The sequence below is a fragment of the Pseudomonas sp. FP818 genome, from assembly GCF_030687335.1.
Classification (GTDB): Bacteria; Pseudomonadota; Gammaproteobacteria; order Pseudomonadales; family Pseudomonadaceae; genus Aquipseudomonas; species Aquipseudomonas shahriarae.
Genome location: NZ_CP117427.1, coordinates 1594849 through 1651524, shown reverse-complemented (window position 1 = coordinate 1651524; position 56676 = coordinate 1594849). Strand labels below are relative to the sequence as shown.

Genomic DNA, 56676 nt, shown 5'->3' with positions numbered 1-56676 from the left:
TGAGGTAGAACAGAGGCAGGGCCTTGTCCCGCACAATCACCACTTCCTGGCCGTCGACCACGTTGGTGCGCGACAGGTCGAGGTGGAAGATTTCGTTGACGTTGACCAGCGGGAAGGCGAACGCCTGGTTGCCCAGCATCACCATCAGGGTCGGCATGATCGCCAGGGTCAACGGCACCTTGATGACGATCTTCGAGCCTTGGCCCTTGGTCGAGTAAATATTGATCGAGCCATTGAGCTGGCTGATCTTGGTCTTCACCACGTCCATGCCCACGCCACGGCCGGACACATCGGAAATCTCGGTCTTGGTCGAGAAGCCCGGGGCGAAAATCAGGTTGTAGCACTCGGTATCGGTCAGGCGGTCGGCGGCGTCCTTGTCCATGACGCCGCGTTTGACCGCGATGCCGCGCAGGATATTGGAGTCCATGCCTTTGCCGTCATCGGTGATCGACAGCAGGATATGGTCGCCTTCCTGTTCGGCCGCCAGGATCACTTTGCCCAGGCGCGGCTTGCCGCTGGCTTCGCGCTCTTCCGGAGTTTCCACGCCGTGGTCGACCGCGTTGCGCACCAAGTGGACCAGCGGGTCGGCCAGGGCCTCGACGAGGTTTTTGTCGAGGTCGGTCTCTTCACCCACCAGCTCCAGGGCGATCTCTTTTTTCAACTGCCGGGCCAAGTCACGCACCAGGCGCGGGAAGCGCCCGAAGACTTTCTTGATCGGCTGCATGCGCGTCTTCATCACCGCGGTCTGCAGGTCGGCAGTGACCACGTCGAGGTTCGACACGGCCTTTTGCATGGCTTCGTCGCCACTGCTCAAGCCCAGGCGTACCAGGCGGTTACGCACCAGCACCAGTTCGCCGACCATGTTCATGATGTCGTCCAGGCGCGCGGTATCGACCCGCACGGTGGTTTCGGCTTCACTGGCCGGGGCTTTGTCGGCAGGTGCCGGAGCGCGGGCTGGCGCCGGGGCGGCGGCACGGGCGGGAGCCGGTGCGGCGGCCTTGGCAGCAACGGGTGCCGGCTTGGCCACCGCTGCGGTGGCGGTCGCGGCGGCTGCGGCGGCAGGTGCCACCTCGGAAAACTTGCCCTTGCCGTGCAACTCATCCAGCAGGGATTCGAATTCGTGATCGCTGATCAGGCCATCCGCCGCCGGTGCGGCAGCCGGCGCCGCAGCCGGTGCAGCCGCAGCCGCCGCAGCGACTGCCGGCAACGCCTCGGCAGCAAACGAGCCCTTGCCATGCAACTGATCCAGCAGTGCTTCAAATTCGTCGTCGGTGATATCGGTGCTGGCCGCTGGCGCAGCAGGCTCCACCGGCGTCGGTGCGGCTGCCACGGCGTCCGGGGCGAACTGGCCCTTGCCGTGCAACTGGTCGAGCAATGACTCGAACTCGGCGTCGGTGATGTCTTCGGTGGTCGGCACCATCGGCGGCGCAGCTGCGGCCGGGGCTTCTGCCTCGGCCTTGACCGCATTGAGGGAGTCCAGCAGTTGCTCGAACTCGCTGTCAGTGACGTCGGGTTCGGCCACTGGCTCAGGCGCCGCCTCAACCACCGGGGCGGCAGCTACCGCGCCAGGCTCTGCCAGGCGCGCCAGGGCGGCCAGCAGTTCCGGGGTGGCAGCCGTAATGGGTGCGCGTTCGCGCACTTCATTGAACATGCCGTTGACCGCGTCCAGGGCTTCGAGGATCACGTCCATCAATTCCGAATCAACGTGCCGCTCACCCTTGCGCAGGATGTCGAACACGTTTTCGGCGATGTGGCAGCACTCCACCAGCTCATGGAGCTGGAGGAAGCCGGCGCCCCCTTTTACAGTGTGAAAACCGCGAAAAATTGCATTGAGCAGGTTCGCATCATCCGGTCGGCTTTCCAGCTCGACCAGTTGCTCGGACAACTGCTCTAGAATTTCGCCGGCCTCTACAAGGAAATCCTGAAGGATTTCTTCATCGGCGCCGAAGCTCATATTGCGTGCTCCTTAGAAGCCTAAACTGGACAGCAAATCGTCTACGTCATCTTGACCTGACATAACGTCTTCACGTTTATCGGCATGAATCTGCGGACCTTCACCCTTGGCGAGGTGTTTTTGTGGATCTTTTTCCGAGAGGATCGCTTCGCGGTCGTGTTCGATGCCGGCAAAACGGTCGACTTGGCCAGCCATCAGCACCAGTTTGAGCAGGTTGCTTTCCACTTCGGTGACCAGCAGGGTCACGCGCTTGATCACCTGACCGGTAAGGTCCTGGTAATCCTGGGCCAGCAGAATGTCATTGAGGTTGCTGGAAACCGTACGGTTTTCCTGCTCGCTGCGTGACAGGAAGCCTTCGACCCGACGCGCCAGGTCACGAAATTCTTCAGCGCCCACTTCGCGCCGCATGAAGCGGCCCCAGTCGGTGCTCAACGCCTTGGCCTCGTTGGCCATGCCGTTCACCAGGGGCGTGGCGTTTTCCACCAGGTCCATGGTGCGATTGGCTGCCGCCTCAGTCAGCCTGACCACATAGGACAGGCGTTCGGTGGGCATCAGTGATCTGCGAGATTTCCTCGGCCTGGGGCATGTGCGGGTCGATCTGGAAATTGACGATCGCACTGTGCAACTCACGGGTGAGCTTGCCCACTTCCTGATACAGGCCGCGGTCGCGGGTCTGGTTGAGCTCATGGATCAACTGCACTGCGTCGCCGAACTGGCCTTTTTCCAGGCTTTCGACGAGTTGGTGAGCATGTTTTTTCAGGGTCGACTCAAAGTCGGCCTGCGATGATTCTTTAATGCTCCATAGCTCCCCCGTGGCAGCATCAATGACCGATGCGTTCGAAGATTTTTTCAATCTTCTCTTTCAAGGCCAGTGCAGTGAATGGCTTGACCACGTAGCCGTTGACCCCGGCCTGGGCGGCTTCGATGATCTGTTCACGCTTGGCTTCAGCGGTCACCATCAGCACAGGCAGGCTGCGCAGCTTTTCATCAGCGCGCACGTGGCGCAGTAGATCAATGCCGGTCATGCCAGGCATGTTCCAGTCAGTTACCAGAAAGTCGATGCTCCCGCTGTTGAGGATCGGAATCGCCGTAATGCCGTCATCCGCCTCGACCGTGTTAGTGAACCCAAGGTCACGCAACAGGTTTTTTATGATCCGCCGCATCGTTGAGAAGTCATCAACGATGAGGATTTTCATGTTCTTGTCCAATTCGACCTCCAAGCAGTCTTAAACGCGTCCAGCACCTGGGCGCGCCATATCATTCAACAGGCATTACACAAAAAGGACTGCTGGGCACATCACGGGCCGCTCCCGCCGGGCTTGCGCCCTGGCGGTTATCGTTCGCAGTGTCCCCACACTGCCTGTCAGCGCGCTCGCCACTCTCCCAAACGCCCCCGCAAGCGGGCCGCGCATTGGCTATGAAGCTGGCTGACCCGCGATTCGCTGACCCCCAGGACCTCACCGATTTCCTTGAGGTTCAGCTCTTCGTCGTAGTACAGCGCCAACACCAGCCGCTCACGTTCCGGCAGATTGGCAATCGCCTCTGCCAGGGCGCCCTGGAAGCGTTCATCTTCCAGGTCGCGTGAAGGCTCCTGGTGAGCACTCGCGCCATCCTCATGCAGCCCTTCATGTTCGCCGTCCTGTAGCAGGTCGTCGAAACTGAACAGGCGGCTGCCCAAGGTATCGTTCAAAATCCCGTAGTAATCGTCGAGACTCAATTGGAGTTCGGCCGCAACTTCGTGATCTTTAGCGTCGCGACCGGTTTTTGCTTCAATTGAGCGAATTGCGTCACTCACCATCCGGGTATTGCGGTGGACCGAACGCGGCGCCCAATCACCTTTACGCACCTCATCGAGCATCGCGCCACGGATACGGATACCCGCATACGTCTCGAAACTCGCACCCTTGCTCGCGTCGTACTTGGTCGACACTTCGAGCAGGCCGATCATGCCCGCCTGGATCAGGTCTTCGACCTGGACACTGGCGGGCAGGCGTGCCAGCAGGTGGTAGGCAATGCGCTTGACCAGGGGCGCATAGCGCTCGATCAATTCGCCCTGGCTGTCACGCGCCGACTTTTTGTAAAGGTTGTAGCCGCTGGCTGTCATAGCACCGGTCCTGCACTCGTCTGATGCACCAATCGCTCGACGAAAAACTCCAGATGCCCCCGGGGATTGGCGGGCAGTGGCCAGGTATCGACCTTCTGAGCAATTGCCTTGAACGCCAACGCGCATTTCGAACGAGGGAACGCTTCATAGACTGCACGCTGCTTTTGCACAGCCTTGCGCACACACTCGTCATAGGGAACTGCGCCGACGTATTGTAAGGCGACATCGAGGAAGCGATCCGTGACCTTGGTCAACTTGGCGAACAGGTTGCGCCCTTCTTGCGGGCTCTGGGCCATGTTGGCCAGCACGCGGAAGCGGTTCATGCCGTAGTCGCGGTTGAGCAGTTTGATCAGGGCGTAGGCGTCGGTGATCGAGGTGGGCTCGTCGCAGACCACCAGCAAGACTTCCTGCGCGGCGCGCACGAAGCTGACCACGGACTCGCCAATCCCGGCGGCGGTGTCGATCACCAGCACGTCGAGGTTGTCGCCGATATCACTGAAGGCCTGGATCAGGCCGGCATGCTGCGCCGGGCTCAGATGCACCATGCTCTGGGTGCCGGAGGCGGCCGGGACGATACGAATCCCCCCAGGCCCCTGCAACAGCACATCGCGCAGCTCACAGCGGCCCTCAATGACATCGGCCAGGGTATGTTTGGGCGTCAGTCCCAGCAGAACGTCAACGTTCGCCAGGCCCAGGTCGGCATCCAGCAGCATGACGCGGCGGCCAAGCTCTGCCAGGGCCAGGGACAAATTCACTGACACGTTAGTTTTCCCGACGCCACCTTTGCCGCCGGTCACCGCGATCACCTGTACGGGATGCATGCTGCCCATGTTCTTTCTTTACCTTGTCTTGCTTAGCCGCAGGCTACATAGGGTGGCCGCGGTAGCAGACCATCAATGTAGGTACATTGCACTGTGTTCATGTTGCCTTTCAGCCGACCCGTTTGGCTGGGTTGTGATAGAGGTCGGCGAACATATCCGCCATCGCCTCTTCACTGGGTTCATCCTGCATTTGCACACTGACCGCACGGCTGACCAACTGATGACGGCGCGGCAGATGTAAGTCATCCGGGATCCGCGGCCCGTCGGTCAGGTAGGCGACCGGTAATTCATGGCTGATGGCAAGGCTCAACACTTCGCCCAGGCTTGCGGTTTCATCCAGCTTAGTCAGGATGCAACCGGCCAGCCCGCAACGCTTGTAGCTGTGGTACGCAGCAGTCAGAACCTGTTTTTGGCTGGTGGTTGCAAGTACCAGGTAATTTTTCGACTTGATCCCGCGCCCGGCCAGGCTTTCCAGTTGCATGCGCAATGCCGGGTCGCTGGCTTGCAGGCCGGCGGTATCAATCAGCACCACGCGCTTGCGCAGCAGTGGGTCGAGGGCGTTGGCCAGGGACTGGCCCGGGTCGACATGGGTCACCGGCACATTGAGGATCCGGCCCAGGGTCTTGAGCTGTTCCTGCGCGCCGATGCGGTAGCTGTCCATGCTCACCAGGGCAATGTTGTGGGCGCCGTACTTGAGAACATAACGGGCGGCCAGCTTGGCCAGGGTGGTGGTCTTGCCCATGCCGGCAGGGCCGACCATGGCAATCACGCCACCTTCTTCAAGGGGTTCGATTTCCGGGGTCTGGATCATCCGCGCCAGGTGCGCCAGCAACATGCGCCAGGCTTGCCGAGGTTCTTCAATGCCGGTGGTCAGCTCCAGCAGGTCGCGGGACAACGGGCCGGACAGGCCAATGCGTTGCAGACGGCGCCAGAGGTTAGCCTGTTGCGGCTTGCTGCCCTGCAACTGGTTCCAGGCCAGCGAGCCCAACTGCACTTCCAAAAGCTCGCGCAGACCATTGAGTTCAAAACGCATCGAGTCAAACACGCGCTGGTCAACCGCAGCGGCCGGTGCTGGCGCGGCGGGACGTGGCGGCTCGACAAAAGTCGGCTCTACCAGTGGCTCGGCCGCCGTCAGCGGCAGGCCGGCAAACAATTGGCGATTAGTGGTCGCATCGCTGTCGCCCCGCATGCTCAGCTCGGCCTGGGCCGAGACAATGCGCGAGGCGGTCTTGCGCAACTCGTCTTCGAGTTCCATGTTCGGTACACGCGGCGCCAGGGCCTGGGGTTTGTAATCCAGGGCAGCCGTCAGCTCGACACCGCCGGCAATGCGACGGTTACCGATAATAGCCGCGTCGGCGCCCAGCTCATCACGAACCAGCTTCATGGCCTGACGCATATCGGCGGCGAAAAAACGCTTTACTTGCATAACCCACTACCTCAGCCGTTGGGCCCTACTGTCGCGACGATAGTCACTTGCTTATTGTCAGGAATTTCCTGGTAAGCCAAAACGTGCAAATTCGGTACTGCCAGGCGTCCAAACCGCGACAACATCGCTCGGACGGGGCCTGCCACCAGCAGAATCACCGGTTGGCCCTGCATTTCCTGACGCTGTGCGGCGTCGATCAACGAACGCTGCAGCTTTTCAGCCATGCTTGGCTCCAGCAGAACGCCCTCTTCCTGGCCTTGCCCTGCCTTCTGGATACTATTGAGCAATATTTGTTCCAACCTTGGCTCCAAGGTGATTACAGGCAGCTCAGAGTCAAGCCCTACAATGCTTTGGACGATTGCACGCGACAATCCGACGCGCACCGCCGCCACCAGCGCGGCAGTATCTTGACTCTTGGCGGCATTGTTGGCGACAGCCTCGGCAATGCTGCGAATGTCCCGCACCGGCACCTGTTCGGCCAACAGCGCTTGCAACACCTTGAGCAGTTGCGACAGCGACAATACCCCCGGCACCAGCTCTTCAGCCAGCTTAGGCGAGGCTTTGGCCAGCAATTGCATGAGTTGCTGGACTTCTTCGTGACCAATCAGCTCGTGGGAGTGCTTGTACAGAATCTGGTTGAGGTGCGTGGCGACCACGGTGCTGGCGTCGACCACGGTGTAACCCAGGGACTGTGCCTGGCTACGCTGGCTGACTTCGATCCACACCGCGTCCAGGCCAAAAGCCGGATCTTTGGCGGTTATGCCGCTGAGGGAGCCGAATACCTGGCCGGGGTTGATCGCCAGTTCGCGGTCGGGGTAGATCTCGGCTTCGGCCAGGGTCACGCCCATCAGCGTCAGGCGGTAGGCGCTGGGGGCCAGGTCGAGGTTGTCGCGGATATGCACGGTGGGCATCAAAAAACCCAGGTCCTGGGACAGCTTCTTGCGCACGCCCTTGATCCGCGCCAGCAACTGGCCGCCCTGGTTACGGTCCACCAGGGGAATCAGACGGTAGCCGACTTCCAGGCCGATCATGTCGATGGGGGTCACGTCATCCCAGCCCAACTCCTTGGTTTCCTGGGCGCGGGCCGGCGACGGCAGCAGATCCTGCTGGCGCTCCACCTCTTTCAAGGCCTGGACCTTGATGATGTTTTGCTTCTTCCAGAACAGGTACGCCCCGCCGGCGGCCAGGGCGGCCATGGTCAGGAAGGAGAAGTGCGGCATGCCCGGCACAATGCCCATGATCGCCATGATGCCGGCCGCCACGGCCAGAGCCTTGGGCGAAGCGAACATCTGGCGGTTGATCTGCTTGCCCATGTCTTCGGAGCCGGACGCACGGGTCACCATGATCGCCGCAGCTGTAGATAACAACAGTGATGGCAATTGCGCCACCAAACCGTCACCAATGGTCAGCAAGGCGTACACCTTACCTGCATCGCCGAAGGTCATGCCGTGCTGGAAGATACCGACCGCGATGCCGCCGATCAGGTTGATAAACAGAATCAGCAGGCCGGCAATCGCGTCGCCGCGCACGAACTTGCTGGCACCGTCCATGGAGCCATAGAACTCGGCTTCCTGGGCCACTTCCGAGCGGCGGGCCTTGGCCTGGTTCTGGTCGATCAGCCCGGCGTTGAGATCGGCGTCGATCGCCATTTGCTTGCCGGGCATGGCGTCGAGGGTAAAACGCGCGCTCACCTCGGAAATCCGCCCGGCGCCCTTGGTCACTACCACGAAGTTGATGATCATCAGGATCGCAAACACCACGACACCGACCACGTAGTTACCGCCGATCACCACCTCGCCGAAAGCCTGGATCACCTTACCGGCGGCGGCGTGGCCGTCCTGGCCGTTCAGCATCACCACCCGCGTAGAGGCCACGTTAAGGGCCAGGCGCAGCAGCGTGGCAACCAGCAAAATGGTGGGAAAGACCGCAAAATCCAAAGGCCGCAGGGCGTACACGCAAACCAGCAGCACGACGATGGACAAGGCAATGTTGAAGGTGAAGAACACGTCCAGCAGGAACGGCGGTATCGGCAACATCATCATTGCCAGCATGACCAACAGCAACAGCGGCACACCCAGATTACCTCGCGAGAGGTCCGTCAGGGTGCCACGGGCTGTGCTGAGCATATTAGAGCGATCCACCGGTATTCCTCGTCACCTTGAAGCAAACTTTTGACGCCGAGAGGCGTCCTGAAGGCGGTATTGCAAGAAGCCTTCCAACTTTTGCTTCAGGGACGAGATCGTTCCCACGCAGGAGCGTGGGAACGATCATCAGAGTGGACGCACGTTTGATGCCTGCTTGCCTTTCGGACCCTCTACGACTTCATATTCCACCCTCTGGCCCTCCACCAGCGACTTGATGCCGCTGCTTTGAATGTCCGAGAAGTGCACAAACAGGTCCTCTCCTCCGGCGTCTTGCGTGATGAATCCAAAGCCCTTTGAATCGGTAAACCACTTCACTGTGCCAGTGGCCATTGCCCTTCTCCCGAATCCGCATGTTCCCGGTCTATCAAAGCGCCATGCACGGGGGCTGGCTACTGTCAAAGTTGACAGGTCGGGAGGGAGTTGGACGAACGGCAAGCATCTGTTCCGACGCCATCGCGGGCAAGCCCGGCTCCCACACTGGAATGCGATCAAATGTGGGAGCCGGGCTTGCCCGCGATGGCGTCGGAATAGGCAGCAGAAGACTCAGGAATCGCGACGCAAATCCGGCGGAATCGGCAAGTCCTTGAGCGGATCCGGACGTTTGCCCTTGCCGGCACGGTATTGGCGGATCTGATACACGTAGGCCAACACCTGGGCCACCGCCAGGTACAACCCGGCCGGAATCTCGTGATCCAGATCGGTGGAGTAGAAGATCGAACGCGCCAGCGCCGGCGATTCCAGCAGCAGGATGTCATTGGCCTGGGCGATTTCGCGGATTTTCAAGGCAGTGAAGTCGCTGCCCTTGGCCAGCAGCAGCGGCGCGCCGCCCTTCTCCGCGTCGTACTTGAGCGCCACGGCGTAGTGGGTCGGGTTGGTGATGACCACATCGGCGTCGGGCACCGAGGCCATCATCTTGCGCTGGGACATTTCGCGCTGCAGCTGGCGAATCCGCTGCTTCACTTCCGGTTTGCCTTCCTGATCCTTATGCTCGTCGCGCACTTCCTGCTTGGTCATCAGCAGTTTCTTGTGGCTTTCCCACAGCTGGATCGGCGCATCCACTGCAGCAATCAGGATCAGGCCACATGCCATCCACAACGCACTCCAGCCCACCAGTTGCACGCTGTGGATGATTGCCAGTTCCAGTGGCTCATGGGCGATGCGCAGCAAGTCGTCGATATCGGACTCCAACACCACCAGCGCCACAAACAGGATGATAAAGAACTTCGCCAGGGCCTTGAGCAACTCCACCAGCGCCTTGGCGGAGAACATACGCTTGATCCCGGCCCCGGGGTTCATCCGGCTGAATTTGGGCGCCAGGCTGCCAGCCGCAAACAGCCAGCCCCCCAGGGAGATCGGCCCGATGATTGCCGCCAGCAACAACGTGATCAGCACCGGCTGCGCGGCCAGGATCGCGATTTTCCCCGAGTGCAGCAGGTAGATGCCCATGGCGCGTGGGTCCAGCAGCACATCCCTGGGCAGGGAGAAATTGTGCTTCATGATCTCCATCAGGTCCTGGGCCAGGCCGCCGCCGTAGATCAGCAGGCCACCGGCCCCGGCGAGCATCACCGCCAGGGTATTGAGCTCTTTGGAACGGGCGATCTCGCCCTTTTCCCTGGAGTCTTTTTTACGTTTCTCCGTGGGGTCTTCTGTTTTGTCCTGACCACTCTCGCTCTCGGCCATGGCTCAGCGCGCCCGTGCCAGATCACGTAAAAACTGCAAGGCGTCACTGGCCAGCGGTTGATACTGATTGAGAATGTCGGCCAGGCCGATCCAGAAAATCCCCATGCCCAACACCAGGGTCAGCGGGAAACCAATGGCGAAGATGTTCAGTTGCGGCGCGGCGCGGGTCATCACCCCAAAGGCGATGTTGACCACCAGCAGCGCGGTGATCGCCGGCAATACCAGCAACAACGCCGCGCCCAGCACCCAACTGAGGCGCCCGACCACTTCCCAGAAGTGGTTGACGATCAAGCCCTCGCCCACCGGTAAAGTGGTGAAACTCTCGGTAAGGATTTCAAAGGCCACCAGATGGCCGTTCATGGCCAAAAACAGCAGGGTCACCAGCATGGTCAGGAACTGCCCGATCACTGCCACCGACACGCCGTTGGTAGGGTCGACCATGGAAGCAAAGCCCATGCCCATCTGGATCGAGACGATTTGCCCGGCAATCACGAAGGACTGGAAAAACAGGGTCAGGGAGAACCCCATCAAGGCGCCGATCAGAATCTGTTCGGCGATCAGCAGCAGCGCACTGAGGTCCAGGGCATTGACCGGCGGCATCGGTGGCAGTACCGGCACGATGACCACGGTAATCGCCACTGTGAAAAACAGCCGTATGCGCTTGGGCACCAGGGTGGTCCCGAACACCGGCATGGTCATCAACAAGGCGCCCACGCGAAACATCGGCAGGATAAACGAGGCCACCCAGGTGCTGATCTGAGTGTCGGTCAACGCCAGCAAGGACTGCATCGGGTCAGCCAATCAACTGCGGAATACTGCCGTACAACTGCAGGATGTATTCCATGAAACTTTGCACCAGCCAGGGGCCGGCCACGATCAGGGTGACCAGCATCACCAACAGGCGCGGAAGGAAGCTCAAGGTCTGTTCGTTGATCTGGGTCGCCGCCTGGAACATCGCCACCAGCAGGCCCACCAACAGGCTGGGCACCACCAGCACGGCGACCATCACGGTGGTCAGCCACAGGGCTTCACGGAACAGGTCGACTGCGACTTCAGGTGTCATGCGCTAAACCCCGCCAAAACTGCCTGCCAGGGTGCCGATAATCAGCGCCCACCCATCCACCAGTACAAACAGCATGATCTTGAACGGCAACGAGATAATCAGCGGCGACAGCATCATCATACCCATGGCCATCAGCACACTGGCCACCACCAGGTCGATGATCAGGAACGGGATAAAGATCATGAAGCCGATCTGGAATGCCGTCTTGAGCTCCGAGGTGACGAACGCCGGTACCAGGATGGTCAAGGGCGCCTGATCCGGGCTGGCGATATCGGTGCGTTTGGACAGGCGCACAAACAGTTCCAGGTCGCTGGAGCGGGTCTGGGACAGCATAAAGTCCTTGATCGGGCCCTGGGCCTTTTCCACCGCGTCCTGGGCGGTCATTTTCTCCGCCAGGTAGGGTTGCAGGGCTTGCTGGTTCACCTTGTCGAATACCGGCGCCATGATAAACAGCGTCAGAAACAGCGCCATGCCGGTAAGGATCTGGTTCGATGGGGTCTGCTGCAGGCCCAGGGCCTGGCGCAGGATCGAGAACACGATGATGATCCGGGTGAAACTGGTCATGAGCATGACGAAGGCCGGGATAAAACTCAGCGCCGTCATGATCAGCAGGATCTGCAGGCTGACCGAATACTCCTGGGCCCCGGCCGCATTGGTGCCCAGGGTGATCGCCGGGATCGACAACGGGTCGGCGCCGAACGCCAGGGGCGCTGCCAGTAACAGCATGAGCGCCAATAGAACGCGCATTACTTCTTATCCTTCTGGTCCTTGCCCATCAGCTCCATCAGGCGCTGGGCGAACTCCGGTGTGGCGGCCTCGGTCTGGGCCACGCTCACGGGATGCTTGAGCACGTGCAACGGGGTAATCCGGCCGGGGGTGAGACCGAGCAGGATCTGCTCTTCGCCCACCTGCACCAGCACCAGGCGATCACGCGGCCCCAGGGCCCGCGATCCCACCAGTTCGATGACCTGGGCATTGCCCGGACCAATGCGCTGCACCCGGCGCAACAGCCAGGCGAGGAAAAAGATCAACCCCACCACCAGCAACAGGCCCAGCACCAACTGAGTCAATTGCCCAGTCACGCTGCTGCCGGCGGCCGGCGCGGCGACCTGGGCCACCGGTTCAGCCGCCATCACGGCCAGCGGCAACGCCCACAACAGTCCCAACCACCGGCGACTCATCTCAGCGCAGCTTCTTGATACGTTCGCTGGGGCTGATCACGTCCGTCAGGCGGATGCCGAACTTCTCGTTGACCACCACCACTTCGCCATGGGCGATCAGCGTGCCGTTGACCAGCACATCCAGCGGCTCGCCGGCCAGGCGGTCGAGTTCGATCACCGACCCCTGGTTGAGTTGCAGCAGGTTACGGATATTGATTTCGGTGCTGCCCACTTCCATGGAGATCGATACCGGGATATCGAGGATCACGTCCAGGTTGGGCCCATCCAGCGAGACCGGCTCATGGTTCTTCGGCACGCTGCCAAACTCTTCCATAGGCAGGCGATTGCCTACTGGTGGGGTGGCGGCATCGGCCGCCAGCAAGGCGTCGATATCGTCCTGGCTGGCATCGCCGGTTTCTTCCAGGGCAGCCGCCCATTCGTCAGCCAGGGCCTGGTCTTCGGCGGAAGTGTTTTCGTGTTCGGTAGCCATTACATGTCCTCGGCGCAGCAAAAATCATCAATTAGGGGATGCATCAGCGACGGTTGATCGGCTCAACCACTTGCAACGCCAGGTTCCCTTTGTGGGAACCGAGCTTGACCTTGAACGACGGCACGCCATTGGCGCGCATAATCAATTCGTCTGGCAGTTCGACGGGAATCACATCCCCCGGCTGCATATGCAAAATGTCCCGCAGGCGCAGCTGGCGGCGCGCCACGGTGGCGCTCAGCGGTACGTCAACGTCCAGCAAGTCTTCGCGCAGGGCCTTGACCCAACGCTCGTCCTGGTCGTCCAGGTCGGACTGGAAGCCCGCATCGAGCATCTCGCGCACCGGCTCGATCATCGAGTACGGCATGGTCACGTGCAGGTCGCCGCCGCCGCCATCGAGTTCGATATGGAAGGTGGAGACCACAATGGCTTCGCTGGGCCCGACGATGTTGGCCATGGCCGGGTTCACTTCCGAGTTGATGTACTCGAAATTGACTTCCATGATCGCCTGCCAGGCTTCCTTCAAGTCGATAAAGGCCTGTTCCAGCACCATGCGCACCACACGCAACTCGGTAGGCGTGAATTCACGGCCTTCAATCTTGGCGTGACGGCCGTCACCGCCGAAGAAGTTGTCCACCAGCTTGAACACCAGCTTGGCGTCGAGGATGAACAGCGCGGTGCCACGCAGGGGCTTGATCTTGACCAGGTTGAGGCTGGTGGGCACGTACAGCGAATGCACGTACTCGCCAAACTTCATCACCTGCACACCGCCCACCGCCACGTCCGCCGAGCGGCGCAGCATGTTGAACATGCTGATACGGGTGTAGCGGGCAAAACGTTCGTTGATCATTTCCAGGGTCGGCATGCGTCCGCGGACGATGCGATCCTGGCTGGTCAGGTCATAACTTTTGACGCTGCCGGGCTCGGCAGCCATTTCGGTCTGTACCAGACCATCGTCGACACCATGCAACAGCGCGTCGATTTCATCCTGGGACAGCAGGTCTTGCACGGCCATGTCGTGATCCTACTGCAATACGAAATTAGTGAAGAGCGCCTGCTCGACCACGACTTTGCCCAGTTCTTTCTGGGCCACTTCCTGCACGCTGGCAGTGACTTTCTGGCGCAGCATTTCCTGGCCCACGGGGGTGGCCAGGCTGTCGAAACTCTGCCCGGAGAACAGCATCACCAGGTTGTTGCGGATCACCGGCATATGCACCTTGAGCGCATCCATGTCCGCCTGGCTGCGCGCCAGCAAGGTAATACTCACCTGCAGGTAGCGTTGCCGACCGTTCTGGTTGTAGTTGGCAACAAAGGCCGGGAGCATCTGCTCGAAGATTGCCGGTTGCTTGACGTTGCTGGCGGTCTCGGCCACAGGTACCGGCTTGCTCTGGGCACTGTGCATAAAGTACCAGGTAGCCCCCACCGACACGCCAATGGCCAATAACAAGGCCACGACAATCAGCAGGATCATCTTGAGCTTGCCCTTGCCTGCTGCAGGTGCTGTTGCTGTCGCTGCGTCGTCACTCTTCGCCATGCCAATAATCCGTCACTATTCGGGGTTTCATAGATCCACGGGAAGGCAAGAGCAAGTGTTATGCCAGAGTTGTCACGGATTTCAGCAACAGCGCAAAACCAATGTGGGAGCGGGCTTGCTCGCGATAGCGGTAGATCAGCCAGCAACTAGGTAACTGACATACCGCTATCGCGAGCAAGCCCGCTCCCACATTTTGATCGGTGTTGACCTCAGGTCAGGCGTAGTAGTCCACGGCGCTGGAGCCGATGACGGATTGGGCTATCGGTGCCGCCACTTCAGTGACTTCGCCCGCAAGACCTGCGTCCTGCCCATCGCTGTGTCCACCACTGCCACTGACACCTCGCGCCTGGTTCTGCTGTTGCTCCTGACCCTGGCCCTGCCAGCCACGGGACTGGTCGGACACGTTCACATCGACCTGGCCCATGCCCTGCTGGGCGAACATTTCCCGCAGGCGCCCGGACTGGCTCTCCAGGGCCTCGCGCACGGCGGCATGGCCGCTCATGAAGTTCACTTGGGCCTGCTGGTCGGCGGTGATGTTCACGCGGATATCCAGGCGTCCCAGTTCGGCCGGCTGCAATTGGATATCGGCAGATTTGAGGTTGGCGCTGGACAGGTACATGACCCGGTTCACCACCTCCTCGGTCCAGCCCCCCTGATGCATGGCCAGCGGCTGGTTATTCAGGGGCAAGGCGTTGGTGGTCTTGGGGGTGGCAGCCTGGGTCAAGGCTGCCAGGCGATTGGCGAAGTCATCGACGCGAGTGTCACTGCTCGCGCCCTTCAAATCCTTGAGGCCATCTTCGATCAGGCCGCTGAAAGCCTTCTCGCCACCCTGGTCGGTGCTGTCCTTGGCCGCCTGCTGGTCAACCATGGCCGCCAGGCCGTTGCTGAAGTTCTGCGCGGCGGTGGGCTCAGCCTGGGTCGGCAGGTTCTTTTGCGCTGCCTGGCTGCTGGCAGACACATGACCGCCCTGCTCCATCGCCAGGCGCACGGCCGGCAATGAGTCCAGTGGATCGGCTTCGGGGTCGAAAGGCACGACCTCTTCAGCGACCGCAGGGGTAGTCACCAGCAACGGCGCGGTGGCGTCATCCGCTACAGCGGCCTGGACCGCTACCGGAGCGGGTGTCACCGCCGCGACCGAAGCCGGATCGACCGGTGGCGGCGGGGTTTGCGCCAGATCCTTGTCCGCACCTTTGTCGTCATCGCCGGGGGCTGCCGCGTCGGCCTTGGCGGGCGGCGTGGCAGGCAAAGTCTTGCCGCTATCGGCAACCGCTGGAGTGCCAGCGGCAGGCTTGTCGTTGCCAACATCTTTCTTGGCGCTGGTGCTGGCTGGCTTGTCATGGCTCGGCTTGGGTGCCATATCCACAGCCCTGGCCGGTGCCGTCTTGGACTCCTTGGCGAACACCTGTGCAAAGCCTGGCGCTTTGGCCCGCGTGTCTGCGGCCGTTGCCTGCGCATTCGCGGAGGACGCCTGGGGCTTGACCGCAGGAGCGGCTTGCAGGAGCGAGTTGGGGGCTAGAGGCATAAGTCAGGTCTCCGCTGCGCAGGGTCGAGGGCGCAGGCAGAAGATAGATAGCAAAAGTCGGGCCAGATTTTCAGGGCGGGCCTGCCGAGCCTAGAAGCGCTGGCGCTCCGACTCATACAGCGGCTTGACCAACGCAAACTCGTGATCAATCTGGTCGACCAGTTTGCCCAGGTCGGTAACCTCTTCCTTGGCCGACTCAGCCTCCAGTCGCTGGCACAACAGCGCCAGGCGCACCGCACCGAGGTTGCCGCTGCTGCCCTTGAAGCTGTGGGCGATACGCCCCAGGGCCTTGGCGTCATCGCGCGCCTTGCGCAACGCTTCAACGCGCTTTTGCGAGTCATCGAGGAAGGTGTCGAGCAAGTGGGGGTATTCACCCTCCATCACTTCCTGCAAACCCACCAACACTTCAGGGTCCATATGTATCTGCGTCACTTGTTCGCTCCTTGATCAAGAATCGACGGATTATGCCAGAGCCTCCCAGCAAAACTCCACGCACACACTGCGCCCGCCATCTGTCCAACGTACATTGCTGCTCAGTTGCCGGACCAGGTTCAGCCCGCGCCCGGACAGACGGTCGATATCCAACGGCCGCGCCAGGACTGTTTCGACATCGAACCCGGCGCCGCTGTCTTCGATACGCAGGCTCAGGCAACCACCCGCCTCGGTTGGAACCACGTTCACATGCACACGCACGTGGCCGCTGTTCAACTGGTCGAGCCGCTCATTGCGCTGGCGATAATAGCTGGCAAAGCCCTGCACATCGCGTTTGAGTCGGGAGTCCAGGCCCAGCACGCCATGCTCCAGGGCATTGGAGTACAACTCGGCCATGACACTGTACAGCGCCCCGCTCTGGCCGCGCAGGCCATGTATTTCCAGGAGTAACTGCAACAGGTATGGCAATGGGTTGTAACGCTTGAGGGTCTCGGCACGAAACTCGAAGCTCACCGACCAGTCCAGCGGACAGGACTGGCCGCTGTCGGTGTACTGCAGAGGTGGCGCCAACAGCGATTGCTCGGCCAGCAGGGTGATTTCGACCAAGCTGATATCGTCCCGCACCTGCCCTCGGAATGCGGCAAGCGCCTGTTCGATTTCAACAAACAGTTGCTCAGGCTCACGGTTGGCGGCAAACACCCGTTGCAGGCGCTCGACCCCAAACAACTGGTCGTTGGCATCGGCGGTATCAATCACCCCATCGGACAGCAAGAACACCCGGTCGCCCAAGGCCATGGGCCAGACCTCGGTGCGGTCGTCAAAGACCTCGGGCGCCAGCACGCCCAGGGGTAAATGCCGCGACACCAGCGGCGTACGCCGCCCCGTGGCCACTTCATGCACATAGCCATCAGGCATGCCGCCGTTCCATACCTCCACCACCCGCCGCTGCTCACTGAGACACAACAGCGTGGCACAACAGAACATATCCACCGGCAGGATGCGCTTGAGCTTGGCGTTCATCTCCCGCAGGGTCTGCGCCAGGCCATAGCCCTTGGCGGTCATGCCGTAGAACACCTCGGCCAGGGGCATCGCGCCGACCGCCGCCGGCAAGCCATGCCCGGTGAAGTCGCCCAGCAGCACATGCATATCGCCCGACGGCGCATAGGCCGCCAGCAGCAGGTCGCCATTGAACAGCGCATAAGGCGATTGCAGGTAACGGATATTGTGCGCCGCGTTCAGGCAACCAGAGTGGGCGACCTTGTCGAACACCGCCTTGGCCACCCGTTGCTCATGCAGCAGGTAGTCATGGTGACGGGCGATCTGGTCGCGCTGCTCAAGCACGGTGGCCTGCAACCGGCGCAGGCGGTCCATGGCGTTGATCTTTGCGGCCAGGATGATCTGGTTATAGGGCTTGGCCAGGAAGTCATCGCCACCGGCATCCAGGCAGCGCGCCAGGGCTTCGCTCTCACGCAGGGAGGTGAGAAAAATGATCGGCACCAGTGCTTCGCCGGCCAACTGCTTGATCTGCCGGGCTGCCTCGAAGCCGTCCATCACCGGCATCAGTGCATCCATCAACACCAGTTGCGGACGCTCACGGGCGAACACCTCGACCGCTTCCTGGCCATTACTGGCACTGAGCACCCGATGCCCCTGGCGGCGCACGATGGTCGACAGCAGCAGCCGGTCGGCAGCGCTGTCCTCGGCGATCAGTACCGTGAGGGTGTCCAGAGCCTGGGCACTCAACTGATGTCGAACAGTTTGTCGAAGTTGGAGATAGCGAGGATCTTGCGCACATCGGAGTTGCTGTTGATCACGCGCACATCCGCGTCATCACCAGCGTGATCACGCAACAGCAGCAACATGCCCAGGGCCGAGCTGTCGAGGTAAGTGGCCTCTTTCAAGTCCACGACGTAGGTTTCGGGAACCTTGTAGAACCGCTCATAGGAATCACGAAAGGATTGATGACTGCCGAAATCGAACCGGCCCTTGATTGCGATCGTCAATTTCTTCCCATCCAGGGATACTTCTGACTCGACTGACATACGACTGCTTCCTTGTCGTGGGTATGTGCAACAAGGTTTAGCAGGTGATCGGAGAGTGGGCAACAAACGCAATCAAATGTGCGGTGCGCTTGTGTGGTGTGGGCTTGCCTGCGATAGCGGCTTATCAGAAAAAATGAGCGACGGATCCGCCGATATCGCAGCATGAGTATCTACACGACTTGCTCTTTTTGGGTTGTTGGGGGTGTGTGCATATCCGTTGCTGCGGTCATGGCCACTTAGGGTTCCGCCCTTACGGCGGGTCACTTTTGGAAAAGAGCCCCAAAAGTGACCAAAAGGGCTCCTGCCCCACCACTCGGCACCTCGCCTAGGCTCGGTGTGCCCGTCATCCGACATTGATTTGGGGGGCCGCCGCGATGGGCCATCCATGGCCCAGCGCGGCTAAACCGGCGTCCTGCCGGTTTACCCCCCAAATCAATATCGGATGACGGCCAGCGTGGTTTAACGGGGCGCCTCAGATCAAAAGCAAAGCGAGGCGGCCTGACAGCCGACCTGATCGTCGAGGCGTACGCGGATTCCTGTGGGAGCTGGCTTGCCTGCGATGGCGGTGTATCAGTCGATAAATGTATTGGCTGAGACACCGTCATCGCAGGCAAGCCAGCTCCCACAGGGGGGAAGGCAGCTTCGCGCTCTGGCATTGCTGTTGCTCTGCTTTTGATCTGGCTTTTGATCTCAGGCGCCCCGTTAAACCACGCTGGCCGCAGGCAGGTATTGCGCAGTGGGCACCCCGGCATGGATGCCGGGGTAGCCGCGACACGGCCATGGATGGCCGATCGCGGCGGGCCCACGGAGCAATGCCTGACTGCGGGCATGCCGAGCCTAGGCGAGGCACCGAGTGGTGGGGCAAAAGCGCTTTGGTTACTTTCGCGCTCTTCGAAAGTGACCCGCCGTTGAACTGCCCCCCGAATGTTGGACACCTGACCCCTCGGGAGGGTGTTCCATGACGAAATACAACCTAGCGCTCAAGCAATCACTGATTGAAGAGTGTCTGTCTGCCAGTAGCGTTCATGAGGTGGCCCTCAGGCATGGCTTGAGTCCATCGCTACTGCGGCGCTGGATCAAGGGTTTTGAAAAGCACGGTTCCTCTGGCTTGATTGCTAAGTACAGCCATTACGATGCCCAGTTTAAATTGAAGGTTTTGCAGTGCATCGAACAAGACGGACTGTCGGCCCAACAGGCCTGTATACAGTTTGATATCCGTGGCCCAAGCAGTATCAGGCAGTGGCAAAAGCTGTACGATGAGGGCGGCGTAGAAGCGCTACAACCGCATCGTCTTCAAGAGTCCAGCATGCCCCGCAAACCTTCCAGACAACCCAAAGCAAGTCCTGCTCTTCCTGCGGACGCAGAGCTGACCCCTGAACAAATGCTCGCAGAACTGGCCTATCTGCGCGCGGAGAATGCCTATTTAAAAAAGCTCGATGCCTTAATCCAAGCGGATCCCCGTACTGCGCAGCCAAAAAAACGCAGGCCGTCCAAGGATTGAGGCATGAGCATCCACTTGCTCTGTTGCTACGTGCAGCGGGACTTGCACGCAGCACCTTCTATTACCAAAGCAAAACACTGCTAACCGACAAGCATGCCGACCTTAAAGATCGCATCCGCAGCGTCTTTCACGGGAATAAGGGGCGTTACGGCTACCGCCGTATCACTGCGACCCTTGGAAACAGTGGTGAGTTGATCAATCACAAAAAGGTGCATCGGCTGATGCAGATAATGGGCCTCAAGTCGCTGGTCAAAGTGAAGAAATATCGCTCTTACCGAGGTGCTGAAGGGCTTGTTGCGCCTGATCTACTAAAGCGCGAATTTAAGGCAGAAGCCCCTAACCAGAAATGGGTAACCGACGTGACGGAGTTCAAGGTGAAGGGGCAAAAGCTGTTTCTCTCGCCTCTCATGGATTTGTACAACGGCGAGATCCTGGCCTACCAGATCAACCGACGTCCCGAATTCAGGATGGTCTCGATGATGCTGGAAAAAGCCTTCGGGCGACTGAGTCGAGATGAAAAACCAATACTGCACTCTGACCAGGGTTGGCAGTACAGGCAGCCTACCTACCGACATATGCTGGCCGAAAAGAGCATCGAGCAGAGCATGTCGCGCAAGGGTAATTGCTTGGACAATGCCGCCATGGAAAGCTTTTTCGGCACACTCAAGAGCGAGTTTTTCTATCTGGAATCATTTGAGAGTGTGGAGCAGCTGGCATCAGGCATAGAGGATTACATTGCCTACTACAACCAAGACCGCATAAGCCTCAGACTGAATGGCTTGAGTCCGGTACAATTTCGTATCCAGACGCTGAATCAATAGCGTCCCTGTCCAACATTCGGGGGGCAGTTCACGTAAGGGCGGAACCCTAAGTGGCCGTAACCGCAGCAACGGATATGTACACCCCCCCAACAACCCAAAAAGAGCAAGTCGCGTAGATACTCATGGCTATCGCAATTTTTGCCTACCGACGCGGCTAGTATTGATCCTGGCGCGGCAGGCGCTGGGACAGTTCATCGAGCAACTTCTGCTCGCGCTTGTCCTCCAGGGCCCGCGCCTCATCGATGTAACGCTGCACCAGCTTGCGCAGGCCCTCGACCCGGGCGTAGGCCTGTTGCCAGCCTTCGCGGGCTTTGTCGAGGTTGTTCTGGTGCCAGGCCAGGCTCTGGCGCTGCTGGCCGACGGCGCTTTCCAACTGGTTGAGAAAGTGCTGATAGTTCATCAGCCACTGACCGGAAACACCCTTGCTGCCGCGATCAATCCACTGCTGTTGGTACTCGCCGCGAAAGCGCTCCAGGTCACCGAGCTTACTCTCGGCCAGGCGCACCTGGCCCTGGAAATGCCCCAGGCGCTGGGCGGCGGTGCGTTCGGCGCTTTCGGCCATCTCCACCACGGGAGCAAGGCGCGCGGCGCGACTGGTTGCCATGGCCGGTTAACCGCCAGGCGCAGGGGCGAACACCGACGCCAGGTGCGCTTCGCTTTCGGCCATGCTGATATTGTCGTTCAGGCCCTGGCGCAGGTAGGTCACCAGTTGCGGTTGCAGGGCAATCGCCAGGTCGGTCTCGCGGTCGCCACCGGCCACATAGGCCCCCACGCTGATCAGGTCGCGACTCTGTTGGTAGCGCGACCACAACTGCTTGAACTGCTGGGCGCGGGTCATATGCTCGGCGCTGACCACCGACGGCATCACCCGGCTGATGGACGCTTCGATATCAATGGCCGGGTAGTGCCCTTCCTCGGCCAGGCGCCGGGACAGCACGATATGCCCGTCGAGCACACCCCGCGCCGAGTCGGCAATCGGGTCCTGCTGGTCATCGCCTTCAGAGAGTACGGTGTAGAACGCCGTGATCGAGCCACCACCGGCCTCGGCATTACCCGCCCGCTCCACCAGCTTGGGCAGCTTGGCAAATACCGATGGCGGATAGCCCTTGGTTGCCGGCGGCTCGCCAATGGCCAGGGCGATTTCCCGCTGGGCCTGGGCGAAACGGGTGAGGGAGTCCATCAGCAACAGGACATTCTTGCCCTTGTCGCGAAAATATTCGGCAATCCGCGTGCAGTACATAGCCGCGCGCAGACGCATCAGCGGCGCATCGTCCGCCGGCGAGGCCACCACGACCGAGCGCTTGAGGCCCTCTTCACCGAGGATGTGCTCGATGAACTCCTTGACCTCACGGCCCCGCTCGCCAATCAGGCCGACCACGATAATGTCGGCTTCGGTAAAGCGCGTCATCATGCCCAGCAGCACACTCTTGCCCACACCGGTACCGGCGAACAGGCCCAGGCGCTGGCCGCGACCAACCGTCAATAAACCGTTGATACAGCGAATACCCACGTCCAGCGGCTGGCTGATGGGGTTGCGCTTGAGCGGGTTGATGGTCGGGCCGTCCATCGGCACCCAGTCTTCGGCCTTCATCCCGCCCTTGCCGTCGAGGGCGCGGCCGGCGCCGTCGAGTACCCGGCCGAGCATGCTCATGCCCATCGGCAGGCGCCCGGTATCGGCCAGTGGCACGACCCGCGCCCCCGGTGCGATACCGGCGAGACTGCCCACCGGCATCAGGAATATCTTGCTGCCGGAAAAGCCCATGACTTCCGCTTCCACCTGCACCGGGTGGTAGCTGTCATCGTTGATCACCAGGCAGCGGCTGCCCATGGCGGCGCGCAGGCCCTCGGCTTCGAGGGTCAGGCCGACCATGCGCAGCAGGCGGCCCTCAAGGATCGGTTGGCCGGGCAACTCGGTGGCTTCGGCATAAGCGCCCAGGCGTTTGGCGAAGCTGGTGCGGTCAAGGCGCATCCGGGGCGTCCAGGTCGATGCTCAGGTCGGGCGCCGCCGGATGCAGCACCTGCTCGTGCAACTGGTCGAACAGCTTGGCCATGATCTGCGCAATGCGCGTCTCGACCGTAGCGTCGATACGACTGTGCTCGGTCTCGACCCGGCAACCGCCAGGCTGCAACGCGGCATCCTCGACAATCCGCCAAGTCTCCTCATGGCGCTCGCGCAAGGCTTTGACCTGCTCGAAATCCTGGGGGTTGATGTACAGCCGCACATTGCCAACGCCCAGGGGCAGCAACTTGAGGGCTTCGCGCATCACGCTTTCAATTTGGCTGGAGTCCAGCACCAGCTCACGCTGGATAACCTGGCGGGAGATGTGCTCCACCAGGCCCACCATGGACTTTTCCAACTGCGAATCCTGCTCGGCAATCGGCGCGAACAGGCTGCCCATCAGGCGTTCCAGGCTGGCCAGCTTGGCACTCAGGGCCGCGTCAGCTTCCTGGCGGACCTTGAGCGTGGTGCTGTGAAACCCTTCTTTCTCGCCGGTGGCAAAGCCTTCGTTGTAAGCCTCCTGGCGGATGCTTTCGAGCTCTTCAAGGGTCAGTGGCTGGACTTCGTCCAGGGGCACTTCTTCCATCTCCACCGGCACTTCTTCGACCGGCTCAGGCTCGGGCTCAGGCCTATGCGGGTCGAAGCTGGGCAGCGACCAGACGTCGAACCCGCCGACGTCCCGGGCGCGAATCAGATCGCTGGGCGTCTCATCATTGTTCGACATGCGCTGCGCCTTAAATCATTTCTTCGCCGCCCTTCCCGCCGAGAACGATTTCTCCGGCTTCGGCCATACGGCGGGCAATGGTGAGGATTTCTTTCTGTGCGGTTTCCACGTCGCTGACGCGCACCGGGCCCTTGGCTTCGAGGTCGTCGCGCAACAGTTCCGAGGCACGCTTGGACATGTTCTTGAAGATCTTTTCCTTGACGCCCTCGTCCGAGCCCTTGAGGGCCAGCACCAGCACATCGGAGGACACTTCACGCAGCAACGCCTGGATGCCACGGTCGTCGACATCGGACAGGTTGTTGAACACGAACATGAGGTCTTCGATCTGCACCGACAGGGTGTCGTCGATCTCGCGGATCGAGTCCATCAACTGGCCTTCCACCGAGCTGTCGAGGAAGTTCATGATGTCGGCCGCGCGCTTGATACCACCCAGGGTGGTACGGGCCGCGTTGGAGTTGCCGGAGAACTGCTTCTCCAGAATGGTGTTCAGTTCTTTCAAGGCCGCCGGTTGCACGGTGTTCAACGACGAGACGCGCAGGATGATGTCCAGGCGCACCTTGTGGTCGAAATGGCCGAGCACTTCGCCGGCCTGGTCCGGGTCCAGGTAGGCCACGACAATCGCCTGGATCTGCGGGTGCTCGTAACGGATCACGTCCGCCACCGCCCGTGGTTCCATCCACTTGAGGCTGTCGAGGCCGCTGGTGTTGCCGCCCAGCAGGATGCGGTCGATCAGGCCGTTGGCTTTGTCTTCGCCCAGGGCCGAGGTGAGCATCTTGCGGATGTAGCTGTCGGAGCCGACACCCAGGCTGGTCTGGTCGCCGACGATCTCGACGAACTCGCTCATCACCTGCTCGACTTGCTCGCGGTGCACATTGCGCATCTGCGCCATGGCCACACCGACCCGTTGCACTTCCTTGGGGCCCATATGGCGCAGCACTTGGGCAGCGTCGGTCTCACCCAGGGACAGCAGCAGCACGGCGGCTTTGTCGACCCGGGTCAGCTTGGCAACAGAGGCTCGATTATCACTCATCTGCGTTGATCCACTCTTTCACGACCTGGGCCACACGACCCGGGTCTTCTGCCACCAGACTTTTGATTGCATTCAACTGCGCGTCATACCCTTCACTCGGGCTTGGCAGCAGAATGCTCTGCGGCCCGCCGAGGCTGACGCGGTCGTTGGCCAGTTCGCCATCCAGGCCGCCCATGCCACCCAACTCGACATCGCCGAACGGCGCCAGCTGCTTCTTGCCGTGGCCGGTGATGTTGTTGAGCACAGGGCGCAGCACGCCGAACACCAGCACCAGGATGAACAACACCCCCAGCACTTGTTTGACGATGTCCCAGAACCAGGGTTGAGAGTAGAACGGAATATCGGCGATCACCTCAGCGCGCTCCAGGGAGAACGGCATGTTGATCACGCTGACACTGTCGCCACGGCTGGCATCGAAGCCCACGGCGTCCTGCACCAGGCGCGTGAAGCGCGCCAATTCATCGGCGGTCCACGGCGCGCGGGTGGTTTCGCCGTTGGCGGCGTTGATCTTGACCTGGTCATCCACCACCACCGACACCGACAGGCGGTTCAAGCGCCCTTGCTGTTGCTTGGTGTGGCTGATGGAGCGGTCCAGCTCGAAGTTCTTGGTGGACTGCTGACGCTTGTCAGCCGGGTATGGCGCGAGCATTGGCTGGCCGGTGGCCGGGTCCATGATTTGCTGGCCGTTGGCGTCCAACAGCGGCTGGCCGGGCTGGATCGCGCTGGCGGTCGCGGCGGCGCCACCGGTGGTTTGCGGGGCACTGGCTGGGGCTGGCGGCTGATTGCTCAGGGCGCCGGGTACGCCTTGCGGAGGACCATTGGCGGCAGTGCGCTGTTCGCTGGTCGATTGCTCGCTGCGCAGGGCCGGCTGGTCGGGGTTGAACTGCTCGGAGGTCGACTCGACAGCGCTGAAGTCCACGTCGGCAGACACTTCGGCCTTGTAGCGGTCGTTGCCCAGTACCGGCTGCAGGATGTTGTGCACGCGCTGGGTGAGCATGCTTTCCATGCGGCGGCTGTAGTCGAACTGTTTGCCGGCCATGGTCAGCGCGGAGTTTTCCGCCTGGTCGGAAAGCAGGTTGCCTTTCTGGTCGACCACGGTGATCTGTGATTTGCTCAACTCGGGAACGCTGGTCGCCACCAGATTGACGATGGCCAGGACCTGACCCGGTTCCAGGGAGCGCCCGGCAAACAGCTCGACCAGTACCGAAGCGCTGGGCTTGCGTTCGTCGCGTACGAATACCGAGCTTTTCGGGATGGCCAGGTGCACACGGGCACCCTTGACGTTATTCAGGCTGGCGATGGTACGTGCCAGCTCGCCTTCCAGGCCGCGACGGTAGCGGGTGGCTTCCATGAACTGGCTGGTACCCAGGCCCTGGTCTTTATCGAGAATCTCAAAACCGATATTGCCATCGGTCGGTGCCACGCCGGCGGCGGCCAGCTTCAAGCGGGCACGGGCGACGTCGTCGGCCTTGACCAGCAAGGCGCCGGAGTTGGGCTCGACGGTGTAGGCAATATCGGAGGCGGCCAGGGTTTCCATGACCTGCTTGGCGTCCATTCCCGCCAGGCTGCCATACAGCGGCCGGTAATCGGGCTGCTGGGACCACAACACCACGGCAAAACCAATTGCCACGCTGGCAGCCAGGCCGACCATCAGGCCCACCTGACGCAACATGGTCATTTCGGAGAGGTTTTCCAGGAACGACAGGCCAAACAGCGGCGGTTTGCCGTCTGTCTTGGCGGGTACGTTATCCACGACTGCTTCTGCCATGACTTAAATCTCGTCCTTAAACCGGCATCTGCATGATGTCTTGATAAGCCTGAACCAGCTTGTTACGCACCTGGGTCAAGGCCTGGAAGGAAACGCTGGCTTTCTGCGAAGCGATCATCACGTCGGTGAGGTCCACGCCGGTCTTGCCGATTTCAAAGGCCGTCGACAGTTGGCTGGAGGCCTGCTGGGTATCGCTGACTTTGTTGATGGCTTGACCGAGCATATCGGCAAAGCTGCTTTGGCCCAATTCCGGCGCTTGTACGACGGATTTCGGCTGGGACATGGCGTCCATTTGCATGGATCGCATATCCAACATCAACCGATTGAACTCAACACCTTGGCTCATGAACTTCTCTCTCCGACGACCCGCAATTTTTTGACACTACGCAGCGGTTAGTACGGGTAGTAGCAACAAGGGTGCCAGCTCCTTGGCAACTCGTAAGAAAAGCCGACAAACCTTGTCAGCTGATGTGTATCTCAGCTCGCGAAAAGGAATGCTTCCACATCCATCCCGGCATCGCGCATTTGCGCCAGCTTGTAGCGCAGGGTGCGCGGGCTGATGCCCAGGCGCTCGGCCGCTTCTTTGCGGCGGCCACGCTCGGCGCGCAGGGTGTCGATGATCATCTGGAATTCACGGCGACGCAGGTCGTCACCAAGACCGCCAGCGGCCTCGGCCGGGGCGCTTTCCTGTGGGGCCGGGGCCAGGCTCGGCATTGGCGCGCTACCGGCGCCGACGGCCAGGCAGAAGTCCTGGGGCTGGATCAGGCCGCCCTGCTGCAAAATCAGCGCGCGCTGGATCGCGTTGTCCAGCTCGCGCACGTTGCCGGGCCATGGGTAACTGATCAGGCAAGCCTGGGCTTCGGCCGACAGGCGCGCCTGAGCGTGCTTCATTTTATTGACGTGCTTGCTCAACAGGCGCTCGGCCAGCGGCACGATATCGGCCGGGCGTTCACGCAACGGGCGCCAGGCCAACGGGAACACCGAGAGCCGATAGAACAGATCTTCGCGGAAGCGCCCTGCTGCCACTTCGCCAGCAAGGTCGCGGTTGGTGGTGGCGACCACGCGGATATCCAGCTGGATCGGCTTGCGCGCGCCCACCCGCTCCACTTCGCGCTCTTGCAGCACGCGCAGCAGCTTGGCTTGCAGGCCCAGGGGCATTTCGGAGATTTCGTCGAGCAGGATGGTGCCGCCATCGGCCTGCTCGAACTTGCCGGCCTGGGCGGCGATGGCGCCGGTGAACGAGCCCTTTTCATGGCCGAACAAGGTGGCTTCGAGCATGTTGTCGGGGATCGCCGCGCAGTTGATCGCGATAAACGGCTGGCTGGCGCGGTGAGATTGCTGGTGGATGTAGCGCGCCAACACCTCCTTGCCGGTGCCGGACTCGCCGGAGATCAGCACCGTGGAATCACTGCGGGCGACCTTGGCCGCCAGCTCCAGCAATTGCGCACTGGCCGGCTCGACAGCAATCGGGCCCTCGCCGTCTGCAACACCCACGACGCCAAGCGCATGGCGCGCCACCAGCTCAATCAGGGCCTTGGGTTCGAAGGGCTTGACCAGGTAGTCTGCCGCGCCCTGGCGCATGGCATCGACGGCGCGCTCCACCGCGCCGTGGGCGGTCATCAACAGCACCGGCAGTTGCGGCTGGCGTGCGCGCAGCAGGCCTAGCAACTGGTGGCCGTCCATGCCGGGCATGTTGACGTCGCTGACCACCAGGCTGAAGGACTCTTGCTCCACGGCCTGCAAGGCTTCCTCGGCCGAACCGACCGCCCGATAGTCATGGCCCGCCAACAGCAGCGTGTCAGCCAGTGCTTCACGCAGGGCGCGATCGTCTTCAACCAGTAAAACCTTGATAGCCATTTATCCTTACTCCCATCCTTTTCAAGGTTTTTGAAAAGGCAGCTGCATTTGGTGCCCCGTGGTGAGGGGGGCAAGCCCCCTCGCCACAGGTCGTATGCGTGTTCTTTACTCCGCGCTGGCCGCGCCGGAAAACAGCGGCAGCGTTATCAATGCACAGGTGCCGCGCCCCACACGGGAACGCAAGTGCAATTCTCCCTGATGGGCACGGGCCACTGCCTTGACCACGGTCAGCCCGAGGCCGGTGCCATTGGTCTTGGTGGTAAAAAAGGGTTCACCCAGGCGCTGCAACACCGCCGGATCAATCCCACTGCCGCTGTCACTGATGCACAGGCGCAGGGTTTGCTCACGGCTGTACAGGTGCACTTTGAGGCGCGCACCCGGGCCGCTGGCCTGGCTGGCGTTTTCGATCAGGTTGAGCAGCGCACCCACCAGGGTGTCGCGGTTACACAGCAACTCACCCCAATGACTGTCGCACTGCCAGCGCACCGAGGCTTCCTGGACATGGGTGGCAGCGGCGGCCTGCAGCGCCTGCAGCAAGGCGGCAGGCGTGACCCGGTCGGTCAGCGGCAACTCGCCCCGGGCGAAGACCAGCATGTCGCGTACCTGGTGCTCCAACTCATGCAGGCGCTCCTTGAGCCGTCCGGCAAACCGCTGATGGGTGGCGGCCGGCAATTGTTCATCAGTCAAATGACTGGCGTAGATCAACGCGGCGGACAGCGGTGTGCGAATCTGATGCGCCAAAGAAGCAACCATCCGCCCCAGGGACGACAGGCGCTCATGGCGCGCCAATTGGTCTTGGAGGTGCCGGGTTTCCGTCAGGTCGTTGAGCAGCACCAGTTGGCCGGGCTCAGCGTCCAGGGAACGGGTGGCGATGGACAGGCGGCGCCCATCCTTGAGGGAAATTTCGTGGCCGTCGTCTTCACGGGGGGCAAAGCAGCGCGTGATGACATGGCGCCACAGCTCGCCTTCCAGCGGCAGGCCCAGCAGGTCGCAGGCCGCGGGGTTGGCTTCGCGTACGCGGCCCTGGTCGTCGATCACGATCACGCCACCGGGTAACAGGTCGAGAAGGTTTTGCAGACGGTTGGCCAGGCGCTCTTTCTCGGCCAGCTCTTGCATGCGCTGGGCACTGACCACCGCCAACTCGCCCTTGAGCTCCGAAACCCGGGCTTCCAGCAAGCTGTAGGAGTCCGTCAACTGGCTGGACATCTGGCTGAACAGCGAAAACGCCTGCTCAAGCCCTTGCCGGCTGATCTGCTCTACGGACGGGACAAGTCCCTGGGTGTCAGGGACTGAAGAAAGGTGGGCGGCGTGGGGCATCGTGCTCTCTCGCTTGGCTGACCGTCAGTTAAACGGAACGTTGCGAGTGCTATAGCAATACCCGTGCCGGAAAAAATATCCTTATTTTTCAGTAGGTTAAAAAACAGGCGTCAATCATCCGCCTGTTCATCACCTTCACGACGGCTCATGCCGTACTTGCGCATCTTCTCTACCAGCGTGGTGCGGCGGATGCGCAGGCGCTCGGCGGCGCGGGCAACGATGCCATTGGCGTCGTCCAAGGCTTGCTGGATCAGCCCTTGTTCGAGGCTGCCGAGGTAGTCCTTCAGGTCCAGGCCTTCGGGCGGCAGCATGGCGGTGGCGCCGAAGTTCGGGGTATGGCCATTGATCGCCACCCGCTCCTCGAGATCACTGCGCAGGCTGTCCACCAGCTGTTCGTCTTCGTCATCGACATAGCGGAACTTCTTGGGCAGCTCGACCACGCCGATCACCCCGTATGGATGCATGATTGCCATGCGCTCCACCAGGTTGGCCAGCTCGCGCACGTTGCCCGGCCAGCCGTGGCGGCACAGGGACATGATCGCGGCGGAGTTGAAACGGATCGAGCCGCGCTTTTCGTGTTCCATGCGCGAGATCAGTTCGTTCATCAGCAACGGGATGTCTTCCACACGCTCGCGCAGCGGGGCCATCTCGATGGGGAATACGTTGAGGCGGTAGTACAGGTCTTCGCGGAAGCTGCCGACCTCGATCATGCTTTCGAGGTTCTTGTGCGTCGCGGCAATGATCCGCACATCGACGCTCTGGGTCTTGTTGCTGCCCACGCGCTCGAAGGTGCGCTCCTGCAACACGCGCAGCAGCTTGACCTGCATCGGCAATGGCATATCGCCGATTTCGTCGAGGAACAGGGTGCCACCGTTGGCCAGCTCAAAACGCCCGGCACGGCTGGTGATCGCCCCGGTAAAGGCGCCCTTCTCGTGGCCGAACAGTTCGCTTTCGAGCAGTTCTGCCGGGATCGCCCCGCAGTTGACCGGCACAAAAGGTCCGTCGCGGCGCTTGGAGTGGTAATGCAGGTTACGTGCGACCACTTCCTTGCCGGTGCCTGACTCGCCGAGGATCAGCACGCTGGCGTCGGTATCGGCCACTTGCTGCATCATCTGGCGCACGTGCTGAATCGCACGGCTGGTGCCGACCAGGCTGCGGAACAGGTTGGGTTCGCGGTGACGTCCGCGCTCGCGGGCCTGGTCGTACATCTCGCGATAGACCTGGGCACGGTGCAGGGAGTCGAGCAATTTGCTGTAGCTGGGGGGCATTTCCAGGGTGGAAAGTACACGGCGGCGCTGGTCTTCCGGCAAATCCACGGAAGAAATATCACCCATCAGCAACACCGGAAGGAACTCATCCCAGGTTGAGAGTGTCTTTAACAGGCCCAGAACTGCGCCAGGAGCGTTTACCGTCCCGATCAGCACACAGATGACTTCACGGCTCGACGACAAAGAGCTGACAGCCTGCTGCCAATCATGGCTGCCGCAGGGCAAATTTTCTTCGCCAAGAAAATTCAAAATCACCGCCAGGTCGCGGCGGCGAACGCTATCGTCATCGATCAGCAGAATTTTGGTTTCACGCCACATGCAATAGCAACTTCCCTAGTAAAACTCAAATGCCCTCGAATCGGGGCAATCTAGATAGCTGTAGGCGTTTTCTGCGCTACGGATACCTGACGTCTGAAAATAGCACTAGTTAAGTCAAAATTATGCGAACAGTCAAATTTATGACGCACCATGTTCGGATTAACTGAGCCAGATCAGCCGAACAGATGGTAAACCTTTGACGCATTTTTCGCTTGGTTGATCTGCGACATCTCTTCAAATATCGCCTGGCGCTCGCCGGTCGTCACTTCCAGCAACTGCTGGTAGACCGCTAACAGGCTCTCCAGCTTCTCCCGCAGCGCGTCCTCGTCCACCGGCGCTTCGCTGAGCACCTCGTCGATCCAGACACGGCAGCCCATGTCCAATTCGCTGATCGCATCCCAATTGCGCTCTGCCAGCGCGCCAACCAAGGCGTCGCGGGTTTCGTCGATCCGTTGCAGTGCGTGGCTCATGCTGTGTTCCTCAAGGCCGACGGCCCTATTGTGGCGCGATGGCATCCCAGCCACTTTTGACAGTAATCAACAACCGTGCGACTTCGTCGATCATGTCGGCATCGTTGACGCCATTGGCCTCAACCAGACGGTTACTCATGTACTCGTACAACGCATCCAGTTGCTGCACCGCCGCTGGATCTTCGGCTTTTTCCGGCTCCAGGCCATCACGCAGGCCGGAGATGATTTCAATCGCCTTGCCCAGCATCAGGCCCTTCTGGGCGATATCACCACGGCTCAATGCGCCCTTGGCCTGAGCCATGCGATCGAGGCCGCCTTCCATCAGCATCTGCACCAGACGGTGCGGGCTGGCTTCGGAGATCTGGGCGTGGGAATTGACCTTCTGGTATTGGCGAAGGGCTCTCATAGGGTTCATGTTGCTACCTCGTTACAGGCCACAGTCAAATAGGATTGCTTAAGTAGTTTTTCGACTGTACCGAGAAAAACTTTAATCCCTCACCGAGTGCCCGGGCCCTTTTTCAGGGCCTGCGGGCGCACCATTCATCAGTTCGACTTAGGATTGTTCAGCGCGTTGAGGGTGGTCATGATGCTGGAACTGCGGGAGTTGATCTGCGCGATCATCGTGTCCATGGCGGTGTACTTGGCCGACAGGGACTTCTGCAGGGCTTCCATGCGGCGGTCCAGGTCAACCTTTTCAGTGGTCAGATCAGTCAGCTTGTTGTTGAGATCTGTCGCACGGGTCGCCAGGGTGCCGGTGGTACCGACATAGCTGCTGGTCGCCTTGTTCATGCGCGTGATCAGGCCGGTGTCGCCGGTGAACATCTTGGCGATATCGCCTGCGCCCTTGACCACAGCCTTGTCCCACGCCTTGTCTTCCAGGCTCAACAAGCCGGTTTTCTGGTCAGTGGTGATGCCCATCTGGGCCAGACTGCTAATGCTGCCCACACCCTTGCCGTTGACCAGCTCGGAACGCAGGCTGGAGACCAACTGACGCATCGACGCATCACCGGTCAAGGCCCCCGCTGTAGTGGTGGAAGCATCGCCGGTGGCGGTGACCTTGGTCTGGGTGTTGATGGCAGTCATCAGCGCGTTGTAGGCGGTGACGAACGACTGCACCGAGGTCTTCAGGGTGTCGGTGTTGCTGGCTACGGTCAGCGTAACCTTTTTTTCCAGGTCACCATCCAGCAGCTCCAGGGTCACGCCGCTGATCGCGGAAGTGATCTTGTTGCTGGTGGACTCCATCACGACATCATCGATGGAGTATATGGCGTTCACCGGCGACGTACCCTTGTCATAACCGACCGCCAGCTCCGAGTCACCACTGAGGGTGATGTCGGTGCCTACACCGCTAGTGCTGGAGGTCAAGATCAGGCGCCCGCCGTTGGAGTCACTCAGAACGTTGGCACTGATGCCCTGGGCAGAAAGCTGGGTATTGATGGATTCGCGAACCTCTTGCAAGGTCGCGCCTCCAGGCACCAATACATCGTAGTTTTTACCCGACTGGGTAATCGTCAGCGTCTGAGTCTCATCGCTAGCGTTGGCCTTGCCCGAGGCGCCACCTTCGATGACTTTGCTGGAGACCTTGGACGAGGTCGCCAGATTCTCCACCTTAAGGACGTATTTGCCAGGGGCCGCGCCGTCACCCAGGGTGACCTTGGCGTTTTTTTCTTCGGAGGTCGTGGCGGCCAGACCATTGAAGGCGGACTGGTTGTTCAACTTGGTGATTGCCGCCTGGTAGGCTTCCAGCGCCGTTTTCACAGAGCCCACGGCCGACAGTTTGACGGTGGCGTCTTTCTGCTGGGCGGTGATCTGCGCCTCTTTGGGCGCGCGTTCGGCCCCCACCAACGCCTTGACGATGGCTTGGGTGTCGTAGCCCGAACCTGGGCCGGAAATCGTTGAACTAGCCATTTGCTACTCTCCTTGTCCTGCGGTTGCCGCTTTTTTGGCGTACGAACGCCCAAGCAGCAATCAGAAACATGTTTCGTGCCAACTCAAGCCCTTGTATCAAACAACAGGCTGCTGGCATCGCTCAGGTTCTGCGCCAGCTTCAGCGCAGTCTCCGATGGAATTTGTCGAATCACTTCGCCACTGTCGGTAGCGATCACCTTGACCACTACTTTGCCGGTGGAGTCATCGATGGAAAAATCCAGGTTGCGCTGTGAAGCCTGCACAAACTCACGCATATCGGTAACAGCTTTTTCCAATGCCACGCGCTGTGGCTCCTCGGCGGGTTCGGTCTCGGCCTGCGGGACAGGCTTGGCCTGGGTCGCAGCCGTGGCGGGAGCCTGGGTGGTAGCAGCAGGGTATGACGCGTTCAGCTTGATGCTCATGTCCATGTCATCACCTCCAAACTGAAAAAACGGAAGGGCACGTTAGCACCCCCCCGTTGATTAACCGCTAGCCGATATTACTGAAGCAGCTTCAGTACAGCGGATGGCAGTTGGTTGGCCTGGGACAGGATCGCAGTGGAAGCCTGTTGCAGGGTTTGTTGCTTGGTCAGTTCAGCGGCTTCGGAAGCGAAGTCAGCGTCTTCTACGCGGCCTTTGGCAGCCGAGGAGTTCTGCGAAATGCTCTGCAGGTTGGCCACGGTGCTGGCGAAACGGTTTTGCACCGCACCCAACTGCGAACGCTGGCTGTCGATCTGCTGCATGGCGTCGTCCAGGGCCTGGATGGCTTGCTGGGAAGAAGCGGCGGACAGGATGTTCAGGTCGGAAACGGTGGTTTCCAGAGTCACAGCGTTAGTGGTGCCAGCTGTCAGACCCAGCTTTTGGAGGCCAGTGCCCGCACTACCGTCGGCGATAACGATGTTCTTGTCAGCGAACAGCGACAGAGTACCGTCAGCTGCTTTGGTAGCCATCACACCGGTGCTTGCGCTGTTGATCGAAGCTACGATTGCGTCAGTGGTATCGCCTTTCTTGAACTTGACTTCAACTCCGTTCAGGCTGATAGAGGTGTCTTCGGTCAGTTTGGCTTGGGAGGTACCTGCAGCCAAGCCCAGTTGCGACAGCGAGCCGCTGACAGTGTTGCTCAGCTTAACGTCGTTGCCATTTTCCGAAGTAACCTGGATACGGCCTTCGGTACTGATGGTTGCGTTCGCGATACCGTTAACGTTACCAATTTTGGTCAGAACCGACGCGATATCATCAGTTGCAGTCCAAGTTACAGCAGTACCGTTTACAGAGATCCCACCAACAGCGCCCATGTCGGTAGCGCCGGTTTTAACAGAAGCAGGAGTTACCGGAGTAGTAGCAGCGACCAGACCCAGCGAGGCCAAAGGAGTACCGGCGCCATTCGCAATGGTGAAGGCCTTGTCAGACTTCAAGCTCAGCACACCAGCGTCTACCGAAGCAGTTACACCAGTAGTAGCTGTGGCAGCGTTAATTTTGCTGAGGGCTTCAGCAATAACATCTGCACCACCAGCAGAGGCAGCAGCAGCACCAAACGCGATGACAGTGCCATTGATGGTCATTGTATCTGTGGCAGCCAGAGTAGCAGTGGCTGACACTGCGGCACCGCCGGCAACGCTTGCACCAGCAGGGCTACCCAACACAGAACCAGTGGAGGTTGCGCTCAGGCCAGCCATCGCACCACCAGTAGCAGTGGCTTCGCTGTAGTTACCCTTCAGAGCAGTAGCGCTGATATCAGTCATACCGAACGAGATAGTCTCGTTGGCGTTGGCGCCGATCTGGAACGCCACGTTGTTGAACGAGCCGTCCAGCAGGTTACGACCACCAAAGGTGGTGGTGGAAGCGATGCGGTTCAGCTCGCCCACTTTAGCGGTGAATTCTTGTTGCAGGGAAACACGGTCAGCGTCGCTTTTATCACCGTTCGCCGCTTGCAGGGCGAGTTCACGCAGACGCTGCAGGGTGTTGGTGGACTCTTGCATTGCGCCTTCAGCGGTCTGGGCGATCGAAACACCGTTGTTGGCGTTAGCGATGGCAACGTTCAGGCCTTTGACCTGGTTGTTCAGACGGTTGGCGATCTGCATGCCAGCGGCGTCGTCTTTGGCGCTGTTGATTTTCAGGCCGGAAGACAGACGGTTCATCGACTGGCTCAAAGCGTCGGATGCTTTGTTCAGGTTCTTCTGGACGCCCAGGGAAGTGATGTTGGTGTTTACGGACATTGCCATGACGAAATCCTCGTGAGTTGGATACTGCGGCTTCCGGCCCTGGCAACCGCCGGGTGTGGCCTAGAGAACCTTCGTAATAGTTATCGTCGTGAATGCAGGTTGCTTGAGGATTTTTTTGAGTTTTTTTGCTAGCCCTGTGCCACCCCTTGTATTTCAAGGCCTTATAGATGGCCGAAATGCCAGCAATCACGGGTTACTGGCGCCAGAACCCCGCCTCGACACCCGCATAAAAAAACGCCCATGATCTTTCGACCCTGGGCGTTTTTTATGCAGCCTATCAAAGCATCACGGCCGATAGATAATCGCCGAGCCCCACGACAGGCCCACGCCAAACCCGCTCAGGGCGACGCGCTTCCACTCGGCGTCCATCACGTGCTTTTCCAGCAGCAGCGGAATGCTCGACGACACGGTGTTGCCGGTCTCGACCATGTCCTTGATGAATTTCTCCACCGGCGCATCTTCAAAACGCCGCGCCACGGCGTCGACAATCGCCGCGCTGCCCTGGTGGATGCAGAACGCGTCGATATCATCGGCCACAAGGTTCGACTCTTTGAGCAGCTCGTGCAGGTGCGCGGGCACCTTCAGCAGGGCAAAGTTGAAAACCTGGCGGCCGTTCATGAAGAACACGCCATCGCTGACCTTCAAGTGCGGTGCGCCGGAGCCGTCGGTGCCGAACTTGGCCTTGCCCAACTGCCAGGGGGCGTCTTCGCCCATCCAAGTGGCGGTGGCGGCGTCGCCGAACAGCATGGTGGTGTTGCGGTCTTCCGGATCGACGATCTTCGAGTACGGGTCGGCGGTCACCAGCAGGCCGTTTTTCAGGCCGGCGGCTTCCATGAAACCTTTCATCGCGTAGATACCGTAGACGTAGCCGGAACAGCCCAGGGAGATATCGAAGGCCGCGACGTGGGTCGGCAGGCCCAGCTTGTCCTGGACGATGGCGGCGGTGTGCGGCAGCCCTTCTTCGTCGCCGTTCTGGGTCACGACGATCAGCGCGTCGATCGACTCACGCTTGAGCTCGGGGTTGTTGGCAAACAAGGCATTGACCGCCTCGACGCACAAATCCGAGGTTTCCTGTGCAACATCCTTGCGCGGCAGGAATGCCGAGCCGATCTTGCCAATGATGAACTCTTCATCCTTGGCGAATTTTGCACCCTGGGCGTAGTTGTCCAGCCCTTCTGCCGGCACGTAGCTGGCGATGCTTTTTATGCCAATCATTGTGGCTTCCCAATACAAAATAGCTGGAGAACACCCCTGAAAATCCTTCAGGGGCGCTGACAATAAAGGGGATAACCCCGCAAAAAACCATCGAAGTCGCCTTGACCTGGGCCTGAAAGATGCCCTGGCCTTTTCACACGATACAGTGAAGATGCGCTTTATGACTCATAGGTCACTCATTTTTGTGCGCTTTGCTTAAAAGCCTGCGCCAGAAACGACAACGGCCCACCCTGTTTCCAGGGTGGGCCGTCGGGTCTTGCCAGGCCGATTACATCCGGCTGAACAGGCTCAACTGGGAGATTTTCACAAAGGCCAGCTGCGAGGCCTCCAGCATTGCCTTCTGGAACGCCAGGTCAATCGAGGCGGTAGCCACATCGGTATCACCAATGGCGGCGGTGGTCGATTTGTTGGCCAGCACCACCATGCTGGTGTTCTCGGTCTCCTGGATCGCCAGCGAATTCAACCGCGCACCAATGGAGCCCCGCACCCCATCAACCTGGGCCTGGGAGGCCTTGATATTGGTAATGGCAGCATTGACCACATCGGTCAGCTTGGCCTGGGCAATCGGGTCGCCGTCAGAAGGGGTTTCCAGGGCCTGGCGCAGTTGGCTGAGGGTATCCAGGGCATTTTGCGTCTTGTGGGTGTTGGAGCCCACGGCGAACTGGTCACCGGTGCCCGGTGCGCCGGTGATGTCAAACTTCACGCCAGCTGCCGTGATGCTGTCTGGCGTGGCGGGCACAGGCGGTGGACCCGGCTGGGCTGGCGTACCAGGCACCACAGTGCCGCTGGAAACCGGCTTGCTATCGGCGGTGATCGGCTGGGCATACACCTCATATTCTGTGGTCGAGGTAAATTTGATCACCGCGCCTTTGTTCGGGAAGGTGCTGCTGTAGTCCGCCTGGCTGGTGACGGTGCCGCCCGACAACTGCGCCGAGGTTTGGTTGCTCGGCGTACGCGAGACACTGAAGCTGTCCGGCTTGCTTTGCAGAGTGAATTCACGGTCCTTGTACACCGCGTCAGCCTCAGCACCGGGCTTGGCATCCCCCAGGTTCTGATCGACATCAAAAGTCACGCCGCGCACGGTGACCGAAGCACTGCCTTCCTTGGTCGCATCGAACTTGCCGTTACCCGGGGTTTGCGCGGTGATGTCGTTGCCTGCCGCATCCGTCACGGTGTATTCGGTGCTGCTGAGGAACGTCAGTTTGTATGGTTGGCCGTCAGTGAAGCTGCTGTCATAAGTCGACGGCGACGTGACGATGCCGCCCGAAACCAGCACCTTGCCATCGTTGACCGAACCGGTCGCCTGGGTACGCCCCGCATTGACCGTACCTTCCAGGATCGACTTGCCGGTGTCATTGACCACCATCGACAAGGTGTCGGAAACCTTCAGGCTCAGCGGCGTTTCATCGCCCTGATAGCTGTAGGTGCCGTCGCTGTTGCGGGCGTATGGCGGGGTGTCGCTCTTGCCGCCGGCAAACAGGTAATGACCGGACGAATCCTTGCTGTTAAGCAAGCTCAGGACCTGCTTTTCGATTTCACCAATCTCGGCGGCAACGGCCTTGCGGTCGTCATCACTGATACCGCCACCGCCCTTGCCCGCCACCTTGAGCGACAACTCACCCGCGCGCGCCAGGGCGGTGTCGATACTGGCAAGCACGCTTTCCTCGCTGTTAAGCGAGTTCTTCATGCTGCTGATATTGCCCGCGTACTGCCCCAACATATCCTGCTGCTGTTGCAGCAGCAGCAAACGCGCCGCACCCACCGGATCATCCGCCGCAGTTTGAATACGCACGCCGGAGTCGATCTGCTGCTGGGTCTTGGTGACGTTGGAGAAGTTGTTGGTATAACGCGCAGTCGTGGTATTGAAATACTGTTCGGTCGAGATTCGCATCGTCTCAAACTCCCTTAAAGACTGTTGATCAGCGTGCTGAAGGTTTCTTGCGCAGCTTTAATGATCTGCGACGACGCGGTGTAGTACTGCTGGAAACGGATCATGTCGCCGGCCTCCTCGTCCAGGTTGACCTGGGACACGGAGCTGCGATTGGAGGTGGCGGCCGCAAGCATGGCCCCGGTCGCATTGTTATCGACATTGGCCTGGCTGGCCTTGCCGCCCACGGACGAGACCAACTGGCTGTACGCAGTGCTCATGCTCACGCCGGCATTGCCATCGGTGGCGCCCACGGTCTTGCGGGTTTGCAGGTCGAGCAGTTGCAAGGCATTGCGGTTGTCCAGTTTGCCGCCGCTGTTGAACGACACGCTGTAGCTATCGTTCGGCTTCGGCTCACCACGGATGACCGTGTCGACCCCGAATGTCTGTGGGTCGCCATTACCGTCTACGTACGGCACGTTGATCGTCAGCTTGTTGTCCTGGCCCGGCACGATGGTGCCGGTGCCAATGGGCTGGCCCTGGGCGTTATTGATCACATAGCTCTGGGTGCCATCGGCGGCACGCTCGCCAAACGTCATCTTGACCGGCATCGCGCCCTTGATCGCCGCTTCCAGCTGTGCGGTGCCGGCACCGCCATGGATATCCAGGGGCAAGCTGAGCGTCGGCGGTTCGAACACGCCAGTACCACTGTTGTTCTTGTTGCCCTCGGCCAACAGCGGCGCAGAAAACGCCAGCTTGTTGGGATCGGTCATCACCACCTTGAGGTCCATCGCGCCACCGGCGGTCGGGCTGACCTTGAACGTATCGCCAGCAGCCACCGGGCCCTTGCCATCCAGGGCCAGGGTGAAGCCGTCGATTTCCGGTGGCGTTTGGGTGATGTCGAAGGTGCCCATGGACTTACCGTCCGAACGCAGCACGGTGTAATTCTTGTCGTCACTGAAGGTCACCTTGTAGTCAAAGGTGCTCAGTTTGCTGGTGTCTTTGATCGTGACGTTCAGGTTGCCGGAGCCGGCACTGTTATTCGAGCCGCCAACACTGCGCTGGCCAATGGCAAATACGCTGTTGATGTCATTGAACAGCGCGGCGCCGAACTGCCCGTTGGCGTCCAGGCCCTGCCCCAGCTGGGTATTGATGGCCTCGCCGACCACCATGGCGGTACGCCCCAGGTCGTTGATGGCCGGCATCAGCACGTCCTGGCGATAACGCAGCAAGCCGCCGATGGAGCCACCGCTGATCACCGAGCTGACATCCATGGGTTGCCCGCTGGTGGTCAACACCACCGAGTACTGGCTCTTGTCGTCCTTGCTCGGCACCGCCGACAGCTTGTTCGACACACCGTCCGCGACCAGGGTCTGCCCGGTACCCAGGGAGACATTGAAATGGCCGTCCGACTCAGTGACCTTGACCCCTACCAGTTCGTTGAGCGAACGCACCGCTTCGTTGCGTGCATCCAGCAGGTTCGCCGGCTCGCCGTTGCCCTGGCCTTTGGCCTGGAAGATTTGCTGGTTGAGAGAGGCAATCGAGGAGGTCAACTGATTGACCTGGCCGGTGATGGTCTCCAACTGGCTGTTGATGCCTTCTTTCTGTTTGTTCAGTTCGGTCGCAATCGAGTTGAAGCGGTTGCCCAGAGTCTGGGCAATGGTCAAGACCAACTGGCGCGCGGAGTTGTCGCTGGGGTTGGCCGAAGACGTCTGCAACGCGGCGAAGAAGCTGTTCAAGGCCGCACCGACACCGGTGGACTTGTCGGACAGCAGCTTGTCCACCGAACCGATCTGGTCCAGGTAGGCCTTGGCATCAAAATTCAGCGACGTGGTGGTCTGCAACTGGGTATCGAGGAACTGGTTATACACCCGGCGTACATCCGACAGCGTAGTGCCGGTGCCGACGAACACCCCACCGGCCGCGGACATGCCATTGGCGGTCTGCATGGTCTGCTGACGCGAGTATCCAGGGGTCTTGGCGTTGGCAATGTTGTTACTCAAGGTCGCAAGCGATCCCTGAGCCGCATTGAGTCCTGACATCCCGATATTGAGCAAACCCATGGTTCAAACCTTATAAATGAGTGGATGCGCCAGCGGCAGCGTAGTTTTGGTAGCTGTTCATGGTTTTGGCGATCTGCGAAATCTTGCTGGCGTACGCCGGATCTGTTGCATACCCGGCTTTTTGCAACTCGCGTACAAACTGTTCCGGGTTATCGGCCGACTTCAAGACTTCTTTATATCTTTCATTGCTTTGCAACAAAGTCACGAGGTCGTGAAAGCTGTCCTGGTACGAGTCGTAGGAACGGAACTGCGCCGTCTCCTTGACCATCTCGCCATTGCGAAACTCACTAGTGATCGCCCGCGCCTGGGCGCCCTGCCAGCTCTGCCCGGCCTTGATGCCAAACAGGTTGTGGCTGCTGCTGCCGTCTTGCTGGCGCATTACCGATTTGCCCCAGCCGGTTTCCAGGGCAGCCTGGGCCACCAGGTAGCGCGGGTCGATGCCGATGCGCTCGGCCGCCTGCTTGGCCATGGGCAGCATGGTGGCGACAAACTCGTCTTGCGAACTGAAGGCTTTTTTCGCCGGGGCCAGCGGTGGCTGGGCCACGGCGCGGCCGTAAATCTGCATGCGCGAATCGCGGGCGGCAAAGGTGCGCGCAGCACCGTTGATCACGCCATCTTCGGCGGCGCTGTTGCGCAGTGGCGCAGCCTTGGCGGCGCCCGCCGCCTCGACGCCCGGCACGATACCGGCCAGCAGGCGATCGGTGAGTTTGCTCGGCAAGGCGATGCGGCGCTGATTCATCAGCGCCATGTCATTGCGCAGGGTGCCTTCATCGACACGCGGCGCCACTTCGACCCGCGCCGCCCACAGCGCACGCTGGCCATTGGAACGACCCAACGGGCCATCCGCCTGGGTGCCGGCGGCAATCGGGGTCGGCACGTCGACTTTCTTCTCTGCCGCGTCCGGGCCCTGCAGGGTCGAGGCCTGCCCTTCCACCGGCTTGTTCTTTTGCATCTGGCGCAGCAAAACGTCCGCCAGGCCGATACCGCCGCCCTCGCGAGACAGCGAGACCGCCAGTTGCTGGTCGTACATTTCCTGATACTGCTTGGCCGCCGGAGTATTCAGCGGGTTGTCCTTGCCCAGGGCATCGGTGGCCGAGCGCATGGATTTGAGCATCTCGTTGAGAAACAGCGACTCGAACTCCTGCGCCACTTTGCGCATGTTGCCGTCGCTGTTCTTGTCACCGAACTTGAGCTGGTTAAGCCGGTTCAGGTCGGAGTAGGACCCCGAGTCTGCCGTGCTGGCGATACCGCTCTTGCGCATGTCCATGGCCATGGCCTCAAATCACGATCAGGTCGGCTTGCAAGGCGCCGGCCTGTTTCAGGGCTTCGAGGATTGCCATCAAGTCGCCGGGCGCCGCGCCCACCTGGTTCACCGCACGGACAATCTCGTCCAGGGTGGTGCCGGGACCGAACTTGAACATCGGCTTGGCTTCTTGCTGGGCATTGACCCGGGAGCGTGGGACCACGGCGGTCTGGCCACCGGACAACGGCCCGGGCTGGCTGACAATCGGGTCTTCGGTAATGGTCACGGTCAGGCTGCCATGGGTCACGGCCGCTGGCGACACCTTGACGTTCTGGCCGATCACGATAGTGCCGGTACGCGAGTTGATGATGACCTTGGCCACCGCCTGGCCCGGATCGACCTCAAGGTTTTCCAGGATCGACAGGTAGTCCACACGCTGGCTTGGGTCCAGCGGCGCAGTCACGCGGATCGAGCCGCCGTCGATGGCCTGGGCCACGCCTGGGCCGAGCATGTCGTTGATCTTGTCGACCACACGCTTGGCGGTGGTGAAGTCCGAACGGTTGAGGTTCAGGGTCAGGCTGTTGCCCTGGTTGAAACCGCTGGGCACGGTACGTTCCACCGTGGCGCCGCCAGGAATCCGCCCGGCCGATGGCACGTTGACGGTGATCTTCGAACCGTCACGCCCTTCGGCATCAAACCCGCCCACCACTAGGTTGCCCTGGGCGATGGCGTAGACGTTGCCGTCGATACCTTTGAGCGGCGTCATCAGCAAGGTGCCGCCACGCAGGCTTTTCGAGTTACCAATGGAGGATACGGTGATGTCCACCACCTGCCCCGGCTTGGAGAACGCCGGCAGATCGGCACTGATCGACACCGCCGCGACGTTCTTCAACTGCACGTTGCCCGAACCTGGCGGTACCTTGATCCCGAACTGCGAGAGCATGTTGTTGAAGGTCTGCAGGGTGAACGGGGTCTGGGTGGTCTGGTCGCCCGTGCCGTTGAGCCCCACCACCAGGCCGTAGCCGATCAACTGGTTGCTGCGCACCCCGGAAATACTGGCGATGTCCTTCAGGCGTTCGGCCTGGGCAGCAACGCTCAGGGAGAGCAACAACACCGCTGCCATCAGCTGTTTGAGATTCAAAGTGATCACCTAGAAAGGGAACAGCGGGCTAAGGAAGAAACGGTCGAACCAACCCGGCTGACTGGCGTCGGCAAACGAACCCGTACCCGAATAGGTAATGCGTGCATCGGCAATCCGTGTGGACGGCACGGTGTTGTCGGTGGCGATATCGTCCGCGCGCACCATGCCGGCGATGCGCACCAGTTCGTCACCGGTGTTGAGGGTCATCCACTTCTCGCCGCGCACGGCAATGATGCCGTTGGGCAGCACGTCGGCCACGGTCACGGTGATCGAACCCACCAGGCTGTTGCCCTGCCCGGCCTTGCTGCTGCCGTTGGTGGCGCGGTCGCCGCTGTAGCCCACGTCCAGGCTCAAGTCACCACTGCCCAGGGGGTTGTTGGTGTTCAAGCCACCGCCAAACAGCGAGGTCAGGCCGATGCCGGTCTTGCTGTTCTTGGCCACCTGGGAGTTGGCGTTCTTGCTCGCCGTGGTGCGCTCGTTGAGGGTGATGGTGATGATGTCGCCAACACGGAACGCCTTGCGGTCGCTGTACAGGTTCTGCTCAAAACCGGCCTGGTAGATCGAGCCATTGTTGGCAGCGGCTGGCAGTGGCGTGCGCGGCAACACCGGTGCGTAGTACGGGTCATTGGGTTTTGGCGTCGGGGCGACACAGCCCGCGAGCACGGCAATCCCACTCAATGCCAGAACAGAAACAAAGCGACTCATGACCCTTACCTCACGGTGTTGCAGGCGCCTTATGAGCGCCCCATAGACTGGATTACAGATTCTGCGTAACGAACGAAAGCATCTGGTCGGCGGTGGAAATCACCTTGGAGTTCATCTCGTAGGCACGCTGGGTGGTGATCATGTTGACCATCTCTTCCACGGTGCTGACGTTGGAGGTTTCCAGGGTGCTTTGCAGGGTGGTGCCAAACCCGTTGAGGCCCGGCGTGCCGACTTGCGGCGCGCCGCTGGCAGCGGTTTCCAGGAACAGGTTGTTACCGGTGGCTTGCAGGCCGGCCGGGTTGATGAAGTCGGCGGTCTGCAGGTTGCCGATCACTTGCGACGCCGGGTTGCCGGCGATGGTGACGGACACGGTGCCGTCGGCGCCGACCGTGAAGGTCTGGGCATCGTTGGGCACGACAATCGCCGGCTCCAGGGCAAAACCGTTGGCGGTCACGACCTGGCCGTTGGAGTCCAGGTGGAAGGTGCCGTCACGGGTGTAGGAAGTAGTGCCATCCGGCTGCAGGATCTGGAAGAAGCCACGGCCATTGATCGCCATGTCCAGCGGCTGCCCGGTTTGCTGCAGGTTGCCGGCGGTGAAGTTCTTCTGGGTGCCGACGATGGACACACCGGTACCCACTTGCAGGCCCGACGGCAATTCGCTGTCCTGGGTCGACTGCGCACCCGGCTGGCGCTTGATCTGATAGAGCAGGTCCTGGAACTCGGCGCGATCACGTTTGAAGCCCGTGGTCGAAACGTTCGCCAGGTTGTTGGAAATAACGGTCAGGTTGGTGTCCTGGGCGGACAGACCGGTTTTGGCAACCCATAGAGCCGGAAGCATGCTGTTCTCCTTCGTGCGCCTGTTTGTTGGCGCCGCGTTACAAAATTAGTAGTCAGTGGCGCTGCAATCAGCTCATCTGCATGACGCGAGTCATGGCCTGGTCGTCTTCTTTGGCGCTGTTCATCATTTTCACGTGCAATTCGAACTGCTTGGACAGGGCCAGCACCGCCGTCATTTCTTCGACGGCATTGACGTTGCTCGACTGCAGGAAGCCCGAATTCACCTTGACGCTGGCATCGGCCACCGCCGGCTGGCCGTCCTTGGTGTGGACCGCGCCATCCAGGCCCTTGGTCATATTGGCCAGGTCCGGCTTGACCAGCTTGATGCGGTCCACCTCTGCCATCACCCGTGGGCCTTCGCCCATGGCGCGGATGCTGATGGTGCCGTCTTCGCCGACTTCGACCTTCTGCTCGGGTGGCACCGAAATCGGCCCGCCATTGCCCATGATCGGCATGCCGTTGCCGGCCCGCAGCACGCCCAGTGCGTCGATATTCATGCTCGCGGTGCGCACGTAGGCTTCGCCGCCATCGGGGGTTTGCACGGCGATCCAACCATCGCCGCCGACGGCAACGTCCAGGTCACGGCCGGTCTCGACCATCGAACCCGGAGAAAAATCGGTACCAGGACGCTCGGTCAGGGCAAACGCCCGCGCCGGAAAGCTGTCACCAAACACCGGCATCGAACGGGCCTGCTCCAGGTCACGCTGAAAACCGTTGGTGGAAATGTTCGCCAGGTTGTTGGCATGGGCCTTTTGCGCCAGAGCATTCTGGCTGGCGCCGGTCATTGCCACATAAAGGTATTTGTCCACGCTCATTCCTCTTACTGACGGACGTTTGCCGCCCACCGATGTACTGAGGAGTCTTTAGCAATTTGCGCACCAACTTTTTAAAAGTCGGGGAAAGGCAGGCGGGGCAAGGGGTTGGGGCGTATCAAGGATTATTGGAGGGGCAGGACGAGTCGGAAAAACGGCGGAGTTCTGCCGGTTGCGGCAAACACCGGTCTTGGCATTAACACAGATCCATTGTGGGAGCGGGCTTGCTCGCGAAGGGGGTGGATCAGTCGGTACCTGTATTGACTGATCCACCCCCTTCGCGAGCAAGCCCGCTCCCACATTTTTATCCCGCTGTGTCAGGGGCTTATTTGTCGGCCTTGAGCACTTCGTAATCGCGCAATTTATTGGCGATAGTGGTGTGGGACACGCCCAGGCGCTTACCCAGCAAGCGACTGCTGGGATGCTCGGCATACAGGCTTTCGAGCACGGCCTTTTCAAACCGCCCGACGATCTCCTCCAAGCCACCCTCCAGGGAAAAGTCGCCAAGCGGCTGACGCACGCCGTAGTCCGGCAAGCGAATATGTTCAGCCTTGATCGTGCCGCCCTCACACAGCGACACCGCCTGGAACAGCACGTTTTCCAACTGCCGCACATTGCCCGGCCAATGGTAGTGGCTGAGGCGCTCCATGGCCGCCGGCGCCAGCTTGGGCAGCGGGCAGCCAATCAGACGGCTGGCCTGGTCGATAAAGTGCTCGACCAGTGGCGGTAAACCGTCGAGGCATTCGCGCAGCGGCGGGATATGCAACGACAACACATTGAGCCGGTGATACAAGTCCTGGCGAAACTCGCTACGGGCACACAATTCCGATAAATCCACCTGGGTCGCGCAAATCACTCGCACATCCAGGTAAACCTCTTCATCACTGCCCACGCGCCGGAAGCAGCCGTCCTGCAGAAAGCGCAGCAATTTCACCTGCAATCGCGCGCTCATTTCACCCACGCCATCCAGAAACAACGTACCGCCCGCCGTCAGTTCCAGCAGCCCCAACTTGCCCTCCGCCCGCGCCCCTTCAAACGCGCCAGGGCCGTAGCCGAACAGCTCGGTCTCGGCCATCGACTCCGGTAACCCCGCGCAATTGAGTGCCATCAACGGCGACTGCCCACGTGGGCTGGCCAGGTGACAGGCGCGCGCCAACAATTCTTTACCGGTGCCGGTTTCGCCTTCTATTAATAGGGGCGCATCGAGGGGGGCCATGCGCCGGGCTTCACGCACCACCGCCGCCATCACTTTAGAGCTCTGGAAAATGCTGTCGAAGCCTCGCAGCTCCTGCTTGCGTACATTGTAGATGCGCTCACCGACCCGGTCGGCGCGGTGCAGAGTCAGTACGGCGCCGGCCATGGCTTCGCTGTCGTCATGTTCGGAGGATTGCAGCGGGGCGATGTCGGCGAGAAACACGTCGCCCTTGACCTTGACCCGCAGGCCATTGATCCGCGACTTGCTGGCACGCACCAGCTCCGGCAGGTCGAAGTCCTCGGCGTAGCGTGACAGGGGAATCCCCGGCACTTCGTCCACCCGCACCCCGAGCAACTGCGCCGCCGCGCGGTTGGCCGCGACAATCGAGCCGCCCATGTCGATGGACAGCACCGGGAATTCCAACGCCCCCAGCAAGGCGTTGAGTTCCATGTGCCGACGCTCGCTGGGCATCAGCCCTACCCGCTTGACGCCAAACACCCCGGCAATCGCCTCGAACTGCGGGCGCAGGGCCTGGAATTGCATATTCACCAGGTTCGGGCAGTACAGGTAGATGGCATTGCCATGTTCGCCGCCAACCTCGCCCTTGGCCACGTTGACCCCGTACTCCACCAGCAGGTTGAGGATATCCCGCAGGATGCCGATGCGGTTCTGGCAATGCACTTTGATACGCATGTAAAGGCCCGGTTTGTTGTAGGAGGGCTGATCGGGCTGCGTCTTTTTGTCACCGGACGCAGATAGTCGTCAAGATTATGTGACAGCCAGCGCCCTTTTCAAACCAGAAAAACGCAATGCAGCGTGCTCGACGGCAAAATCGTAACGAATATTTTACGAAAGACGCCGACTTTTCCTACAGGCTTCCCTTAACAACGGGTGGAATCCACGGCCAGGCGGAGTATCAATAAGCCCATAGCAGGACATAACAAGAACGAATGCCTAGCAGGAGAGCCGTATGAAACAGACGCACTACGTGGCCCGCGAGCCCGATGCGCAAGGTTTTATCCACTACCCGCCCGAAGAACACGCGGTGTGGAACACCCTGATCACCCGTCAACTGAAAGTGATCGAGGGTCGCGCCTGCCAGGAATACCTGGATGGCATCGACAAGCTCGGCCTGCCCCATGACCGTATTCCGCAACTCGCCGAAATCAACAAAGTGCTGGCCGAAACCACTGGCTGGCAGGTGGCGCGGGTGCCGGCGCTGATCCCCTTCCAGACCTTCTTTGAATTGCTCGCCAACAAGCAGTTTCCGGTGGCGACCTTTATTCGTACCCGTGAAGAGCTGGATTACCTGCAAGAACCGGATATTTTCCACGAGATTTTCGGCCACTGCCCACTGCTGACCAACCCCTGGTTCGCCGAATTCACCCACACCTACGGCAAGCTCGGCCTGGCGGCCACCAAGGAGCAGCGCGTGTACCTGGCGCGCCTGTACTGGATGACCATTGAGTTTGGCCTGGTGGACACCCCCCAAGGCCGGCGCATCTACGGTGGCGGTATTTTGTCGTCACCGAAAGAGACGGTGTACTGCCTGTCGGATGAGCCCGAGCATCAGGCCTTCGACCCGCTGGAAGCCATGCGCACGCCGTATCGCATCGACATCCTGCAGCCGCTGTATTTCGCCCTGCCCAACCTCAAGCGCCTGTTCGAAGTGGCGCAGGAAGACATCATGGGCATGGTCGAGCGCGGCATGCAGCTGGGGTTGCATGCGCCAAAGTTCCCCCCCAAGCCCAAGGCGGCTTGAACTGATGCTTTAAAGGCCAGGTGAGTCTGTTCCCTGGCCGCGCGTTGCTTTAGGGTGACGCGACTGGCAACCGAATTCCACATACTCGATTTCAGGAACACCGTTATGACCACCTTGAACCAAGCCCATTGCGAAGCCTGCCGCGCCGATGCCCCACAAGTCAGCGACGAAGAACTGCCGGCGCTGATCAAGCAGATCCCCGACTGGAACATCGAAGTGCGCGACGGCGTGATGCAACTGGAAAAAGTATTCCTGTTCAAGAACTTCAAATTCGCCCTGGCCTTTACCAACGCCATGGGCGAAATCTCCGAGGCTGAAGGTCATCACCCTGGCCTGCTGACCGAATGGGGCAAAGTCACCGTGACCTGGTGGAGCCACTCCATCAAGGGCCTGCACCGCAACGACTTCATCATGGCCGCACGCACTGACGAAGTGGCCAAGGACGCCGAGGGCCGCAAGTAATGCATTTCGCCGCGATTGGCCGGGTGCCCGGTGATCCGATCCTGGGGTTGATGGAGTCCTATGCCAAGGACACCAACCCGCAAAAATTCGACCTGGGCGTAGGCGTCTATAAAGATGCCCAGGGCCTGACCCCGATCCTGCAGGCGGTCAAACGCGCCGAGCAGCGCCTGGTCGACCAGCAAACCACCAAGACTTACATCGGCGGGCATGGCGACCCGGCTTTCGGCCGCCTGATCAGTGAATTGGTGCTGGGCGCCGGTTCCGCGCTGCTCAAGGCACACCGCACGGGCGCCACGCAAACCCCAGGTGGCACCGGCGCCCTGCGCCTGAGCGCCGATTTTATCGCCCACAGCCTGCCAGGCCGTGGCGTGTGGCTGAGCAACCCGACGTGGCCGATCCACGAAACCATCTTCGCCAAGGCCGGGCTCAAGGTCAGCCACTACCCCTATGTGGGCAGTGATAACCGCCTGGACGTGCCGGCCATGCTCGCCACCCTGGCCACCGTGCCCGAGGGCGACGTGGTGCTGCTGCATGCCTGCTGCCATAACCCTACCGGTTTCGACCTGTCCCAGGACGACTGGCGCCAGGTCCTGCAGATCGTGCGCGAGCGCCAACTGCTGCCGCTGATCGACTTCGCCTATCAGGGTTTTGGCGATGGCCTGGAGCAGGACGCGTGGGCGGTGCGCTTGTTTGCCGATGAACTGCCTGAGGTGCTGATCACCAGCTCCTGCTCGAAGAATTTCGGCTTGTACAGCGACCGCGTCGGCGCGCTGATTGTGTGTGCCAACGATGCCGAGAAACTGCTGGATGTGCGCAGCCAGCTGGCGTTTATCGCGCGCAACCTGTGGTCGACACCGCCGGATCATGGCGCTGCCGTGGTCGCGACCATCCTCGGTGATAGGGAGCTCAAACAGCTGTGGAGCAGCGAAGTCGAAGGCATGCGCTCGCGTATCGCGCAATTGCGTTCGGGCCTGGTCGAAGCGCTGGCGCCCCACGGGCTGTCTGAGCGTTTTGCCCATGTCGGCGTGCAGCGCGGGATGTTTTCCTATACCGGCTTGAGCGCCGAACAGGTGAAACAGCTGCGGGAAAAACACAGCGTGTACATGGTCAGTTCCGGGCGGGCCAACGTGGCCGGGATTGATGAGACGCGCCTGGGGTTGCTTGCCGATGCCATTGCGCACGTATGTAAACCCTAAGACAAAACGCTATCCAAATGTGGGAGCAAGCCCGCTCCCACATTTTTTTGACCGAGGCGATCTTCAGCCAGCAACCATTTCGGCCTTGACCTGCGCCTCCTTGGCCTGGGCATCCGCCAACCGATACAACTCGATATGCCCATCCCAGTGCTCGATCAATGCCGTGCACGACTCCACCCAATCCCCGCAATTGAGGTAGTCCACCTCGCCCACCTTGCGAATCTCCGCATGGTGGATATGCCCGCACACCACGCCGTGCAGCTCGCGCTTGGTCACTTCATGGGCGATGGCTTCCTCGAAATCGCTGATAAAGCTCACCGCTGTCTTCACCTTATGCTTGAGGTACGCCGACAGTGACCAGTAGCCATAGCCATAACGCGCCCGCCAGTGGTTCAGCCAGCGGTTGAGGGTCAGGGTGAACTCGTAGGCCGAATCGCCAAGAAACGCCAGCCAGCGGTGGTAGCGGGTGATCACGTCGAACTGGTCGCCGTGGATCACCAGCAAATGCCGGCCATCGGCAGTCACATGCACCGCTTCGTCCACCAGTTGGATATTGCCCAGGATCAGCTTTGAATAGCGGCGCAGGAACTCGTCGTGGTTGCCGGTGACGTAGATCACCTCGGTGCCACGCTTGCTCATGGTCAGCAGGCGGCGGATCACGTTGGTGTGGGCCTGGGGCCAGTACATGCCGCTGCGCAGTTTCCAGCCGTCGATGATATCGCCCACCAGGTACACCTTGTCGGCGTGGTAGCCCTTGAGGAACTGCGACAGATGTTCGGCCTGGCAGTCCCGGGTGCCCAGGTGCACGTCGGAGATCCACAGGGTACGAACCCGTTGCTTGCGGCTGGGTTTGGCGAGCTCGGCGCTGGTCATGGGCATACCTCAGGGGTGTTTTCGCCAGCTTGCGCCCGGGCAATTAATAGCCCATGACAGTCTTGCGTCAGGCAGATGACAGCGCCCGCCGCCCGTGGGGCGGTGTAAACTGCCGGCCTGCCCGGGAGATTGCGATGAGACCGACCCTCACGCTGCGCCATTACACCCACGACCTGATTGCCCATAGCCATGACCATGCGCAACTGGTGTTCGGCCTGGCCGGCCGCCTGGATTTCGAGGTGGAAGGCATCGGCGGCGAAATTTGCCCGCAAGGGGTGATGGTCCTGCCCTTCTCCGCCCATCACGCCTGCGGCAGCCCCCAGGGCAGCCACTGCCTGGTACTGGATGTGCCCGACGAACAGTGGATGGTGCAATCCTTGGGCGAGCACGCGGATGCCAGTCGCCGCCTGCTGGATCGGCCGGCGCGGGTGAGCCTGGATAGCCGCCAGGGCCAGTTGGTCAACTGGCTGGCGAGCGGCGCACTGGATGACCCCTTGATCGCCCAACAAGGTGCGGTGCTGCTACTGGCCACGCTCAATGGCCAGCCACCCGCCCACACCGGCGCACGACGCCTGCCCTATGGCGCCTTCAATGCCCATATCGACCAGCATGCGGCCTACCCGCTGCAGGTCGCGGATCTGGCACGGCTGGCGGATATGTCCGTCGCCCGCTTGCACGCACGCTTTGTCGCCGAATGCGGGTTGACCCCCATGGACTACATCCGCAATCGTCGCCTGCACATGGCCCGTGGCTTGCTGCGCGACAGCCACCTGCCGATTGGCGAGATCGCCGCGCGGGTTGGCTATGCCTCGCAAAGTGCGTTTTCCGCCGCCGTGTTGCGCGAGTTCGGCAGCTCGCCCGGAGCCTTGCGCCGACTCGACAACCGGCGCTAGTCCTGCGATAAAACCGGCGATTCCCACGACAGACACCCAGGCGCCAGGCGCTCTAGACTGGATGCCTGCCTGCCCACTGTTTTAAGGATTGTCATGACCCCGCGCACAGCCCTCGGCGCCCTGCACATCGGTGCATTAATGTTTGGCCTCACCGGCGTCTTCGGCAAACTCGCCGCCGCCTCGCCGAGCATTATCGTGTTTGGCCGCGCCGCCTTCGCCGTGCTAGCCCTGGCATTATTCGCCCGCTTCGCCAGCAACACCCCTTGGCACAAGCTGTACAGCGCCGACCTGCGGCGCCTGCTGCTCAGCGGCTTGCTGCTGGCCGGGCACTGGGTGAGTTTCTTTATTGCAGTGAAAGTGGCCGGCGTGGCGATTGCGACGCTGGGTTTCACCACGTTCCCGGCGTTTACGGTGATCCTCGAAGGGCTGATCTTTCGCGAGCGGATCCGCGCCAATGAAATGGTGCTGGTGCTGCTGGTCAGCGTCGGCCTGGTGCTGGTCACCCCGGACTTCGACCTCGCCAGCCAGGCCACCAGCGGCCTGGTCTGGGCCGTGGTCTCGGGCCTGCTGTTCTCGCTGCTGTCATTGAACAACCGGGCCAGCGCCAGCATCCCGCCCGTGCAGGCGGCCTTGTGCCAGAACGTGGTAGTCGCCCTGTGCCTGCTGCCCGTCGCGGCCCCAGGCCTCGCAGAAGTACGCGCCCTGGACTGGTTGTGGATCGGCCTGCTGGGGGTGTTCTGTACCGGCCTGGCCCACAGCTTGTTTGTCGCCAGCCTCAAGGTGCTCAAGGCGCGCACCGCTGCTGTGGTATTCGCCATGGAGCCGGTGTATGGCATCACCGTGGCCTGGCTGCTGTTCAGCGAAACCCCGACCCTGCGCATGCTGCTGGGCGGTGTGCTGATTATTGCCGCCATTGTCGTCTCAGGCTTGATGAGCCGCCCTGTCAAGGCCAGGCAACCGACGGCCGCGGCCTGATCTATACTTTTTGTATCCGCAACAGTCAGCTGTCGTTCAACGGATACAGACTCCTCGACGACAGCCGTGGTCCTTGAAGTTGCTGCATGCGAGTGGTCACTCCCCTAACGCTCTGCAGGAGTTTCACCATGGACATGTTTATCACCCTGATCATTCAGATCATCAGCGGCGCGGTCGGCGGCAATATCGCCGGCCTGAGCAAGCAAGGCCTGGGTTCCGGGCTCAACACCCTGGTCGGCGGCGTCGGCGGCCTGGTGCTGGGGCAAATCGTCTCGGCCATCAGCGGCATGCCGGCGGGCGGAGCCCTGGATGTTGCGGCGGTGGGCAGCAATATCGTTGGCGGTGGTGTGGGCGGCTTGGTGCTGACGTTTGTCGTCGGCTGGATCAAGAATAAAATGGCCGCCAAGTAAAGCACCCGACACTGCCGGCCAAGCGCCGGCAGTGCCGTTTACGAGGCGCGGTCGTTGTGCCCCAGGTCACGCTGCGGATCAATCTGGTCGCGCACCCGCTGCTTGAGCACCTTGGCCTCCGGGAACCCGCCATCGGCCTTGCGCTCCCAGATCTGTACACCGTCGCACGTAATGCGAAACGCCCCGCCGGTCGCCGGTTCCAGCGCCACCTTGCCGAGGTCATCGGCAAAGGTGCTCAACAGTTCCTGGGCCAGCCACGCAGCGCGCAGCAGCCACTGGCATTGGGTGCAATAGGTGATGACAATCTCAGGCTTGGCAGTGGACATGAAATGACAGACTCCTGCATGACGGGACAGGTGAATCGGATGGCTATAATACCGGCCTTTATCGTCCAGCCCCGAGATTGATGATGCGCCGCCTGTTGTCCTGCCTGTTGCTGTGCCTACTCCCTGTCTTTGTCCACGCCGTGGAAGCCCCGCGCCCGAAAATCGGCCTGGTGCTCTCCGGCGGCGCTGCCCGCGGCCTGGCCCACATCGGCGTGCTCAAGGCCCTGGAAGAGCAAGGCATCCACATCGACGCGATTGCCGGCACCAGCATGGGCGCGGTGATTGGCGGGCTGTACGCATCAGGCTACAAGATCGATGAACTGGAAAAGCTCGCCCTGAGCATCGACTGGCAGTTGGCACTGTCCGATGCCCCGCCCAGGGAAGACGTGCCGTTCCGGCGCAAACAGGATGACCGGGACTTCCTGATCAAGCAGAAACTGAGTTTTCGCGATGACGGCAGCCTGGGCCTGCCCCTGGGCGTGATCCAGGGCCAGAACCTGGCGCTGCTGCTGGAGAGCATGTTCGCCCACAGCAGCAACACCCGCGACTTCGACAAGCTGCCGATTCCATTCCGCGCCGTGGCCACTGACATCACCAGCGGCGAAAAAGTGGTGTTTCGCAAGGGCCATCTGCCCCAGGTGATTCGCGCCAGCATGTCGATCCCCGCAGTGTTCGCCCCGGTGGAGCTGGACGGCCGGCTGCTGGTGGATGGCGGCATGACCGACAACATCCCCCTGGATGTGGCGCGTGAGATGGGGGTCGATGTCGCCATTGTGGTGGATATCGGCACGCCCTTGCGCAGCCGCAAGCAATTGACGACGGTGGTGGATGTGCTCAACCAGTCCATCACCCTGATGACCCGCCGAAATTCCGAAGAACAACTCAAGGCCCTGCACGCAGGCGATGTGCTGATCCAGCCACCATTGGCCGCGTATGGCGTGACCGATTTTGGCCGCGCCAAGGACATGATCGACGCCGGCTACCGCGCCACCCGCGCGCTGGATACCCGCCTGGCACGCCTGCGCCCAACCGGGTCCGTGGACGCCGAACTGACCGCCGCCCGCACGCCGGGCCAGCGCAACCCGACGATTACCGCAATCAAGGTGGAGAACGACTCGAAAGTCGGCGACGACGTGATCCGCTACTACATCCGCCAACCCATTGGCGAGCCCCTGAACCTGGCGCGCCTGCAATCGGATATGGGCACCCTGTACGGCCTGGATTACTTCGATCAGGTGCAATACCGCGTGGTAAAAAAAGGCCCGGACAACACCCTGGTCATCAGCGCGCGCGGCAAACGCAGCGGCACCGACTACCTGCGCCTGGGGCTCAACCTGTCCGATGACATGCGCGGCGACAGCGCCTTCAACCTCGGCGCCAGCTACCGCATCAACGGCATCAACCGCCTCGGCGCCGAATGGCTGACCCGGGTGCAGATCGGTGATCGCCAGGAGCTGTACAGCGAGTTCTACCAGCCGATGGATACCGGCTCCCGCTATTTCGTCGCCCCCTATATCAGCGCCCAGGCGCAGAACGTCGAACTGATCCTGGATAACGACCCGATCTCCGAGTACCGCCTGGAGCGCTATGGTTTTGGCTTGAACGTCGGCCGGCAGATCGGCAACAGCGGCGAAATCCGCTTCGGTGTCGGCGAGGCCTGGGGCAAGGCCGATGTGCGCATTGGCGACCGCGATTTGCCAAGCGTGAGCTTCAGCGAGGGCTTCTACGAACTGAAGTACTCGTTCGACTCCCTGGATAACGTGTACTTCCCCCATACCGGCGAAGACATTGGCCTGGCCTACCGCGAATTCGAACCCGGCCTGGGCTCCGACCAGCGCTACCGGCAATGGGAGTTCAAGCTGGACAAGGCCATGAGCCACGGCCCGGACACCCTGGTACTGGGCGGTCGCTACGGACGCACTCTGGATAATTCCGACGTGGTGATTTCCAGCTTCCTGCTGGGCGGTGCGCGGCAGCTGTCAGGGTTCCGCCAGGATGCGATTTCCGGGCAGAACATCAGCCTGATGCGCGCCGTCTACTACCGCCGCCTGACCCCACGCTCATACCTGCCGCTGGACTTCCCACTGTACCTGGGCGCCTCCCTGGAACGGGGGCGGGCGTGGAACAACGACAATGAATTCGACAGTGGCTATATCAATGCCGCGAGCATCTTCCTCGGGTTTGATACACCGCTGGGGCCGTTGAATTTCAGTTATGGGTTCAATGATGACAATCAGAAGGCGGTGTATCTGAATCTTGGGCAGACGTTCTAAGAAAAACACTTAGCCGAGGTGGAGCAGGCTTGTGTGGGAGCGGGCTTGCCCGCGATGACGGAGTGTCAGCCAAATATCCAGTAACTGACCCGACGCCATCGCGAGCAAGCCCGCCCCCACATTTTGATCAGCGGCGTAATCAGATCAGGTCTTTTCCAGGTTCGCCAGGATATGCCCATGCACCCGCATGCACACCCGCATATCCTCCTCATCGACCCCCACAAAAAGCTCCTGGCGCAAAGCCGTGGCAATGGTCTCGATCTGATCAATCAGCGGCCTTGCCGGATCACACAACACAATGCGCTTGGCGCGCCGGTCTTCTACCACAGCCTGGCGTTGCACCAGGCCCTGGCTTTCCAGGCTGTCGAGCAGACGCGCCAATGTGGGCCCTTCCACCCCGACGCTCTGGGCCAACTCACGCTGGGTCGGCGCTTCTTCAAAGCGGGCCAGATGCAGCAGCACCAGCCAGCGGGCCTGGGACAGCCCAAGCCCTGCCAGACGGCGATCCAACTCGGCGCGCCAGCCACGGGACATTTGCGCCAACTGCATGCCAAAACGGTGTTGATCGGTTAACGGCATAAAAAACTCATGGGTTAGACTGAAAATAAAGTGTGGCTAATTATTAGTCAGCTAAGCATGACCTATGACAGTAGGCAAGGCTTGCAATGTACTGATTCGTTACATTGTCGTAATTGACGCATCAAATCTCGAATTCCGACTGCAAAGCGGCCCGTACACAGTACAAAACACCCTCAGGCACTCGCCCGGTGAACAGCGGAGCTATATCGGAAACGGGTGGCAACTCGCCTTCACCATCGAGAAACGCATCCTGGATTTCACCCAGCAAGTCTTCCGGC

Annotated in this window: 54 protein-coding genes and 1 pseudogene (2 of these 55 cut by a window edge); 8 read left to right on the top strand and 47 right to left on the bottom strand. The window is 60.8% G+C overall.

The window, feature by feature from the left end; translation table 11 throughout:
- The 20 genes and pseudogenes from PSH80_RS07440 to PSH80_RS07345 all read right to left on the bottom strand — a co-directional run.
- On the bottom strand, nucleotides 1-1954 hold the 5' portion of the coding sequence (locus PSH80_RS07440) for a chemotaxis protein CheA (RefSeq protein WP_115127667.1). 257 nt of this gene lie to the left of the window's left edge; 1954 of the gene's 2211 nt are visible here — the first part of the coding sequence; the start codon lies at nucleotides 1952-1954; its stop codon lies beyond the left edge, outside the window.
- A 12-nt stretch (nucleotides 1955-1966) separates the two neighbouring features.
- Nucleotides 1967-2750, bottom strand: a pseudogene (locus PSH80_RS07435) (protein phosphatase CheZ).
- 25 nt (nucleotides 2751-2775) lie between these two features.
- Nucleotides 2776-3150, bottom strand: coding sequence for a chemotaxis response regulator CheY (locus tag PSH80_RS07430; protein WP_005790040.1), 375 nt, complete (start codon nucleotides 3148-3150; stop codon nucleotides 2776-2778).
- A gap of 167 nt (nucleotides 3151-3317) precedes the next feature.
- Nucleotides 3318-4058, bottom strand: coding sequence for an RNA polymerase sigma factor FliA (gene fliA / locus PSH80_RS07425; protein WP_029292560.1), 741 nt, complete (start codon nucleotides 4056-4058; stop codon nucleotides 3318-3320).
- On the bottom strand, nucleotides 4055-4888 hold the full coding sequence (gene fleN, locus PSH80_RS07420; protein WP_003192912.1) for a flagellar synthesis regulator FleN: 834 nt from the start codon (nucleotides 4886-4888) through the stop codon (nucleotides 4055-4057). The genes fliA and fleN overlap by 4 nt, the downstream gene beginning before the upstream one ends.
- Nucleotides 4889-4988: 100 nt before the next feature.
- Entirely contained in the window at nucleotides 4989-6305 is a 1317-nt protein-coding gene (flhF, locus tag PSH80_RS07415) for a flagellar biosynthesis protein FlhF (RefSeq protein ID WP_029292553.1), read from the bottom strand.
- Nucleotides 6306-6316: 11 nt separating this feature from the next.
- On the bottom strand, nucleotides 6317-8431 hold the full coding sequence (gene flhA, locus PSH80_RS07410) for a flagellar biosynthesis protein FlhA (protein WP_178118157.1): 2115 nt from the start codon (nucleotides 8429-8431) through the stop codon (nucleotides 6317-6319).
- Between the two features lie 144 nt (nucleotides 8432-8575).
- The gene (locus tag PSH80_RS07405) at nucleotides 8576-8779 is read right to left on the bottom strand and encodes a cold-shock protein (RefSeq protein WP_057960237.1); all 204 of its coding nucleotides are present in this window, start codon (nucleotides 8777-8779) and stop codon (nucleotides 8576-8578) included.
- 213 nt (nucleotides 8780-8992) lie between these two features.
- The gene (flhB, locus tag PSH80_RS07400; RefSeq protein ID WP_057960238.1) at nucleotides 8993-10129 is read right to left on the bottom strand and encodes a flagellar biosynthesis protein FlhB; all 1137 of its coding nucleotides are present in this window, start codon (nucleotides 10127-10129) and stop codon (nucleotides 8993-8995) included.
- A 3-nt stretch (nucleotides 10130-10132) separates the two neighbouring features.
- Nucleotides 10133-10918: a flagellar biosynthetic protein FliR gene (gene fliR, locus PSH80_RS07395; RefSeq protein ID WP_057438813.1), complete on the bottom strand. Its 786-nt coding sequence runs from the start codon at nucleotides 10916-10918 to the stop codon at nucleotides 10133-10135.
- A 4-nt stretch (nucleotides 10919-10922) separates the two neighbouring features.
- Nucleotides 10923-11192, bottom strand: a complete 270-nt coding sequence (gene fliQ / locus PSH80_RS07390; RefSeq protein ID WP_034099472.1) for a flagellar biosynthesis protein FliQ — start codon at nucleotides 11190-11192, stop codon at nucleotides 10923-10925.
- A 3-nt stretch (nucleotides 11193-11195) separates the two neighbouring features.
- Nucleotides 11196-11939: a flagellar type III secretion system pore protein FliP gene (fliP, locus tag PSH80_RS07385; protein WP_057438812.1), complete on the bottom strand. Its 744-nt coding sequence runs from the start codon at nucleotides 11937-11939 to the stop codon at nucleotides 11196-11198.
- Complete coding sequence (gene fliO / locus PSH80_RS07380) at nucleotides 11939-12373, bottom strand: flagellar biosynthetic protein FliO (protein WP_057438811.1); 435 nt, start codon at nucleotides 12371-12373, stop codon at nucleotides 11939-11941. The genes fliP and fliO overlap by 1 nt, the downstream gene beginning before the upstream one ends.
- Nucleotide 12374: 1 nt before the next feature.
- Nucleotides 12375-12842, bottom strand: coding sequence for a flagellar motor switch protein FliN (gene fliN, locus PSH80_RS07375; RefSeq protein ID WP_057438810.1), 468 nt, complete (start codon nucleotides 12840-12842; stop codon nucleotides 12375-12377).
- A gap of 43 nt (nucleotides 12843-12885) precedes the next feature.
- Nucleotides 12886-13854 (bottom strand): flagellar motor switch protein FliM, encoded by a 969-nt coding sequence (gene fliM / locus PSH80_RS07370; RefSeq protein WP_029292532.1) that lies wholly within the window; start codon nucleotides 13852-13854, stop codon nucleotides 12886-12888.
- Nucleotides 13855-13863: 9 nt separating this feature from the next.
- Complete coding sequence (gene fliL / locus PSH80_RS07365; RefSeq protein ID WP_057960239.1) at nucleotides 13864-14373, bottom strand: flagellar basal body-associated protein FliL; 510 nt, start codon at nucleotides 14371-14373, stop codon at nucleotides 13864-13866.
- A 214-nt stretch (nucleotides 14374-14587) separates the two neighbouring features.
- Nucleotides 14588-15895 carry a flagellar hook-length control protein FliK gene (locus PSH80_RS07360; protein ID WP_305419698.1) on the bottom strand — a complete coding sequence of 436 codons (1308 nt, stop codon included), beginning with the start codon at nucleotides 15893-15895 and terminating at the stop codon, nucleotides 14588-14590.
- A 90-nt stretch (nucleotides 15896-15985) separates the two neighbouring features.
- Nucleotides 15986-16327, bottom strand: a complete 342-nt coding sequence (locus tag PSH80_RS07355) for an Hpt domain-containing protein (RefSeq protein ID WP_057438808.1) — start codon at nucleotides 16325-16327, stop codon at nucleotides 15986-15988.
- A 30-nt stretch (nucleotides 16328-16357) separates the two neighbouring features.
- The gene (locus PSH80_RS07350; protein WP_305419697.1) at nucleotides 16358-18070 is read right to left on the bottom strand and encodes a fused response regulator/phosphatase; all 1713 of its coding nucleotides are present in this window, start codon (nucleotides 18068-18070) and stop codon (nucleotides 16358-16360) included.
- Nucleotides 18067-18369, bottom strand: coding sequence for an STAS domain-containing protein (locus PSH80_RS07345; RefSeq protein ID WP_057438807.1), 303 nt, complete (start codon nucleotides 18367-18369; stop codon nucleotides 18067-18069). The genes PSH80_RS07350 and PSH80_RS07345 overlap by 4 nt, the downstream gene beginning before the upstream one ends.
- 958 nt (nucleotides 18370-19327) lie before the next feature.
- Between PSH80_RS07345 and PSH80_RS07340 the strand changes: the two genes are divergently transcribed.
- Nucleotides 19328-20691 (top strand): IS3 family transposase gene (locus PSH80_RS07340; protein WP_090412738.1). Its coding sequence is split into 2 segments (ribosomal slippage): nucleotides 19328-19793 and nucleotides 19793-20691, totalling 1365 coding nucleotides; the frame shifts between segments, so codons are not numbered across the junction.
- 154 nt (nucleotides 20692-20845) lie between these two features.
- Here PSH80_RS07340 and fliJ read toward each other — a convergent pair.
- The 23 genes from fliJ to PSH80_RS07225 form a co-directional block, all read right to left on the bottom strand.
- On the bottom strand, nucleotides 20846-21295 hold the full coding sequence (fliJ, locus tag PSH80_RS07335; RefSeq protein WP_057444567.1) for a flagellar export protein FliJ: 450 nt from the start codon (nucleotides 21293-21295) through the stop codon (nucleotides 20846-20848).
- A gap of 6 nt (nucleotides 21296-21301) precedes the next feature.
- Nucleotides 21302-22660, bottom strand: a complete 1359-nt coding sequence (fliI, locus tag PSH80_RS07330) for a flagellar protein export ATPase FliI (RefSeq protein WP_057438806.1) — start codon at nucleotides 22658-22660, stop codon at nucleotides 21302-21304.
- Nucleotides 22650-23414: a flagellar assembly protein FliH gene (gene fliH, locus PSH80_RS07325; RefSeq protein WP_120732238.1), complete on the bottom strand. Its 765-nt coding sequence runs from the start codon at nucleotides 23412-23414 to the stop codon at nucleotides 22650-22652. Before fliH ends, fliI begins: the two co-directional genes overlap by 11 nt.
- 10 nt (nucleotides 23415-23424) lie before the next feature.
- Nucleotides 23425-24444, bottom strand: coding sequence for a flagellar motor switch protein FliG (gene fliG, locus PSH80_RS07320; protein ID WP_029292514.1), 1020 nt, complete (start codon nucleotides 24442-24444; stop codon nucleotides 23425-23427).
- Nucleotides 24437-26212, bottom strand: coding sequence for a flagellar basal-body MS-ring/collar protein FliF (gene fliF / locus PSH80_RS07315; RefSeq protein WP_128593909.1), 1776 nt, complete (start codon nucleotides 26210-26212; stop codon nucleotides 24437-24439). The genes fliG and fliF overlap by 8 nt, the downstream gene beginning before the upstream one ends.
- A 16-nt stretch (nucleotides 26213-26228) precedes the next feature.
- Nucleotides 26229-26558 (bottom strand): flagellar hook-basal body complex protein FliE, encoded by a 330-nt coding sequence (gene fliE / locus PSH80_RS07310; RefSeq protein WP_057960244.1) that lies wholly within the window; start codon nucleotides 26556-26558, stop codon nucleotides 26229-26231.
- A gap of 131 nt (nucleotides 26559-26689) precedes the next feature.
- Nucleotides 26690-28069, bottom strand: coding sequence for a sigma-54 dependent transcriptional regulator (locus PSH80_RS07305; RefSeq protein ID WP_057960245.1), 1380 nt, complete (start codon nucleotides 28067-28069; stop codon nucleotides 26690-26692).
- 105 nt (nucleotides 28070-28174) lie between these two features.
- Nucleotides 28175-29386: a PAS domain-containing sensor histidine kinase gene (locus tag PSH80_RS07300; protein WP_057438801.1), complete on the bottom strand. Its 1212-nt coding sequence runs from the start codon at nucleotides 29384-29386 to the stop codon at nucleotides 28175-28177.
- A gap of 110 nt (nucleotides 29387-29496) precedes the next feature.
- Nucleotides 29497-30972, bottom strand: coding sequence for a sigma-54 dependent transcriptional regulator (locus PSH80_RS07295; RefSeq protein ID WP_057960246.1), 1476 nt, complete (start codon nucleotides 30970-30972; stop codon nucleotides 29497-29499).
- Nucleotides 30973-31145: 173 nt separating this feature from the next.
- Nucleotides 31146-31442, bottom strand: a complete 297-nt coding sequence (locus tag PSH80_RS07290) for a flagellar assembly protein FliT (RefSeq protein WP_057438799.1) — start codon at nucleotides 31440-31442, stop codon at nucleotides 31146-31148.
- 25 nt (nucleotides 31443-31467) lie between these two features.
- Nucleotides 31468-31857, bottom strand: a complete 390-nt coding sequence (gene fliS / locus PSH80_RS07285; RefSeq protein ID WP_029292498.1) for a flagellar export chaperone FliS — start codon at nucleotides 31855-31857, stop codon at nucleotides 31468-31470.
- A 128-nt stretch (nucleotides 31858-31985) separates the two neighbouring features.
- Nucleotides 31986-33350, bottom strand: coding sequence for a flagellar filament capping protein FliD (gene fliD / locus PSH80_RS07280; protein WP_186626281.1), 1365 nt, complete (start codon nucleotides 33348-33350; stop codon nucleotides 31986-31988).
- Nucleotides 33351-33433: 83 nt separating this feature from the next.
- Nucleotides 33434-33778: a flagellar protein FlaG gene (locus tag PSH80_RS07275; RefSeq protein ID WP_120732229.1), complete on the bottom strand. Its 345-nt coding sequence runs from the start codon at nucleotides 33776-33778 to the stop codon at nucleotides 33434-33436.
- Nucleotides 33779-33849: 71 nt separating this feature from the next.
- The gene (locus PSH80_RS07270; protein WP_305419689.1) at nucleotides 33850-35571 is read right to left on the bottom strand and encodes a flagellin; all 1722 of its coding nucleotides are present in this window, start codon (nucleotides 35569-35571) and stop codon (nucleotides 33850-33852) included.
- A 285-nt stretch (nucleotides 35572-35856) separates the two neighbouring features.
- A complete protein-coding gene (locus PSH80_RS07265) occupies nucleotides 35857-36786 on the bottom strand; it encodes a ketoacyl-ACP synthase III (protein ID WP_120732225.1) in 930 nt (309 codons plus the stop codon).
- 268 nt (nucleotides 36787-37054) lie between these two features.
- Nucleotides 37055-38677, bottom strand: coding sequence for a flagellar hook-associated protein 3 (locus PSH80_RS07260; protein WP_305419687.1), 1623 nt, complete (start codon nucleotides 38675-38677; stop codon nucleotides 37055-37057).
- Between the two features lie 14 nt (nucleotides 38678-38691).
- Nucleotides 38692-40716, bottom strand: a complete 2025-nt coding sequence (flgK, locus tag PSH80_RS07255; protein ID WP_169989954.1) for a flagellar hook-associated protein FlgK — start codon at nucleotides 40714-40716, stop codon at nucleotides 38692-38694.
- A 10-nt stretch (nucleotides 40717-40726) separates the two neighbouring features.
- The gene (flgJ, locus tag PSH80_RS07250; RefSeq protein WP_057958871.1) at nucleotides 40727-41989 is read right to left on the bottom strand and encodes a flagellar assembly peptidoglycan hydrolase FlgJ; all 1263 of its coding nucleotides are present in this window, start codon (nucleotides 41987-41989) and stop codon (nucleotides 40727-40729) included.
- A gap of 4 nt (nucleotides 41990-41993) precedes the next feature.
- Nucleotides 41994-43082 (bottom strand): flagellar basal body P-ring protein FlgI, encoded by a 1089-nt coding sequence (locus tag PSH80_RS07245; RefSeq protein ID WP_081044199.1) that lies wholly within the window; start codon nucleotides 43080-43082, stop codon nucleotides 41994-41996.
- Between the two features lie 27 nt (nucleotides 43083-43109).
- Nucleotides 43110-43805, bottom strand: a complete 696-nt coding sequence (flgH, locus tag PSH80_RS07240) for a flagellar basal body L-ring protein FlgH (RefSeq protein ID WP_032859002.1) — start codon at nucleotides 43803-43805, stop codon at nucleotides 43110-43112.
- A gap of 52 nt (nucleotides 43806-43857) precedes the next feature.
- Nucleotides 43858-44643, bottom strand: a complete 786-nt coding sequence (gene flgG, locus PSH80_RS07235; protein ID WP_057958870.1) for a flagellar basal-body rod protein FlgG — start codon at nucleotides 44641-44643, stop codon at nucleotides 43858-43860.
- Nucleotides 44644-44710: 67 nt separating this feature from the next.
- Complete coding sequence (locus PSH80_RS07230; RefSeq protein WP_186626277.1) at nucleotides 44711-45451, bottom strand: flagellar basal body rod protein FlgF; 741 nt, start codon at nucleotides 45449-45451, stop codon at nucleotides 44711-44713.
- A 328-nt stretch (nucleotides 45452-45779) separates the two neighbouring features.
- Entirely contained in the window at nucleotides 45780-47342 is a 1563-nt protein-coding gene (locus PSH80_RS07225) for a sigma-54-dependent transcriptional regulator (protein WP_186626317.1), read from the bottom strand.
- Between the two features lie 277 nt (nucleotides 47343-47619).
- Between PSH80_RS07225 and phhA the strand changes: the two genes are divergently transcribed.
- The 3 genes from phhA to PSH80_RS07210 all read left to right on the top strand — a co-directional run bounded on the left by phhA (nucleotide 47620) and on the right by PSH80_RS07210 (nucleotide 50069).
- Nucleotides 47620-48411, top strand: a complete 792-nt coding sequence (phhA, locus tag PSH80_RS07220; protein ID WP_057444562.1) for a phenylalanine 4-monooxygenase — start codon at nucleotides 47620-47622, stop codon at nucleotides 48409-48411.
- A 105-nt stretch (nucleotides 48412-48516) separates the two neighbouring features.
- Nucleotides 48517-48873: a 4a-hydroxytetrahydrobiopterin dehydratase gene (locus tag PSH80_RS07215; protein ID WP_057438787.1), complete on the top strand. Its 357-nt coding sequence runs from the start codon at nucleotides 48517-48519 to the stop codon at nucleotides 48871-48873.
- Nucleotides 48873-50069 (top strand): amino acid aminotransferase, encoded by a 1197-nt coding sequence (locus PSH80_RS07210; RefSeq protein WP_198818163.1) that lies wholly within the window; start codon nucleotides 48873-48875, stop codon nucleotides 50067-50069. The genes PSH80_RS07215 and PSH80_RS07210 overlap by 1 nt, the downstream gene beginning before the upstream one ends.
- 63 nt (nucleotides 50070-50132) lie before the next feature.
- Here the strand turns inward: PSH80_RS07210 and PSH80_RS07205 are convergent, their stop codons facing one another.
- A complete protein-coding gene (locus PSH80_RS07205) occupies nucleotides 50133-50942 on the bottom strand; it encodes a UDP-2,3-diacylglucosamine diphosphatase (RefSeq protein ID WP_057438785.1) in 810 nt (269 codons plus the stop codon).
- Nucleotides 50943-51076: 134 nt separating this feature from the next.
- Here PSH80_RS07205 and PSH80_RS07200 point away from each other — a divergent pair, with 134 nt between their 5' ends.
- The 3 genes from PSH80_RS07200 to PSH80_RS07190 all read left to right on the top strand — a co-directional run bounded on the left by PSH80_RS07200 (nucleotide 51077) and on the right by PSH80_RS07190 (nucleotide 53220).
- A complete protein-coding gene (locus tag PSH80_RS07200) occupies nucleotides 51077-51835 on the top strand; it encodes an AraC family transcriptional regulator (protein WP_198830792.1) in 759 nt (252 codons plus the stop codon).
- Nucleotides 51836-51928: 93 nt separating this feature from the next.
- The gene (locus PSH80_RS07195) at nucleotides 51929-52810 is read left to right on the top strand and encodes a DMT family transporter (protein WP_305419680.1); all 882 of its coding nucleotides are present in this window, start codon (nucleotides 51929-51931) and stop codon (nucleotides 52808-52810) included.
- Nucleotides 52811-52938: 128 nt separating this feature from the next.
- Nucleotides 52939-53220, top strand: coding sequence for a hypothetical protein (locus PSH80_RS07190; RefSeq protein ID WP_057958864.1), 282 nt, complete (start codon nucleotides 52939-52941; stop codon nucleotides 53218-53220).
- A gap of 38 nt (nucleotides 53221-53258) precedes the next feature.
- Here the strand turns inward: PSH80_RS07190 and PSH80_RS07185 are convergent, their stop codons facing one another.
- Nucleotides 53259-53546 carry a SelT/SelW/SelH family protein gene (locus PSH80_RS07185; protein ID WP_057438781.1) on the bottom strand — a complete coding sequence of 96 codons (288 nt, stop codon included), beginning with the start codon at nucleotides 53544-53546 and terminating at the stop codon, nucleotides 53259-53261.
- Between the two features lie 83 nt (nucleotides 53547-53629).
- On the opposite strand from PSH80_RS07185, the gene PSH80_RS07180 reads away from it, so the two are divergent.
- Nucleotides 53630-55819, top strand: a complete 2190-nt coding sequence (locus PSH80_RS07180) for a patatin-like phospholipase family protein (RefSeq protein ID WP_305419677.1) — start codon at nucleotides 53630-53632, stop codon at nucleotides 55817-55819.
- Between the two features lie 144 nt (nucleotides 55820-55963).
- On the opposite strand, the gene PSH80_RS07175 is transcribed toward PSH80_RS07180, so the two are convergent.
- Together PSH80_RS07175 and recQ are read right to left on the bottom strand one after the other, a co-directional pair.
- Nucleotides 55964-56398, bottom strand: a complete 435-nt coding sequence (locus tag PSH80_RS07175; protein ID WP_198792348.1) for a MarR family transcriptional regulator — start codon at nucleotides 56396-56398, stop codon at nucleotides 55964-55966.
- Between the two features lie 121 nt (nucleotides 56399-56519).
- Nucleotides 56520-56676: the 3' portion of a DNA helicase RecQ gene (gene recQ / locus PSH80_RS07170; RefSeq protein ID WP_057438779.1), read on the bottom strand. 1973 nt of this gene lie beyond the right edge of the window; only the last 157 of its 2130 coding nucleotides appear in the window; the start codon falls outside the window, past its right edge; the stop codon is at nucleotides 56520-56522.

Excerpts from the sequence above, each read along its gene's own strand:
- PSH80_RS07430 (WP_005790040.1), bottom strand. The coding sequence starts at position 3,150 with ATGAAAATCCTCATCGTTGATGACTTCTCAACGATGCGGCGGATCATA.
- PSH80_RS07275 (WP_120732229.1), bottom strand. The coding sequence starts at position 33,778 with ATGGACATGAGCATCAAGCTGAACGCGTCATACCCTGCTGCTACCACC.
- fliR (WP_057438813.1), bottom strand. The coding sequence starts at position 10,918 with ATGCAGTCCTTGCTGGCGTTGACCGACACTCAGATCAGCACCTGGGTG.
- fliS (WP_029292498.1), bottom strand. The coding sequence starts at position 31,857 with ATGAACCCTATGAGAGCCCTTCGCCAATACCAGAAGGTCAATTCCCAC.
- fliD (WP_186626281.1), bottom strand. The coding sequence starts at position 33,350 with ATGGCTAGTTCAACGATTTCCGGCCCAGGTTCGGGCTACGACACCCAA.
- PSH80_RS07295 (WP_057960246.1), bottom strand. The coding sequence starts at position 30,972 with ATGTGGCGTGAAACCAAAATTCTGCTGATCGATGACGATAGCGTTCGC.
- PSH80_RS07200 (WP_198830792.1), top strand. The coding sequence starts at position 51,077 with ATGAGACCGACCCTCACGCTGCGCCATTACACCCACGACCTGATTGCC.
- flgJ (WP_057958871.1), bottom strand. The coding sequence starts at position 41,989 with ATGGCCATGGACATGCGCAAGAGCGGTATCGCCAGCACGGCAGACTCG.
- fliP (WP_057438812.1), bottom strand. The coding sequence starts at position 11,939 with ATGCGCGTTCTATTGGCGCTCATGCTGTTACTGGCAGCGCCCCTGGCG.
- fliF (WP_128593909.1), bottom strand. The coding sequence starts at position 26,212 with ATGGCAGAAGCAGTCGTGGATAACGTACCCGCCAAGACAGACGGCAAA.
- PSH80_RS07300 (WP_057438801.1), bottom strand. The coding sequence starts at position 29,386 with ATGCCCCACGCCGCCCACCTTTCTTCAGTCCCTGACACCCAGGGACTT.
- PSH80_RS07205 (WP_057438785.1), bottom strand. The coding sequence starts at position 50,942 with ATGACCAGCGCCGAGCTCGCCAAACCCAGCCGCAAGCAACGGGTTCGT.
- PSH80_RS07305 (WP_057960245.1), bottom strand. The coding sequence starts at position 28,069 with ATGGCTATCAAGGTTTTACTGGTTGAAGACGATCGCGCCCTGCGTGAA.
- fliN (WP_057438810.1), bottom strand. The coding sequence starts at position 12,842 with ATGGCTACCGAACACGAAAACACTTCCGCCGAAGACCAGGCCCTGGCT.
- PSH80_RS07405 (WP_057960237.1), bottom strand. The coding sequence starts at position 8,779 with ATGGCCACTGGCACAGTGAAGTGGTTTACCGATTCAAAGGGCTTTGGA.
- PSH80_RS07210 (WP_198818163.1), top strand. The coding sequence starts at position 48,873 with ATGCATTTCGCCGCGATTGGCCGGGTGCCCGGTGATCCGATCCTGGGG.
- fliO (WP_057438811.1), bottom strand. The coding sequence starts at position 12,373 with ATGAGTCGCCGGTGGTTGGGACTGTTGTGGGCGTTGCCGCTGGCCGTG.
- fliE (WP_057960244.1), bottom strand. The coding sequence starts at position 26,558 with ATGAGCCAAGGTGTTGAGTTCAATCGGTTGATGTTGGATATGCGATCC.
- fliA (WP_029292560.1), bottom strand. The coding sequence starts at position 4,058 with ATGACAGCCAGCGGCTACAACCTTTACAAAAAGTCGGCGCGTGACAGC.
- flhF (WP_029292553.1), bottom strand. The coding sequence starts at position 6,305 with ATGCAAGTAAAGCGTTTTTTCGCCGCCGATATGCGTCAGGCCATGAAG.
- fliH (WP_120732238.1), bottom strand. The coding sequence starts at position 23,414 with ATGTCGAACAATGATGAGACGCCCAGCGATCTGATTCGCGCCCGGGAC.
- PSH80_RS07265 (WP_120732225.1), bottom strand. The coding sequence starts at position 36,786 with ATGATTGGCATAAAAAGCATCGCCAGCTACGTGCCGGCAGAAGGGCTG.
- PSH80_RS07225 (WP_186626317.1), bottom strand. The coding sequence starts at position 47,342 with ATGCGTATCAAAGTGCATTGCCAGAACCGCATCGGCATCCTGCGGGAT.
- flhA (WP_178118157.1), bottom strand. The coding sequence starts at position 8,431 with ATGCTCAGCACAGCCCGTGGCACCCTGACGGACCTCTCGCGAGGTAAT.
- PSH80_RS07260 (WP_305419687.1), bottom strand. The coding sequence starts at position 38,677 with ATGCGAATCTCGACCGAACAGTATTTCAATACCACGACTGCGCGTTAT.
- PSH80_RS07215 (WP_057438787.1), top strand. The coding sequence starts at position 48,517 with ATGACCACCTTGAACCAAGCCCATTGCGAAGCCTGCCGCGCCGATGCC.
- PSH80_RS07245 (WP_081044199.1), bottom strand. The coding sequence starts at position 43,082 with ATGGCAGCGGTGTTGTTGCTCTCCCTGAGCGTTGCTGCCCAGGCCGAA.
- fliQ (WP_034099472.1), bottom strand. The coding sequence starts at position 11,192 with ATGACACCTGAAGTCGCAGTCGACCTGTTCCGTGAAGCCCTGTGGCTG.
- fliM (WP_029292532.1), bottom strand. The coding sequence starts at position 13,854 with ATGGCCGTGCAAGACCTGCTGTCCCAGGATGAAATCGACGCGCTGTTG.
- fliL (WP_057960239.1), bottom strand. The coding sequence starts at position 14,373 with ATGGCGAAGAGTGACGACGCAGCGACAGCAACAGCACCTGCAGCAGGC.
- PSH80_RS07180 (WP_305419677.1), top strand. The coding sequence starts at position 53,630 with ATGCGCCGCCTGTTGTCCTGCCTGTTGCTGTGCCTACTCCCTGTCTTT.
- phhA (WP_057444562.1), top strand. The coding sequence starts at position 47,620 with ATGAAACAGACGCACTACGTGGCCCGCGAGCCCGATGCGCAAGGTTTT.
- PSH80_RS07175 (WP_198792348.1), bottom strand. The coding sequence starts at position 56,398 with ATGCCGTTAACCGATCAACACCGTTTTGGCATGCAGTTGGCGCAAATG.
- flhB (WP_057960238.1), bottom strand. The coding sequence starts at position 10,129 with ATGGCCGAGAGCGAGAGTGGTCAGGACAAAACAGAAGACCCCACGGAG.
- PSH80_RS07185 (WP_057438781.1), bottom strand. The coding sequence starts at position 53,546 with ATGTCCACTGCCAAGCCTGAGATTGTCATCACCTATTGCACCCAATGC.
- flgG (WP_057958870.1), bottom strand. The coding sequence starts at position 44,643 with ATGCTTCCGGCTCTATGGGTTGCCAAAACCGGTCTGTCCGCCCAGGAC.
- flgH (WP_032859002.1), bottom strand. The coding sequence starts at position 43,805 with ATGAGTCGCTTTGTTTCTGTTCTGGCATTGAGTGGGATTGCCGTGCTC.
- PSH80_RS07190 (WP_057958864.1), top strand. The coding sequence starts at position 52,939 with ATGGACATGTTTATCACCCTGATCATTCAGATCATCAGCGGCGCGGTC.
- PSH80_RS07345 (WP_057438807.1), bottom strand. The coding sequence starts at position 18,369 with ATGTCAGTCGAGTCAGAAGTATCCCTGGATGGGAAGAAATTGACGATC.
- PSH80_RS07270 (WP_305419689.1), bottom strand. The coding sequence starts at position 35,571 with ATGGCAATGTCCGTAAACACCAACATCACTTCCCTGGGCGTCCAGAAG.
- PSH80_RS07290 (WP_057438799.1), bottom strand. The coding sequence starts at position 31,442 with ATGAGCCACGCACTGCAACGGATCGACGAAACCCGCGACGCCTTGGTT.
- fleN (WP_003192912.1), bottom strand. The coding sequence starts at position 4,888 with ATGGGCAGCATGCATCCCGTACAGGTGATCGCGGTGACCGGCGGCAAA.
- fliI (WP_057438806.1), bottom strand. The coding sequence starts at position 22,660 with ATGCGCCTTGACCGCACCAGCTTCGCCAAACGCCTGGGCGCTTATGCC.
- fliG (WP_029292514.1), bottom strand. The coding sequence starts at position 24,444 with ATGAGTGATAATCGAGCCTCTGTTGCCAAGCTGACCCGGGTCGACAAA.
- flgK (WP_169989954.1), bottom strand. The coding sequence starts at position 40,716 with ATGGGTTTGCTCAATATCGGGATGTCAGGACTCAATGCGGCTCAGGGA.
- PSH80_RS07360 (WP_305419698.1), bottom strand. The coding sequence starts at position 15,895 with ATGCCTCTAGCCCCCAACTCGCTCCTGCAAGCCGCTCCTGCGGTCAAG.
- PSH80_RS07195 (WP_305419680.1), top strand. The coding sequence starts at position 51,929 with ATGACCCCGCGCACAGCCCTCGGCGCCCTGCACATCGGTGCATTAATG.
- fliJ (WP_057444567.1), bottom strand. The coding sequence starts at position 21,295 with ATGGCAACCAGTCGCGCCGCGCGCCTTGCTCCCGTGGTGGAGATGGCC.